Source organism: Sporolactobacillus sp. CQH2019 (genome assembly GCF_028765345.1).
GTDB lineage: Bacteria > Bacillota > Bacilli > Bacillales > Sporolactobacillaceae > Sporolactobacillus.
In genome coordinates this window covers 114,184-171,854 of record NZ_JARAJZ010000005.1, presented here as the reverse complement: position 1 = coordinate 171,854, position 57,671 = coordinate 114,184, and the positions used below count along the sequence as shown (strand labels likewise).

At 50.1% G+C, this 57,671-nt stretch carries 58 protein-coding genes and 1 riboswitch (2 of these 59 only partly in view); of the genes, 7 read left to right on the top strand and 51 right to left on the bottom strand.

Translation table 11 applies throughout. The features are described from left to right. The 6 genes from glgD to OYT88_RS08955 form a co-directional block, all read right to left on the bottom strand. Nucleotides 1-912: the 5' portion of a glucose-1-phosphate adenylyltransferase subunit GlgD gene (gene glgD, locus OYT88_RS08980; RefSeq protein WP_274399420.1), read on the bottom strand. Its footprint begins 300 nt before the window's first position; the window shows 912 of its 1,212 coding nt (coding positions 1-912); its start codon is at nt 910-912; its stop codon lies beyond the left edge, outside the window. Continuing rightward, nucleotides 896-2,044, bottom strand: a complete 1,149-nt coding sequence (locus tag OYT88_RS08975) for a glucose-1-phosphate adenylyltransferase (protein ID WP_338000546.1) — start codon at nt 2,042-2,044, stop codon at nt 896-898. Before OYT88_RS08975 ends, glgD begins: the two co-directional genes overlap by 17 nt. Nucleotides 2,045-2,602: 558 nt before the next feature. After that, nucleotides 2,603-4,027: a glycogen synthase GlgA gene (glgA, locus tag OYT88_RS08970; protein WP_274399417.1), complete on the bottom strand. Its 1,425-nt coding sequence runs from the start codon at nt 4,025-4,027 to the stop codon at nt 2,603-2,605. Nucleotides 4,028-4,075: 48 nt separating this feature from the next. Then, complete coding sequence (gene glgB, locus OYT88_RS08965; RefSeq protein ID WP_274399416.1) at nt 4,076-6,019, bottom strand: 1,4-alpha-glucan branching protein GlgB; 1,944 nt, start codon at nt 6,017-6,019, stop codon at nt 4,076-4,078. A 316-nt stretch (nt 6,020-6,335) separates the two neighbouring features. Next, entirely contained in the window at nt 6,336-7,766 is a 1,431-nt protein-coding gene (gene bcaP / locus OYT88_RS08960) for a branched-chain amino acid transporter BcaP (RefSeq protein WP_274399415.1), read from the bottom strand. Nucleotides 7,767-8,330: 564 nt separating this feature from the next. After that, complete coding sequence (locus OYT88_RS08955; RefSeq protein ID WP_274399414.1) at nt 8,331-9,245, bottom strand: 5'-3' exonuclease; 915 nt, start codon at nt 9,243-9,245, stop codon at nt 8,331-8,333. Nucleotides 9,246-9,719: 474 nt separating this feature from the next. Here OYT88_RS08955 and OYT88_RS08950 point away from each other — a divergent pair, with 474 nt between their 5' ends. Both OYT88_RS08950 and OYT88_RS08945 read left to right on the top strand, forming a co-directional pair. After that, entirely contained in the window at nt 9,720-10,385 is a 666-nt protein-coding gene (locus OYT88_RS08950; RefSeq protein WP_274399412.1) for an ABC transporter ATP-binding protein, read from the top strand. Next, complete coding sequence (locus tag OYT88_RS08945) at nt 10,372-11,097, top strand: ABC transporter permease (RefSeq protein ID WP_274399410.1); 726 nt, start codon at nt 10,372-10,374, stop codon at nt 11,095-11,097. Before OYT88_RS08950 ends, OYT88_RS08945 begins: the two co-directional genes overlap by 14 nt. Nucleotides 11,098-11,151: 54 nt before the next feature. Here the strand turns inward: OYT88_RS08945 and OYT88_RS08940 are convergent, their stop codons facing one another. The 33 genes from OYT88_RS08940 to sleB form a co-directional block, all read right to left on the bottom strand. Further along, nucleotides 11,152-11,637 carry a QueT transporter family protein gene (locus tag OYT88_RS08940; RefSeq protein WP_274399409.1) on the bottom strand — a complete coding sequence of 162 codons (486 nt, stop codon included), beginning with the start codon at nt 11,635-11,637 and terminating at the stop codon, nt 11,152-11,154. 11 nt (nt 11,638-11,648) lie between these two features. Continuing rightward, a riboswitch (PreQ1 riboswitch) is annotated at nt 11,649-11,697 on the bottom strand. A gap of 112 nt (nt 11,698-11,809) precedes the next feature. Continuing rightward, a complete protein-coding gene (locus OYT88_RS08935; protein WP_274399408.1) occupies nt 11,810-12,493 on the bottom strand; it encodes a zinc metallopeptidase in 684 nt (227 codons plus the stop codon). Nucleotides 12,494-12,570: 77 nt separating this feature from the next. Then, nucleotides 12,571-13,353, bottom strand: a complete 783-nt coding sequence (locus OYT88_RS08930; protein WP_274399407.1) for a sporulation protein YpjB — start codon at nt 13,351-13,353, stop codon at nt 12,571-12,573. A 170-nt stretch (nt 13,354-13,523) separates the two neighbouring features. After that, on the bottom strand, nt 13,524-14,060 hold the full coding sequence (locus OYT88_RS08925) for a YpiB family protein (RefSeq protein ID WP_274399406.1): 537 nt from the start codon (nt 14,058-14,060) through the stop codon (nt 13,524-13,526). A gap of 65 nt (nt 14,061-14,125) precedes the next feature. Continuing rightward, complete coding sequence (locus OYT88_RS08920) at nt 14,126-15,382, bottom strand: tetratricopeptide repeat protein (protein WP_274399405.1); 1,257 nt, start codon at nt 15,380-15,382, stop codon at nt 14,126-14,128. 145 nt (nt 15,383-15,527) lie between these two features. After that, a complete protein-coding gene (locus OYT88_RS08915) occupies nt 15,528-16,928 on the bottom strand; it encodes a 3-phosphoshikimate 1-carboxyvinyltransferase (protein WP_274399404.1) in 1,401 nt (466 codons plus the stop codon). 12 nt (nt 16,929-16,940) lie between these two features. Continuing rightward, on the bottom strand, nt 16,941-18,044 hold the full coding sequence (locus tag OYT88_RS08910) for a prephenate dehydrogenase (RefSeq protein WP_274399403.1): 1,104 nt from the start codon (nt 18,042-18,044) through the stop codon (nt 16,941-16,943). A 277-nt stretch (nt 18,045-18,321) separates the two neighbouring features. Then, nucleotides 18,322-19,197 (bottom strand): tryptophan synthase subunit alpha, encoded by an 876-nt coding sequence (gene trpA, locus OYT88_RS08905; RefSeq protein WP_274399402.1) that lies wholly within the window; start codon nt 19,195-19,197, stop codon nt 18,322-18,324. After that, on the bottom strand, nt 19,194-20,429 hold the full coding sequence (gene trpB, locus OYT88_RS08900) for a tryptophan synthase subunit beta (RefSeq protein WP_274399401.1): 1,236 nt from the start codon (nt 20,427-20,429) through the stop codon (nt 19,194-19,196). The genes trpA and trpB overlap by 4 nt, the downstream gene beginning before the upstream one ends. After that, nucleotides 20,407-21,069, bottom strand: coding sequence for a phosphoribosylanthranilate isomerase (locus tag OYT88_RS08895; RefSeq protein WP_274399399.1), 663 nt, complete (start codon nt 21,067-21,069; stop codon nt 20,407-20,409). Before OYT88_RS08895 ends, trpB begins: the two co-directional genes overlap by 23 nt. After that, complete coding sequence (trpC, locus tag OYT88_RS08890) at nt 21,053-21,835, bottom strand: indole-3-glycerol phosphate synthase TrpC (RefSeq protein ID WP_274399639.1); 783 nt, start codon at nt 21,833-21,835, stop codon at nt 21,053-21,055. Before trpC ends, OYT88_RS08895 begins: the two co-directional genes overlap by 17 nt. A gap of 4 nt (nt 21,836-21,839) precedes the next feature. After that, nucleotides 21,840-22,865: an anthranilate phosphoribosyltransferase gene (trpD, locus tag OYT88_RS08885; RefSeq protein ID WP_274399397.1), complete on the bottom strand. Its 1,026-nt coding sequence runs from the start codon at nt 22,863-22,865 to the stop codon at nt 21,840-21,842. A 296-nt stretch (nt 22,866-23,161) separates the two neighbouring features. Then, the gene (gene aroB / locus OYT88_RS08880) at nt 23,162-24,232 is read right to left on the bottom strand and encodes a 3-dehydroquinate synthase (RefSeq protein WP_274399396.1); all 1,071 of its coding nucleotides are present in this window, start codon (nt 24,230-24,232) and stop codon (nt 23,162-23,164) included. Beyond that, the gene (gene aroC, locus OYT88_RS08875) at nt 24,232-25,398 is read right to left on the bottom strand and encodes a chorismate synthase (RefSeq protein ID WP_274399394.1); all 1,167 of its coding nucleotides are present in this window, start codon (nt 25,396-25,398) and stop codon (nt 24,232-24,234) included. The genes aroB and aroC overlap by 1 nt, the downstream gene beginning before the upstream one ends. 4 nt (nt 25,399-25,402) lie before the next feature. Continuing rightward, the gene (locus OYT88_RS08870) at nt 25,403-26,224 is read right to left on the bottom strand and encodes a CheR family methyltransferase (protein ID WP_443029722.1); all 822 of its coding nucleotides are present in this window, start codon (nt 26,222-26,224) and stop codon (nt 25,403-25,405) included. Beyond that, entirely contained in the window at nt 26,221-26,640 is a 420-nt protein-coding gene (gene ndk / locus OYT88_RS08865) for a nucleoside-diphosphate kinase (RefSeq protein ID WP_274399391.1), read from the bottom strand. Before ndk ends, OYT88_RS08870 begins: the two co-directional genes overlap by 4 nt. A 150-nt stretch (nt 26,641-26,790) precedes the next feature. Continuing rightward, nucleotides 26,791-27,759, bottom strand: coding sequence for a polyprenyl synthetase family protein (locus OYT88_RS08860; RefSeq protein WP_274399390.1), 969 nt, complete (start codon nt 27,757-27,759; stop codon nt 26,791-26,793). A gap of 124 nt (nt 27,760-27,883) precedes the next feature. Next, complete coding sequence (locus tag OYT88_RS08855; protein WP_274399637.1) at nt 27,884-28,612, bottom strand: demethylmenaquinone methyltransferase; 729 nt, start codon at nt 28,610-28,612, stop codon at nt 27,884-27,886. Between the two features lie 7 nt (nt 28,613-28,619). Then, nucleotides 28,620-29,408, bottom strand: a complete 789-nt coding sequence (locus OYT88_RS08850; protein ID WP_274399389.1) for a heptaprenyl diphosphate synthase component 1 — start codon at nt 29,406-29,408, stop codon at nt 28,620-28,622. A gap of 149 nt (nt 29,409-29,557) precedes the next feature. Beyond that, the gene (mtrB, locus tag OYT88_RS08845) at nt 29,558-29,788 is read right to left on the bottom strand and encodes a trp RNA-binding attenuation protein MtrB (protein WP_274399388.1); all 231 of its coding nucleotides are present in this window, start codon (nt 29,786-29,788) and stop codon (nt 29,558-29,560) included. Nucleotides 29,789-29,817: 29 nt separating this feature from the next. Next, nucleotides 29,818-30,384, bottom strand: a complete 567-nt coding sequence (gene folE, locus OYT88_RS08840; protein ID WP_274399386.1) for a GTP cyclohydrolase I FolE — start codon at nt 30,382-30,384, stop codon at nt 29,818-29,820. A gap of 193 nt (nt 30,385-30,577) precedes the next feature. Next, nucleotides 30,578-30,850: a non-specific DNA-binding protein Hbs gene (gene hbs, locus OYT88_RS08835; RefSeq protein WP_188801892.1), complete on the bottom strand. Its 273-nt coding sequence runs from the start codon at nt 30,848-30,850 to the stop codon at nt 30,578-30,580. Between the two features lie 216 nt (nt 30,851-31,066). Further along, a complete protein-coding gene (gene spoIVA, locus OYT88_RS08830) occupies nt 31,067-32,554 on the bottom strand; it encodes a stage IV sporulation protein A (RefSeq protein WP_274399385.1) in 1,488 nt (495 codons plus the stop codon). Between the two features lie 340 nt (nt 32,555-32,894). Continuing rightward, the gene (locus OYT88_RS08825; protein WP_274399384.1) at nt 32,895-33,158 is read right to left on the bottom strand and encodes a stage VI sporulation protein F; all 264 of its coding nucleotides are present in this window, start codon (nt 33,156-33,158) and stop codon (nt 32,895-32,897) included. 66 nt (nt 33,159-33,224) lie between these two features. Beyond that, entirely contained in the window at nt 33,225-34,268 is a 1,044-nt protein-coding gene (locus OYT88_RS08820) for an NAD(P)H-dependent glycerol-3-phosphate dehydrogenase (protein WP_274399383.1), read from the bottom strand. Nucleotides 34,269-34,347: 79 nt separating this feature from the next. Further along, complete coding sequence (gene plsY / locus OYT88_RS08815; RefSeq protein WP_274399381.1) at nt 34,348-34,959, bottom strand: glycerol-3-phosphate 1-O-acyltransferase PlsY; 612 nt, start codon at nt 34,957-34,959, stop codon at nt 34,348-34,350. 6 nt (nt 34,960-34,965) lie between these two features. Further along, nucleotides 34,966-36,282 (bottom strand): ribosome biogenesis GTPase Der, encoded by a 1,317-nt coding sequence (gene der, locus OYT88_RS08810; protein ID WP_274399379.1) that lies wholly within the window; start codon nt 36,280-36,282, stop codon nt 34,966-34,968. Between the two features lie 338 nt (nt 36,283-36,620). Continuing rightward, nucleotides 36,621-37,775 carry a 30S ribosomal protein S1 gene (gene rpsA / locus OYT88_RS08805; protein ID WP_274399378.1) on the bottom strand — a complete coding sequence of 385 codons (1,155 nt, stop codon included), beginning with the start codon at nt 37,773-37,775 and terminating at the stop codon, nt 36,621-36,623. 96 nt (nt 37,776-37,871) lie between these two features. After that, entirely contained in the window at nt 37,872-38,459 is a 588-nt protein-coding gene (locus tag OYT88_RS08800) for a lysophospholipid acyltransferase family protein (protein ID WP_274399377.1), read from the bottom strand. Then, entirely contained in the window at nt 38,456-39,133 is a 678-nt protein-coding gene (gene cmk, locus OYT88_RS08795; RefSeq protein WP_274399376.1) for a (d)CMP kinase, read from the bottom strand. The genes OYT88_RS08800 and cmk overlap by 4 nt, the downstream gene beginning before the upstream one ends. 86 nt (nt 39,134-39,219) lie before the next feature. Beyond that, the gene (locus tag OYT88_RS08790) at nt 39,220-39,906 is read right to left on the bottom strand and encodes a flagellar brake protein (RefSeq protein ID WP_274399374.1); all 687 of its coding nucleotides are present in this window, start codon (nt 39,904-39,906) and stop codon (nt 39,220-39,222) included. 133 nt (nt 39,907-40,039) lie between these two features. After that, nucleotides 40,040-41,368, bottom strand: coding sequence for a germination protein YpeB (gene ypeB / locus OYT88_RS08785; protein ID WP_274399373.1), 1,329 nt, complete (start codon nt 41,366-41,368; stop codon nt 40,040-40,042). A 14-nt stretch (nt 41,369-41,382) separates the two neighbouring features. Next, entirely contained in the window at nt 41,383-42,225 is an 843-nt protein-coding gene (gene sleB, locus OYT88_RS08780; RefSeq protein ID WP_274399372.1) for a spore cortex-lytic enzyme, read from the bottom strand. A gap of 419 nt (nt 42,226-42,644) precedes the next feature. Here sleB and OYT88_RS08775 point away from each other — a divergent pair, with 419 nt between their 5' ends. Next, nucleotides 42,645-42,773, top strand: a complete 129-nt coding sequence (locus OYT88_RS08775; RefSeq protein ID WP_274399370.1) for a hypothetical protein — start codon at nt 42,645-42,647, stop codon at nt 42,771-42,773. Nucleotides 42,774-44,145: 1,372 nt separating this feature from the next. Here OYT88_RS08775 and OYT88_RS08770 read toward each other — a convergent pair. Both OYT88_RS08770 and OYT88_RS08765 read right to left on the bottom strand, forming a co-directional pair. After that, a complete protein-coding gene (locus OYT88_RS08770; protein WP_274399369.1) occupies nt 44,146-45,417 on the bottom strand; it encodes a Glu/Leu/Phe/Val family dehydrogenase in 1,272 nt (423 codons plus the stop codon). A 141-nt stretch (nt 45,418-45,558) separates the two neighbouring features. Beyond that, nucleotides 45,559-46,185 carry a genetic competence negative regulator gene (locus tag OYT88_RS08765; protein WP_274399368.1) on the bottom strand — a complete coding sequence of 209 codons (627 nt, stop codon included), beginning with the start codon at nt 46,183-46,185 and terminating at the stop codon, nt 45,559-45,561. Nucleotides 46,186-46,678: 493 nt separating this feature from the next. Here OYT88_RS08765 and OYT88_RS08760 point away from each other — a divergent pair, with 493 nt between their 5' ends. From OYT88_RS08760 to OYT88_RS08750, 3 genes are read left to right on the top strand one after another with little or no spacing between them, the layout of a single operon-like run. Continuing rightward, nucleotides 46,679-46,912, top strand: a complete 234-nt coding sequence (locus OYT88_RS08760) for a spore coat associated protein CotJA (protein WP_274399367.1) — start codon at nt 46,679-46,681, stop codon at nt 46,910-46,912. After that, nucleotides 46,909-47,178: a spore coat protein CotJB gene (locus OYT88_RS08755; protein WP_274399366.1), complete on the top strand. Its 270-nt coding sequence runs from the start codon at nt 46,909-46,911 to the stop codon at nt 47,176-47,178. The genes OYT88_RS08760 and OYT88_RS08755 overlap by 4 nt, the downstream gene beginning before the upstream one ends. Before the next feature lie 47 nt (nt 47,179-47,225). Next, a complete protein-coding gene (locus OYT88_RS08750) occupies nt 47,226-47,795 on the top strand; it encodes a manganese catalase family protein (RefSeq protein ID WP_274399365.1) in 570 nt (189 codons plus the stop codon). A gap of 89 nt (nt 47,796-47,884) precedes the next feature. Here OYT88_RS08750 and OYT88_RS08745 read toward each other — a convergent pair whose 3' ends face one another. The 3 genes from OYT88_RS08745 to OYT88_RS08735 all read right to left on the bottom strand — a co-directional run bounded on the left by OYT88_RS08745 (nt 47,885) and on the right by OYT88_RS08735 (nt 51,106). Next, complete coding sequence (locus OYT88_RS08745; protein WP_274399364.1) at nt 47,885-48,331, bottom strand: DUF2663 family protein; 447 nt, start codon at nt 48,329-48,331, stop codon at nt 47,885-47,887. Nucleotides 48,332-48,495: 164 nt separating this feature from the next. Beyond that, entirely contained in the window at nt 48,496-50,040 is a 1,545-nt protein-coding gene (locus OYT88_RS08740; protein ID WP_274399363.1) for a RecQ family ATP-dependent DNA helicase, read from the bottom strand. Beyond that, nucleotides 50,006-51,106 (bottom strand): YpbB family protein, encoded by a 1,101-nt coding sequence (locus tag OYT88_RS08735; RefSeq protein WP_274399362.1) that lies wholly within the window; start codon nt 51,104-51,106, stop codon nt 50,006-50,008. Before OYT88_RS08735 ends, OYT88_RS08740 begins: the two co-directional genes overlap by 35 nt. A 175-nt stretch (nt 51,107-51,281) precedes the next feature. Here OYT88_RS08735 and OYT88_RS08730 point away from each other — a divergent pair, with 175 nt between their 5' ends. Beyond that, the gene (locus OYT88_RS08730) at nt 51,282-51,530 is read left to right on the top strand and encodes a ferredoxin (RefSeq protein ID WP_274399361.1); all 249 of its coding nucleotides are present in this window, start codon (nt 51,282-51,284) and stop codon (nt 51,528-51,530) included. Nucleotides 51,531-51,619: 89 nt separating this feature from the next. On the opposite strand, the gene OYT88_RS08725 is transcribed toward OYT88_RS08730, so the two are convergent. The 7 genes from OYT88_RS08725 to OYT88_RS08695 form a co-directional block, all read right to left on the bottom strand. Next, nucleotides 51,620-52,297, bottom strand: coding sequence for a GntR family transcriptional regulator (locus OYT88_RS08725; RefSeq protein WP_274399359.1), 678 nt, complete (start codon nt 52,295-52,297; stop codon nt 51,620-51,622). 356 nt (nt 52,298-52,653) lie between these two features. Then, on the bottom strand, nt 52,654-54,441 hold the full coding sequence (locus tag OYT88_RS08720; protein WP_274399358.1) for an ATP-binding protein: 1,788 nt from the start codon (nt 54,439-54,441) through the stop codon (nt 52,654-52,656). After that, entirely contained in the window at nt 54,438-55,160 is a 723-nt protein-coding gene (locus tag OYT88_RS08715; protein WP_274399357.1) for a response regulator transcription factor, read from the bottom strand. The genes OYT88_RS08720 and OYT88_RS08715 overlap by 4 nt, the downstream gene beginning before the upstream one ends. A gap of 383 nt (nt 55,161-55,543) precedes the next feature. Next, nucleotides 55,544-56,278 carry a pseudouridine synthase gene (locus tag OYT88_RS08710; protein WP_274399356.1) on the bottom strand — a complete coding sequence of 245 codons (735 nt, stop codon included), beginning with the start codon at nt 56,276-56,278 and terminating at the stop codon, nt 55,544-55,546. Nucleotides 56,279-56,362: 84 nt separating this feature from the next. Beyond that, on the bottom strand, nt 56,363-56,896 hold the full coding sequence (locus OYT88_RS08705) for a spore maturation protein (RefSeq protein WP_274399355.1): 534 nt from the start codon (nt 56,894-56,896) through the stop codon (nt 56,363-56,365). Nucleotide 56,897: 1 nt separating this feature from the next. Beyond that, nucleotides 56,898-57,494, bottom strand: a complete 597-nt coding sequence (locus OYT88_RS08700; protein ID WP_274399354.1) for a nucleoside recognition domain-containing protein — start codon at nt 57,492-57,494, stop codon at nt 56,898-56,900. Beyond that, nucleotides 57,491-57,671 carry the 3' portion of a D-alanyl-D-alanine carboxypeptidase family protein gene (locus tag OYT88_RS08695; RefSeq protein WP_274399353.1) on the bottom strand. It continues 965 nt past the right edge of the window, so only the last 181 of its 1,146 coding nucleotides appear in the window; its start codon lies off the right edge, out of view — the gene reads right to left on this strand; its stop codon occupies nt 57,491-57,493. The genes OYT88_RS08700 and OYT88_RS08695 overlap by 4 nt, the downstream gene beginning before the upstream one ends.

The following is a 57,671-nucleotide window of genomic DNA, read 5'->3' as shown; positions in this document are numbered from 1 at the left end:
GTTGGCGACGAGCGAATCGCTGACATGCGAGGTACGGGCATAAAAAGTCGGTGCCTCATTCTTCACTTTTGTATGAATATTTTGGTTTCCCTTCAGAAGAGCCGTCATATTTGCTTCCTGAAGCATGTCGATATTGGCATCGTAATAGGACTTTACGGAATTGATGCTTTTTAAATATCCCGTATATTCAAATCCGTTCGTCGGCAGTTTGATAATGGCCCGATGCAGGACGTCGTTTAAATTGCAGTGCTCATTCTCGGCGACGGCATTCCGGATCAGTCTGATTAATAGTGTGCTTTTCATCAGATAGATTTCCATATTGACCAGCGCCTTGTTTTCTTTCATTTGAAGAGAACAGGATTTCAGCCCCCTGACCAGCCCGTCATCCCCGATCGTCATGCAGGAAATCTGCTGATCGTCTTTGGACAGATGATCGACAGATTTATAGACGACCGTGATATCCGCTCCCTGCTCAATATGGCTTCGCAGAACGGCTTTCACATCGACATTGCAAAGCATCCTCGTGCCCATCACGACTGTATAGTCCGCTTCCGATTTCTCGATGAACTCGATGTTTTTAAAATAGTTGTAGATATCCCCTTCCGTCCCCAAACCGGTTCCGCGATCTTCGGAAGGCGCGGAGAAGAAGAAAAGGCCGCCGTGGACACTGTCAAGTCCCCACTCCCTTCCGCTGCGCACGTGATCATAGACGGAGCGCAGGCTGTTGTCCTTGAGAAATACGCCGACCGTTTCGACGCCCGCCGTCGACAGATTCGTCAGCGGAAAATCGATCAGACGGTATCTGCAGGCAAAGGGGAGCGCTGCTACGGGACGAAAAAGCGTCAGAGGATTGGTCGCCAGTCTGGATTCGGTTAAATTAAGAATACCGCAAATTTTATTTATCCTCATCATCATTCAGCCCCCCAACTACTTCGTTATAACCGACCACTTCAATCTCCCGGTCGCCGATAATCTGAGCATTATCCGCAAATACGGCCCGTTCGCCAACAATCGCCCGTTCAATCGTGACATTTTTGCCGATGACCGTGTTTGCCATCACAATGGAGTCTCTGACTACACTGTTCGCTCCGATTTTCACATTTTGCGAAATGACCGAATGGTCGACATCGCCGGCAATGTAGCATCCGTCAACGATCAGTGATTCTCTGACCGTCGCGTTGCCGGTGAGATAATGAGGGGGGGCAACCGGATTTTTCGAATAGATGCGCCATGATTTATCGCGGATCTGCAGCTCATGATCGGGATCGATGAAAGCCATGTTTGCTTCCCACAGGCTCTCAATCGTACCGACGTCTTTCCAGTAGCCGCCAAAAGCATAGGCGAAAACATTCTCTCCGTTTGCCAGAAAAGAAGGGATCACATTTTTTCCGAAGTCATCCATGTTTTGTCCGGTCGCGTGGCTTTCCGTCAGATAACGGCGGAGCACTTCCCAGGTAAAAATATAAATGCCCATCGAGGCCAGATTGCTTTTCGGTTCTGCCGGCTTTTCTTCAAAATCAATAATTCTGTCGGTATTATCCGTATTCATGATGCCGAAACGTGATGCCTCTTCATAAGGAACATGGATCACGGCGACAGTCGCCGTTGCCTTTTTCTTTTTATGGAAATCAAGCATATGTTCATAATCCATCTTGTATATATGATCGCCTGACAGAATCAGCAGATAAGTCGGATTATTGCTGTCAATGTAACTGATATTCTGATAAATTGCATGAGCGGTTCCCTCGAACCACTTTTCACCGTCAAGGCTCGAATGGGGCTGCAGAATGGTAACCCCGCCGTCCTTGTGGTCCAGGCCCCAATGTGAGCCATTGCCGATATGGCTGTTTAATTCGAGAGGCTGATACTGTGTTACCACGCCGACTGTGCGGATACCGGAATTTGAGCAATTGCTCAGGGAAAAATCAATGATCCGGTATTTTCCGCCGAACGGAACCGCCGGTTTTGCGATCGTCCGCGTCAGTTTGCCCAGCCGCGAACCCTGTCCTCCGGCCAAAATCATCGCGATTATCTCGTTTTTCATCATGCTTTGGAAAAAGAATGGAGGACCATCCCTTTCCATCCACCTCCTTTGCTTGTAGAAATTGCCTGATGGCCTGCAGCCGGCCGTGATGCCTGTCAATTTGTGAATCTCCAAGAAAGAAAAAGAAAGATAATGTGTTCTCATTGATGGATGTAAAGCGGAACAGCCTTTTAAAGGGTCACCGACAGTGAAAATCGTCGTTGAAGGAGCTGCGACTGAGAAAAATGTCTTATTATGGCATTTGAGAAACCGTTTTCAGCCGATTGTCACTCCCCCGCTTTTATTTCGAAAAAACCGCCGCAGGTCTGAATCCGGCGGTTCGGAACAGCCCCCCATAATCAATCGCTCATTTTGGGAAACATCGTTTTTATGAGCGATAATGCCACCCGTTTCGCCAGAAAAAGCGATCGGGATTTTATAAATTTGAGAATTGTTTTCCTTTCATGTTTATTATATAACAAATTATCTGTTTTTCGGCTGTTTTCGTGGCCATTTTTCTGAAAATTAACAGATTAGAAATGAGCATTCTCATGATCTCAACTGAATCCTGAAAGCCGGTTAAATCAAGGAATGATACAGATCGCGATAAGCCGCTGCAGATGTTTCCCATCCGAAATTAAGCCGAAGCGCGCGGTCGGCCAGCTGCACCCATTTGTCGGGCTGTTCACGGTAAAAGTGTAAGGCCCTCTGGACTGTAAAAAGCATGTCGTGGGCATTATAATTCGTAAAACTGAATCCGTACCCTTCGCCGTTAAATTCGTTGTACGGAATGACTGTATCTTTCAGGCCGCCCGTTTCTCTGACGACCGGGAGGCTTCCATATCTGAGTGCGAGCAACTGGCTGATCCCGCACGGTTCAAACTTTGAAGGCATCAGAAAGAGATCGCTGGCGGCGTATATTTTTCTGGCAAGCCCGTCGTCAAAATAGATATTGGCCGAAACCTGTTCCGGAAAGCGGGCGGCTAATTCCCGGAACGCAGATTCATAGTGCTGCTCTCCCGTCCCGAGAAGGACGAACTGAATATTAAGGCCGATCAGTTCGTAGAAGACACGCAGAACAAGATCGATCCCTTTTTGTTCAGCGAGTCGCGTAATCATCGCAATCATCGGGACTTCTTCATTGCTGCGCAGGCCGAGCCGCTCCTGCAGGCAGCGTTTGTTTTTCCTTTTGCCGCCGGCCGTATGATATTGAAAGTAAAGCTGACGATCCGTCCCGGGATCATACAGTTTTCGATCAATGCCGTTGACGATGCCGCGGAGATCATGGCTTCTCCGTCTGAGAAATCCGTCCAGATGCTCACCGTAAAAAGGCAGCTGAATTTCTTCCGCATAGGTCCTGCTCACCGTTGTCAGGACATCCGCATACGCCAGCCCGGCTTTCATATAACTGACTTTGCCGTAGAATTCAAGACTGTCGGAATTAAAATAGCGGTCATCAAGATCAAGAAGATCGGAAAGAACGGATTTTGGGAAAATACCTTGATATTTTAAGTTATGAATGGTAAATACAGTGCGGATCTTCTGATAAAACGATCGGTCGCCGTAATGACTTTTCAGGAGGACGCCGATCAGTCCGGTCTGCCAGTCGTGACAGTGTATGATATCGGGCCGCTCAGCCAGAAAAGGAAGAACTTCGAGTACGGCTCTTGAGAAGAAGGCAAAGCGTTCGCCGTCGTCAAAGTAGCCGTAGCATCCATGCCTTTTAAAATAGTATTCATTATCGAGAAAATAATAACGGATTCCGTCTTCTTCAAAACTTTCAATGCCGCAGTACTGTTTTCTCCAGCCGACCGGGACAGTCATATGGCGGATACGGGTCAGCCTGTTTCGAAATTCAGCGGCGATATCTTCGTATTTTGGCAGAATAACGCTGACGTGAACACCTTCTGCTTTCAGTGCTTTCGGCAGAGCACCGACCACGTCTCCAAGTCCCCCGGTCTTGACAAAAGGAGCACATTCCGAGGCAGCGAACAGCACATTCATTTCTTTCTCCCCTTCCCCATTCCTTAACGGCTCTTTATCTTTCCAGGATCATTTCAAGCGGCGGACGGCCGCACTCCGTTTTTTCGTTTCTTTCATAAAAATGGTTATTCCTAAAGGCGGGACTGTGATTTCCGCACTGAATTTCTGATTATGATAAGGCTTCGGAACCGACTGAACCGCTTTTCCATTCAGCTGCCCGGATCCGCCGTACGGCTTCGCATCGCTGTTCAGCATTTCTAGATAGCTGCCTGCTGCGGGCATGCCGATTCGGAAACGGTGATAGACGACCGGTGTGAAATTGCAGACAATCACGCAATAATCCCCCTTTCTCTTTCCTTTCCTGATAAAACTGATAATACTTTGTTCCGCATCATCCGGATCGATCCATTCAAATCCTTCGCGCTCATGATCAAGACGCCAGAGGCAGGACGTGTTCAGATAGAAACGGTTAAGCTCGGAAGCATAGCGAAGAAATGCGCGGTGCGTGTCAAAACCAAGCAAATTCCAGTCCAGCTGTTCCAAGTCTTTCCACTCATCGAATTGTGCGAATTCCGAGCCCATGAAAAGGAGCTTCTTGCCCGGATGCGTTATAAAATAGCCGTAGAGCACTCGCAGATTGGCAAACCTCTGCCATTCGTCTCCGGGCATTTTATTCAGCAATGACCGTTTCCCGTATACGAGTTCGTCATGAGAAAAAGGCAGAACAAAGTTTTCAGAAAACGCATAGAGCATCGAAAAAGTGATCAGCCGGTGATGGCTGTGCCGCTCGGCAGGATCAAACTTCATATAGTTCAGGATGTCGTGTACCCACCCCATATTCCATTTATAATTAAACCCGAGGCCGCCGTCTTCCACAGGTGAAGATACGAGCGGAAAATCGGTGGCCTCTTCGGCGATCATCAGCGCCTTGGGAAACTTGTCGAAAACGGCCGTATTCAGCTTTTTCAAAAAGGCGATCGCCTCCAGATTTTCATCGCCGCCGTTCTTATTTTTCAACTCAAAAGGCAGATCGTGGTTGTGATTCAAATAAATCATTGACGAAACCGCATCAATCCGGAAACCTTCGACATGATAAACATCCATCCAGAAACGGGCGTTGGAAATCAGGAAACTGACGACTTCGTTTTTGCTGAAATCAAAATTGTATGTTCCCCATTGCGGCCGATCGGCCAGTTTCGGATCGGCGGGTTCATAGAGAGGTGTTCCATCGAAATGGCCGAGCCCGTGCGTGTCCCTGCAGAAGTGAGCCGGCGTCCAGTCAAGGATGACGCCGATGCCGTGCTCATGGCACGTATCGACAAAATACATAAAATCTTCCGGGCTGCCGAAGCGGCTGGTCGGCGCAAAATAGCCGGTGATCTGGTAGCCCCATGAACGATCGTAAGGATGCTCCATAATCGGCATTAATTCAATATGATTGAACCCGTTTTTTTTGATATACGGAATCAGTTCATCCGCCAGTTCGCGATATGTCGGGAGCCGGCCGCCCTGTTTCTTTTTCCAGGAGCCAAGATGGCATTCATAAATGATCATCGGACGATGGTAGCTGTCCTCTTTGTCCCGTTTTTTAATCCATTTGCCGTCCTGCCATTCATGCCGGTCCAGCCTGCAGGTCAGTGAAGCCGTCGACGGCCTTGTTTCTGCATAAAAGGCATAAGGATCGGCTTTTAATAGAGTCGAGCCGGCCGCTGTCCGAATCGCGTATTTATAGCGCTCCCCCTCAGTGATATCTGCGATAAAGGCTGTCCAGACGCCGGACCGGCCGACGCGGTCCAGCGGGTTTTTCCCCTCCTCCCAATTATTGAAGTCCCCGACGACAGACACATTCCCGGCATTAGGCGCCCAGACAGTGAAACGGAAACCTTTGCGATCTTCCAAAGTTTCAAAATGCGCACCGAACGTTTTGTATCCTTCATACAATGTGCCTTCGTGAAACAGATACAGATCAAGATCACTCGGATACTGCTGCGGAACATTTTCGATGGTTAGCATGGTTTCACGTCCTTTACACTTGTTAATTATTTAATTCTACGAAATCGACGCAATTCCTTCAGAATAATCAGTCAAAATATGTAAAATTTTAAATAATTTTTGGAGAAAAGTGTCTCCCGCTCCTTTCCGATCCTTTTTCATAAAATGCTGCGGGACCGTCTGATACATCGTCTTGCTCAAAGCGCTTCTCATTTTATTTTAAATCCTGTTCAAAACTTACTCAATAAAAAAAAGATTTCCAATTTCTATTCTAATAGGAAATCTTTTTTTTGACTTTTTTCTATCTGAAGGCGTCCCGGTTTTCTTTATCCGCCAATCAATTGCCCGACCTGATTTGCGAAGGCTCCGAAATTTGTTTTTCAATATTGCCAAGCACACTGTGCCGGTAGCCGTAGCTGAAATAAATGACCATCCCGATGGCAAACCAGATGAGAAATCCGATCCAGGTAATTTTAGACAGATTGATCATTAAATAACCGCAGGTAAGAACGGCAAGTGCCGGAATAACCGGAACAAACGGTACCCTGAAATTCCGTTTGATATCCGGACGGGTATGCCGCAAAACGATGACGCCGAGCGAGACAACGATAAAAGCGAACAAAGTTCCGATATTGGTCAGCTCTGCCAGCTGGTTGAGCGGAATAACGGCTGAAAACACGGTTGCCATCAGCCAGGTCAGGATAATGCTGCGCGTCGGCGTTTTCGCCTTATCCGTCAGTTTTGAGATTCCTTTCGGCAGCAGTCCGTCGCGGCTGATGGCAAAGAACAGGCGGGTCTGTCCATACATCATGACAAAGAGTACGGTTGTTATGCCCAAAATCGCCCCCAGGGAAACAAAACCCGCTGCCCAGTTCTGGTGGACAAAACGAAGAGCGAAGGCCACCGGATCGCCGACGTTCAGTTTTGTATAAGGAATCATACCGGTCAGAACGGCCGAGACGGCTATGTAAAGCACCATACAGACGGCCAGAGAAGAAAGAATGCCGATCGGCATATCGCGCTGCGGGTTTCTGACTTCTTCCGAGGCGGACGACACGGCGTCAAAACCGATATAGGCTAGAAAAGCGGTTGCCGCGCCCTGCACCACCCCGTTGAATCCGAACGGCATAAACGGGGACCAGTTCGACGGCCTGACATAAAAAACACCGACAACGATGAACAGCAGCACGACGGCGATTTTGATGATGACCATGATGTCGTTAATACGGCTGGATTCCTTGACGCCTGTCAGTAATACGGCGGAAAGCAGGAAGACAATGGCGACCGCCATTAGGTCGACGTAGGATCCCTTGGCAGGATTATAGGCACCGCTGAACAAAGCCGGAAGCTGAAGATCAAATCCTCTGAGCAGTTCCTGAAAATAGGCCGACCAGCCGCTGGCAACGACTGAGCAGGCGAGACCGTACTCCAGGATCAGATCCCAGCCGAGAATCCAGGCAATTAACTCTCCAAACGTTGTGTAGCTGTACGTATAAGCGCTTCCCGATGCCGGGATCATCGAGGCAAATTCCGAATAGCAAAGCGCAGCAAAAGCACAGGCAAGTCCTGAAAAAATAAAAGATAAAATAATAGCCGGGCCGGCGCTGTTTGCTGCAACAACGCCCGTGAGAACGAAAATGCCCGTCCCGATCACGGCTCCGATGCCGAGCATGGTTAAATCAAACGCTCCCAACGCTTTTTGGAGGCCTTTTTTGCCGTTTGCCTGCTGCAACATGTAATCCATAGACTTTTTTCTGAACAGTTCCATTTTAAAATCTCCTTCTGAATAAAAAAACAATTAACCCATCCAAATGCGAGGAAGTCATCTATCACTGTTTGCTTTTTAAAGCAACAGTGAATTTTCTGATTTTAATTGCCGCACCCCATTTCGTTTTGATTGATTCGCTTCCCTGTGTTGTATTTGTCATTCTACATAAAACGACTTTTTTTGTAAAGAGAATATTAATTTTAAAACGCCTTTCGAATAGATTAAATAGATCAAGAGCGCCGGAACGCGGCAATTTCTTTCATTTTTTTGATTCCGAATATTTTTTTAAAACAGGGCCGAAAAACAATCGCAGATTTTTCAGATAATATATTGCCCGGCAGGCGGCAGCGTCGATCTGAACGGCGCTGCCGCCAAAGACAAGTATTTCTATCCGCGCTGTTCCCCCGTTTTTTATTGCCGCTTTCCAGTTCAAAAAATCGGACATATTATCGTCGCATTGCAGTGCTCTGCCGTTATAGATAATTTACCCGGAAAAAATCGTACCTGTCCCCCCGCGGTCCGGAGAAGAAACGGTTTATTGGAGAACGGCATGAAATCCCCAGGTCAGTTCGTTCCGTCAAACAAATCTTCCTGCATTTCCCAATGACTGCGGACAAGATCGTGTCCGACCATCCTCATTCCCAGAATCCTGACTTTTTCAATAAAGGTTTTCGGCACGCCGTGATAGGCTGCCTCGTCTATTGAAAAAAGGAGCGGAGCGCCGCATTGAATTTCCGCCAGTTTTCGTGACAGATGAAAATTGTGAAGATCCGCGGCTATCTTTTTCTTCTGGCCGGCCGGAAGCAGATCGAGATGATCAAGCAGTGCATCCATACTGCCGAACTGTCTGATTAATTTCAATGCCGTTTTCTCGCCGATGCCGCGGACACCGGGATATCCATCGCTCGGGTCCCCCATCAGCGCTTTCACGTCAACAAACTGATGCGGCGAGATTCCGAATTTTTCGAAGAACAAGCGTTCCGAATAACTGCGATAATGGCCGTAGCCTTTTTGCAGGAGATGGACATCGATATGGCGGTCCAGCAGTTGCAGAAGGTCGCGGTCGCCGGTAAGGATTGAAACGTCGGCATCGGCCTGCACGCTCTTGGCAATCGTACCGATACAGTCGTCCGCCTCAAAACCTTCCAGACCGACATTCGGAATTTTGAAAGCTCCGGTCATCTCCCTGGCCAGATCGAACTGCGGGACCATTTCGGCAGGCGGTGCCGTCCTGTTGGCCTTATATCCGGCAAAAAGATCATGCCTGAATGTTTTTTTCCCCATGTCCCAGCAGACGGCTACATGTGTCGGTTTCCAGCTCTCAAGCGCGAGAAGCAAATGGCGCAGAAAACCCTGCACGCCGTTTGTCGGGACCCCTTTCTCATTGATCATCAATTGGCCGCTCGGCGCTGTCGCATAATATGCTCTGAAAAGCAGTGCCATTCCGTCGACAAGCAACAATTTTGCTCTTTGCGTCAAACAATCTCCCCATTTCTTTTCGCTCTTTCGTTATTATAGCACGATCGTGAGTGAAAAGCGGGAAGCCGTCAAGCCCGCTGAATGTCAGGCGGGAGTGCGCGGAATCCGGCGAAACGAAGCTGCCTGTTCCGCGGCACCTGCCGGCTATTTTCCTCTTTTTTAAGTTGCGGTTTTTGGTCCAAAGATGCCGCAGACTTCCGGGGAACGGCTCGGTTCTTCAACTTTTCAGCGGCGCTGCGCTGCTACCGTTTATTTATCTTTCTGCGGTTTCAAAACGGCCTTAAAAGCGTTATGATGAATTCGTATGCCGGCCTTTCTCACAATGTGTCCGCCATTTTTCCTCTTGGATTCAAAAAAGAAGGCCGTTTCGTTCTGCCCGCTGAACGGCAGGCATCGACCGGAACTGCGCATCTGTGTCCGGCAGATAATACTGCCTAAGCGGCTTTATAGAGAAATAGAGAAAAGGGGAATCCGATGAACGACCGAGAATTATTCCATATCCATCAATTGCACTACAAAGATGTTCTGAAGATTGACGATCTGTCGATCCCGTCCGCTGTTATTACCTGCATCGTCGGAGAGAGCGGAAGCGGGAAAACGACGCTGCTCAAATTGCTGAACCATCTGATCAGCCCGGATTCCGGTGAGATTATAATAGAGGGCCGGCCGGTTTTTGAATGGAATCCGCTTGAACTTCGCCGTGAGATTGTCATGATGGCCCAGACGCCGGTCATGTTCGGAGGGACAGTAAGGGATGATCTTCTGGTCGGGCTGCGTTTCTCGGAGAAGCCCGGCGTTGCGGATGCCCGTTTGAAAAAGATCCTTCATGATGTGCATCTGGACAAAGCGCTGGATGCGGAAAGCGATTCACTCTCCGGCGGCGAAAAGCAGCGCCTTTCTCTCGCAAGAATCCTGCTTCTGGATCCGCCGGTTCTCCTCCTGGACGAACCGTCATCCGCCCTGGACGAAGAAAACACGCGGTTCATCATGAAAAAGCTGGCCGGATTTGTGAAAAGCAACAAAAAAACACTGGTCATGATCACACATTCTACAGCCGTTGTCAGGGAGTTTGCCGATCACGTCATCGAAATAAATAACGGACAGGTTGTCAGGGAGAGTGAGCCTATTGAGCAGCGGTGATCTCACACTTTGGCAGCTTGTTTCCGCTTATATTTTTATTCTGATTTTATTAATCATTGTCAAGGTCAAAGGGATTCAGCGAGAAAGGGAAATATTGATCTCTTCGATCCGCATGACGGTTCAGCTGATGATTGTCGGTTACGTCCTGGCCTACATCTTCGGCAATGCCCGTCCTGTTTTCACGATCCTGATTCTTGCTTTTATGCTTGTTTTTTCTATTTACAACATTTATCAACGGGCCAAGCTGCCGCTCAGCAGCGAACTGAAGAAGAAAATCGCCCTATCGATGGCTGTCGGAGTCATCGCGACCCTGACCTATTTTATTCTCGTCACCCTGAACGTGAAACCTTGGTATAACCCAAGATATGTCATTCCGATCGCCGGCATGATTATCGGAAACACGATGACCGGGGTCTCGCTCGGAGTCAATACGCTGCTCGACGGGATGCATACCAAAAAACAGATGGTAGAATCGGCGCTCATGCTCGGAGCCAGACCGAGCGAAGCCTCGCGTCCGATCATCAATCAGGCTTTCGACAGTGCGATGCTGCCGACGATCAACTCGATGGTCGGCATGGGGATTGTGTTTCTTCCGGGGATGATGACCGGCCAGATCATCGGCGGTGCGTCGCTCACCGTTCTGTTGTTCGTCCAGATCGGCTATAAGGCCTTTTTCAACAATCGGAGCCAGCTTCGCGAGCGTGAGCTATAACCCCCTTTTATAATCGAAAAGCGCCTTGCTGAAAGGCGCTGTGTTTCACTCATATCAAATAAATTTGTCAAAATGAACGCGCCGGTTCACTGTATACATAATCACTGCACCGGCCAGCATGACGGTAAATTCGCCCACTGCCACGGTCAGCCAGGTCCAGAAAAACGGGAGATGGGAAACAAGGCTCAGTTCCCAGGCAATGATGCACATTGTCAGCGTAAAAACGATCGTATTGATCGACAACCGCGCCCATGTATTTTTCACATATTTTGAACAGATGATCGTTGTCAGAAGAGCGATTACCGATTGTCCCGTGCCGAAAACAAGATCATAAGGCAATAATGGCGAAAAAAACAGATTGCCGATAAAAACGCCGCAGACAATACCGAAGAAATATTTTTTGTCAAAGACGACGAGGTGATTCAGCATTTCTGAAATCCGGAACTGGACGGCTGAAAAACTGATCGGCTGAAGAAAAAAGGTCAGGACGATATAAAGGGCCGCCACAATTGCATTCACCGCCAGTGTTCTTAGTTTCATTAGAGAACTTTTCCTCCTTAGTTTTTTGATAGACGTGGGATGGTTTCGAACCACGTAAATTCGCTGTATCTGTTTTTAATTAACAATCTTTATTTCAGATAAAATAAAAACTGCCCGGCCTTCTCGAAAGGGCAGGCAGATAATTGTCACAGCTGATTTTCTTATGCGGGTATCAGTTTTCCCTGTTGTTTGAAAGGGCAATCATTAAGATAAAGCGCACCAGTTCCATTGCGGATACGAGCGCCGCAGCAACGTAGGTCATGGCCGCGGCAGACAGTACTTTTCTTGCCTGCTTCTGTTCGCCTTCCTGTACGATGCCGAGATTGACGATTTGTTTCAGAGCGCGTCCGGATGCGTCGAATTCGACAGGCAGCGTCACGATCTGGAACAGAACCGCGGCGGCGAAAAACAGGACACCGAGCGCCGCCAGCTGCATAGCCCCGAAAAGAAAGCCGGCCAGAATCAGAAAATAAGACAGATTCGACCCGATATTGGCTACCGGGACGAGAGCGCTCCTAATGCGCATAAACGTATAATCACTGGCATCCTGAATTGCGTGCCCCACTTCGTGTGCGGCGACGGCCGTTCCGGAAATCGTCGCACTGTTGTAAATACCCGTCGACAGGTTGACCGATTTGTCACGCGGATCATAATGATCGGTGAGCGTCCCTTCCACCTCGCGAATCGAAACATCGTAAAGCCCGTTGTCGTCCAGAATCTTTCTCGCCGTCTGGGCGCCGGTCATTCCGGTTGAATTCTCAACCTGAGCATATTTTCCGTACGTTGATTTAACGCGCATCTGCGCCCAGAGCGGAATCAGCATCAGAATGGCCATGTAAATCAAGAACTGTATCATCCGCATTCCTCCATATCATCTATATAGTCAATTTTAGTCAAATATTGAGCCTTTGTCAAAACCGAAAAATGAAAGAGTCACCTTGTTCCCTTTCTTCGTCTGAAGCGTTCTCCGAAATATTTTCGCAGCGAAACATAAAACAGTGCCAGCAGCACGAAACCGCCGACTGCCGCTATCAAAGGAGACAGGCTGTCAACTGTCGAAGCAGGCGATCTATCGAAAACATCCGTCAGTTCTTTTTCAATGACGGTCAGCTGCTGCAAGCGTGTCTTGTCCTGGACCGTGCTCATGCGATGGTCGGCAAAAGCATTGATACTATTATTCGCAACCCGGACGCCTTCCGGGCTGCCGTCGATCATCAGGGAAGGATAAATGAGCGCGTAACTGTCGAGAAACTGATTCAGATCCGCCTGAAAGGTCGTGTAATCCTGTCTTTTTAAGGCTGTCTGCATGCCCTTTATCGGATCCAGAACCCGGGGCCGCAGTTCTTTCCAGAGCGGGCTGCCGCTGCCGGTCATTGCATCGACGCACAGGCGCAGGGCAATGGCCGCATGGCGGATCTCGCCGGAGTCGCCGCCTGAATTCAATAAAATTTTCAAACGCAGCACAGCCATGTCGATGATCCGTCCGTCCTCGTCGGAATAGCCCGATTCCGATTGGCTCCAGACGCGGTCAAATTCATTCAGCAGACTTTTCGCAGCATCGGCCCGATCGGCGTCCGCATACTGGAAAATGTGATCAGACAGACTGTTCAACATCTGCTGCTGACTGTCTTTTTCGGATGCCTGGGCATATCCGCCATGAGGAGCTATAAAAAAGAACATGAGGCAGAGTAGAACAGCCGCAAATTCGATTTTCATTGCTTGCCCTCCCTTTCATTCTCAGGGCATTATATGAAAAAAAGGACAAGAATAGACCGGTGTTCGATGAAACACCGGCCGCTATCGACTGCATTCAACTATCCGGAAACTTTTACAACGCACCGTCCTCCGTCTCAAGCATCGAAAGGCCGACACAGGGCACAGAAGGTTCAGCTTTTCAGCGATTTCAACTGCTCGGTCAGTTGATAAAATCGTTCGGCATCGCCTCTGTCGAGCGCGTCATTGATCGCCTCATACAGTTTTTTTTCTGTATACGCTCTTTCGGCAGCTCCTGCGGCATCTTCAGCCGCCCGGCCGTATTTTTTATGCACCGTTTCCTCTATATTCGGGTTTTCCTCGAGAACTGAAAAATACTCGGGATAATAGTGCGCCGATGATAGGGCAACTTTTACATAAACGGCTTCTTCCTGGTTCAGCCTGAGATCGTGAAAGGCTTTTTCCGGATCATTTGTCCGAACCGTCGCCTTTGCATATTCAAAATTTTCCGCACTGTTTTTTCTCTCACAAATCGTCATCGCACGATTACACCCTGCAATGTTATCCACAAAATGGATCAGACCGAGCAGCTTTTCATTGCCCATCATATAATTCAGCAACCAAACCGTTTCGCGATTTCTCAATTCGCGCCGCTCCAACAGCCACTTTAAGAAGGCTTTCTTTTCCACGTTCGACACTATCTGCTCCATTCTATCATCCCCTCTCCGGAATTCAAGAAACGTGTGTCTTTACTCTATATTATCATATTCGCCGCTTAATTTTGATCATCCTGCTTCAATCGTTCAACAAATAAAACTAAATCCTGATTTTCCGGACTGAGACGTGCCGCCTTCTCCAGCACGCTGAGAGCGTCTTTCCTTTTTCCCGTCTCTATCAAATATTCCCCGTATTCCTGAAGAAATTCAGGGTTGTCCTGGAAAGCGGGCCGGCAAGAATCATAATAAGTTCCCGCCTGATCGAGTTGATCCGTACGAAAGTAAGCGGTTGCCAGGAACCAGATCAGCATCGGATCATCCGGTTTGACGGGAGCAAGCAGATCAATGATCGCTTCGTAGTCTTCGTTCTGCGCGTCAAGCTCGGCCATGCGTGTCACAGCTTCTACATTTTCCGGATCATGCTCGTGCCATTTTTTAAAATAATAGGCCGCTTTTTCGGAATGATGAATTTTCAATGCGAGTTTCCCCGCTTCTTCATAAAGCCGGTCATTGTATTCATCAGCTTCCAGTCCCTCTTCAACCGTCTTCAGTGCAAGATCCAGGCTGCCTTCATGCTCGTAGGCATGGGCAAGGACCGGATAGAGGGTGCTGTACCCGGGGTCGAGATCCCGCAGTTCTTCCAGTGCTTTGATGGCTGTCTTAAAATATCCGATCCGCGTCGCCGTCACGGCATAGCCGAATAGTCCATCCAATGTTTTCTCTTTCTTCAGGCCGATCCTGTACGCCTTGACGGACCGTTCAAATTCTCCGCAAAGGCTCAGTGCTTCAGCCAGCTTCAGCTCGACATTCTGATCGGCCAGTTCGCTTTTTCCCTTGGCTGCCTCCAAAAAATCGACCGCTTTTCTTGCCTGCCCGGTTGAAAGATAAAATTCACCAAGCGATAAAAGCAGAACAGGCTCATGGGGAGCTATCTTCAGTGCCCCGAGAAGCTTTTTCTCGGCGACTTCATCAAGCCCCTCCATTTGGTACAAATCTGCCAGCGATACTTGCGCACTCAGGTAGTTCTCATCCAGAGGATGGATCTTTAAAAGATACTCAATCGCGCGATTTTCCTCATTCTTATCAATTAAAAGATCGGAAATCTGGAGTAGAAGCCCGCTGTCGTTTGGGTATCTCCGCAGCAATGTCTCGTAAGCGTGCTCGGCTTCTTCGAGAAAACCGAATTGCTGATAGATTGAAGCCGCCCCGTAAATGGTCTCGTCATCTGCGTCTCTGAGCGTATCCTCAAGCAGCCTCAGCCCTTCGTCCGTTTGTCCGCTCGCCAAAAGCGCATTTGCCGTCTCTAAATGATTCATGATTATTCCCTCCCGGGGCCATGCCGTCCGTCTCATTTTTCTCTTCTACACTCATCTTAGTAAAATTGGAACACCCCTTCAAGAATTAAATCCCGGATACGCAAAAAACCCTGAATGTAACAGACAGGGCCGATGCGCTCTATGCTTAATATAATGACGATTCCTGAATCCGGGCAAGCTGTTCACGGAATGCCGGAAAAGAAACGGCGATGGATTCTGCCCGACGGACAATGACTGCTTCTTTCGATTTCTGGGAGGCAACGGCCAGCATCATACCGATGCGATGATCGCCCGAACTGTCGGCGACGCCTCCTGTAAACAGGCGTTGCGGATGTCCGTGAACAATCATGCCGTCTTCTGTTTCCTCGATATCCGCCCCGATCCGGCTCAGCTCGTCCACCGTGGTCCGTATTCTGTTCGTTTCTTTGACTTTCAGCTCCGAAGCATCGCTGATTACGGTTGTTCCTTCTGCCTCCGTTGCAATAAGCGCCAGTATCGGAATCTCGTCGATCAGTTTCGGGATCAGTCCGCCTCCGACGGCAGCGGCATGGAGCGGCGCGTAATCAACAACGATATCGCAGACCGGCTCGCCGTTCCAAACCCTTTTATTGGTAAAAAAGACTTTGGCTCCCATTTTCTCGAGAACCGGCGCCATTCCCGTTCGCGTCGGATTGACTCCCACGGAATGCAGCACCAGGTGACTGCCCGGCGTCAGCAGAGCCGCGGCAATAAAAAAAGCGGCTGAAGAAAAATCTCCCGGAACGCGTATGTCGGTTCCGGTCAGGACCTGGGGACCGACCAGTTGATGAGTCAGTCCCTCTGTCTGAATCCTNGCTGAAGAAAAATCTCCCGGAACGCGTATGTCGGTTCCGGTCAGGACCTGGGGACCGACCAGTTGATGAGTCAGTCCCTCTGTCTGAATCCTGCCTCCGAAGGCTCGGAGCATACGCTCGGTGTGGTCGCGCGAAGCACCGGGCTCCGTCAGCGTCGTTTTTCCTTCTGTCTGCAATCCGGCCAGGATCAAAGCGCTTTTCACCTGAGCGCTGGCCATAGGAAGATGATAGTCAATCGCATGGAGCTTTCTTCCTCGTATGGAGATCGGCGCATACCTGTCTCCATCCCGTCCCCACAAATCGGCGCCCATTTTCTTTAAAGGACGGATCACCCGGTCCATCGGACGTCCCTGGACGGACGCATCGCCGGCAAGCACCGAGTAAAAAGGCAGAGCGCTCAATAATCCGGAGAGCAGACGGATCGTTGTGCCGGAATTGCCGACATCCAGCACAGTGCCCGGTTCGCTCAGGCCCTCAAAGCCTGTTCCTGTTATAATCAGGCGATCGCCCGATTCATCAATCTTTGCCCCGAGCGCACGCATGCATTGAAGCGTGCTGATGCAGTCGTTGCCGCGCAGGAACCCTTCTACAGTGGTCACTCCATGAGCGATGGCCCCGAAAATGACGGCCCGGTGCGAAATTGATTTATCACCCGGCATTTTCAGTTCCCCTCTCAGAGATCTTCCCCCGCCGTTAAATTGTAAGTCGGTCACCTCTATCACCTGCTAATCGTTCAGATATGTATGGTAGCCCTTCTGCCGCAGAATGGCATGGGCCCTGTCCCGCTGAGACGCTTCCTGGAATGTGAGCCTCATGATGCCCTGATTGTTTTCCCTTGCCTCAATGATCTCGATGTTCGTCAGATTAATTCCGGCACGGCCGATATAACCGGTCACCGTCGATATGGTGTCCGGCCTGTCAGGAATATCGATGAACAGATCATAGTAAGCAGGTATCGCTCCCTTCTCTTTTTTAGGAAAGCCGTCGCGGAAAACCTTGGCTTTTCGGAAAAATTCATAGATGGACGGGCCGTTTTCTTTTGCCAGTAAATTTTTCAATTGTTCCATGCTTTGCGTCCACTCTTCCAGCAGTTTGAGCAGGTCGTCGCGGTTGCTCATGACCGTATCCGTCCACATCGTCGGATCCGAGGACGCAATGCGCGTAATGTCGCGGAACCCCCCGGCAGCCAGAAGACGGAGATTAATCCCTTCGATCGGATGGTTCTCCAGATGATGGACGAGCGCAGAAGCAATCAAATGAGGAAAGTGGCTGATCAATCCAACGATCTGATCATGAGTTTCCGGAGTTACGCGAAAAAATTTTGCATGGGTCCCGGACAGCAGATGCTCCAGTTTCTCTATAGGCGCCGGCTCCTGATTTTCCTCGGCGATTAAAAAGTAATAGGCATTTTCAAATAAATTGGCGCGTGCCGCAGACACACCGCTCTTGTGAGAACCGGCCATCGGATGCCCGCCGATGAAATGGCAGCGCCCTTTTAAAGAGTTATCCGCCTGGAGCTCAATCAGCCGTTTTGTACTCCCGACATCCGTTACAATTGCACCGGGCCTCAGTTCTGTTTTCTCCAGTTCCTTAATCATTGAAAGGATTACAGACACCGGGGCGGCGAGTATGATAACATCGGCTGCGGACGCGCCCTTTCCGAAGTTCTCGGCGGATTCGTCAATGATTTGCCGGCGGAGGCCCTCCTCTGTCGCTTTTCTATTTTGATCAAAACCGATGATTTTTACGTTGGGGTGAGCGGAACGTATCGATGCGGCGATCGATCCGCCGATCAGGCCCAGCCCGGCAATCAGAACACTTGTTTGCATGAGACGCGATCCTTCGTTTTATAATAGCGGCATTCTGCTCTTTCGTGCCGCTTATGCTTCGTATCGAGCCGTTTCCAGAGATCAGGCAGTCGGCCAGGCCAAGTCGGCGGTTCAGAAAACGGCTGATTCTCCCGCCGGCGGCAGTCCGCCCGGATAGACCGTTCATTCGCCGGGAATACTTACGGCTGCCCTTGCTTCGGGGACTGCCCCCGAAGAGGTTTCATCCGGCGCCGGTTTATCTGTTTTATTCGGTCCGTTTTCTCTCCTCCGTACTTTGTCAGCCCGTTTTCCCGCTTGATAGGCCTTCAGCCTGCTGAGCGGCGCCTTCATGATCCTTAATTGCCTGATGCTTGCCGAGCAATGTATCCAGCAAGTAACGGCGTATCTCTTCCACAGCGGACGGGCGCCATTCCGGCTGCTGAAGCCGATCCGCCCTTTTTTCAACTTGCGAAACAATGGCGCTTCCGACAATAAAACCGTCCGCATATCCGCGCAGTGCATCCACCTGCTCGCTCGACGAAATGCCGAATCCCACGGCAATCGGCAGCTCGCACGCCTCCCGGACACGTTTGAGAAAAGGAAAAACGTCCGGATGGAACTGCTTTCGGACGCCGGTCACGCCAAGCGAGGAGACGCAGTACAGGAAACCTTGCGCCGAAGCTCCGATTGCCTTCAGCCTGGAGTCCGATGTAGTCGGTGCGACAAGTGAAATCAGACTGATCTCCTGCCCGGAACACCGTGCTGCAAGATCCCTGCTCTCTTCGAACGGCAGATCGGGAACGAGCAGTCCGTCGGCCCCGTTGTCTTTTGCTTCCCGGAAAAATGTATCTTCACCTAATTGTAACAGAAGGTTGCAGTATGTAAATATGATAATCGGGATTTTCACCCCTCTCAACCTTATTTTTTTTACGAGCCGCAGAGCACCGAGCAGCGACATGCCCTTAGAAAGCGCCCGTTTGGAAGCTCTCTGAATGACCGGCCCGTCGGCGAGCGGATCAGAATAGGGAATGCCCAGTTCAAGCGCGCTGGCCCCAGCGGATTGCAGCATAAAAGCCAGTTCTACCGTTGCTTCCTCAGACGGATCCCCCGCTGTTATGAATGGAATAAACATCATCGGCCGTTTTTTATTGACAAAATCACTCATGCGGCTCATCTCTTTTTGCCTCCTTCATCTGTTTTTGCTTTGTCCAGAACGTGCAGGATCGTATGGACATCCTTGTCTCCGCGGCCGGAAAGACAAACGAGTATCGATTGATCCGGCCGCATTGTTTTTGCTTTTTTCATGGCCAGCGCAAGACCGTGCGCGCTCTCAAGCGCCGGCAGGATGCCTTCCGTTTTACACAGTACCATTAATGCATCGACGGCCTCCCGGTCTGTGATCGCTTCATAACGGGCCCGGCCCGATTCGGCGAGATAGGCGTGTTCGGGTCCGATTCCCGGATAGTCCAGCCCGGCGGAAATCGAATAGGGTTCAATGATCTGTCCGTTCGGATCCTGAAGCAGATAAGTCATCGCGCCGTGGATGACGCCCGGACGCCCCTTAGTCAGCGTTGCGGCATGCTCCGCCGTTTCTGTCCCTTTTCCTCCGGCTTCGGCCCCGTAGAGAGCGACCGGGTCCTTAAGAAAAGCGGTAAACAGTCCCATCGCGTTGCTTCCGCCGCCGACGCAGGCGCAGGCGGCGTCCGGCAGTTTTCCTGTCTTCTCGATCATCTGTCTGCGTCCTTCATCGCCGATGATCCGCTGAAAATCACGGACAATCATCGGATAGGGATGCGGCCCGACAACGGATCCGTTCACATACGCCGTGTCTCCGACATTCGCCGCCCAGTATCGCAGCGCTTCGTTGATCGCGTCTTTCAAAGTTCCGTTTCCGGCTGAAACCGGAACAACTTCCGCTCCGAGAAGCCGCATCCGGAACACATTGAGCGCCTGCCGTTCAACGTCCGTCGCCCCCATGAACACTTTGCAAGGCATGCCGAAGTAAGCCGCCACCGTTGCCGTCGCGACGCCGTGCTGGCCGGCGCCTGTTTCGGCGATCATCCGCTTCTTCCCCATTCGCCGTGCAAGCAGTGCCTGACCGACCGCATTATTTATTTTGTGAGCGCCGGTATGATTCAGATCTTCGCGTTTCAGATAGATCTGAGCCCCGCCGACCATTTGGCTGAGCCTTTTGCAATGTGTTACCGGAGTCGGCCGGCCGGAATATTCCCGGAGGATCTGATGATATTCATCGAGAAACGAGGAATCATGAATTGCCTCATTAAACCCCTCCTCAAGTTCAAGCAGGGCATGCATCAGCGTTTCGGGCACATACTGTCCTCCGAACGGACCGTAGCGCCCTTTTCTTTTTGTGTTTATATTTTCAGTCTGCGGTTGTCTGATCATTTTGCCTCTCCACCCTTTCTTCAATTTTCCGGATCAGTCTGCCGTCTTTTTGAAAGTTCGTTTCTATACCCGATGCAATATCGATACCGATCGGGTGACGGCTCAGCAGTTTGTCTATATTATCAGGCGATATGCCGCCGGCAATCAGACACGGCGTGTGCAGGCGGGCAGATTCCGCCATGTAACCGGGTACGCTGTCCCAGTCGAACGAGACGCCTGTCCCGCCGATAGCGCCTTTAACTTTCGTATCGATGATATATCCATCGACAATGCCTGCATAGCGGCGCATCGCTTCAAGGGTATTCTTTCCATGGCGAAGCGCCTTCCAAACCGTTCTTCCCGTCTTCGACCTGACCCTCTCCACATAGGGCGGCTGTTCCGCACCATGAAGCTGTATCACCTGAAGAGGGACCGTCTGCAGCACTTTTTCGATCCGTTCGACGGAATCATCCGCAAAGACGCCGACCAGCTTTTTCCCCTTTGCTTCGGTCCTTTTCAGCCATTCCGCGACCTGATCGGCTCTCACGGTCCGTTTGCTTTTCCGCGTAAAAATAAAACCGAGATAATCGGCACGGCTGGCCGCCGTTATTTTAACGTCGGAAAGCGAATGATTGCCGCAGTATTTAAGCACGGGGCGCATGCGCGTTCACTTCCTCGCCGAACAAGGCGCGCACTTTGTCTTTCGGCGAATGGGCGCGGATCAATGCTTCGCCGACGAGTGCGGCATCCGCACCGTGATTTTTCAGATACATCACATCTGCTGCCGACTGAACACCCGACTCACTGACTAAAAGTGCATTGCCGGGGATGATCCTTTCGAGTTCCGCAGTCACTTCCAGTTTCGTTTCAAATGTTTTCAGATTACGATTGTTCACACCGATTATTTCAGGTGTAAATTTAGAAAGAACCGCTTCGGCCTCCTCGGCCCGGTGCACTTCCACGAGTGATTCCAGCCCTCTCTCCTGTGCCGCCAAATAAAGCTCATGCAATTGGTCGGGATCCAGCGCGGCGGCGATCAGCAGGACCGCATCCGCTCCGATTCGGAAAGCCTCTTCAATCTGCCGTTCTTCAATGATAAAATCTTTTCGAAGCACAGGGAGGCCGACAGATTTTTTGACCTTGATCAGGTTCTCGGCCGATCCGTGAAAATAAGTCCGGTCCGTCAGGACGCTGATTGCATCGGCACCGCCGTCTTCATAGGCTTCGGCAATAGCCGCCGCATTGATCTTTTCGCGAAACAGGCCTTTTGACGGAGAAGCCTGCTTGATTTCAGCAATCAGACCGAGTGCATGATGCGGCCGGGCGAGCGCCTTTTTGAGCGAGCGGCGCTCGATGGCCGGGATCGGCTCCGGCATCCGGAAATGCTCCAGTTCCTCTTTTTTCGTCTGTAAAATGCGATCAAGAATCGTCTTATACATGAGAAACTTCCTCCGTCTGTGTCCGGAGTAGGTTCAGCTGTTCCAGTGCCTTTCCGTCTTCAATGGCCCGATTCGCCTCGTGGATGCCTTCAGCAATGGAATCCGTCCTTCCGGCAACGTACAACCCTGCGCCGGCATTCAGAAGCACCGCATTCATAGCGCTGCGGTTTTGCGTTTTTCCGGAGAATATCGCTTCGATCAAGGCGGCGCTCTCGGCAGGGGTTTTCACCTGAATGTCTTCCAGCCTGCCGGCGCTCAGCCCGACGTCTTCAGGCATGAGCGAAAAAGAATGGATTCTTTGATCTTCAATGAGATACGCCCGGGTCCGGCCGGTAATGGTCAGTTCATCCATTCCGTCATCGCCGGTGACGACAAGCGCCCTGCGCGTACCCAGTTTCACAATGGCATTCGCATAGGCTTCCGCGGCTTTTCTGCTATAAACGCCCAGAAGCTGACGCTCTGCACCCGCCGGATTGGTCAGGGGGCCGAGCATATTGAAAATTGTCCTGAACCCGAGTGCTTTGCGCGGTTCAATTGCATATTTCATTGAAGCGTGATACAGCGGAGCGAATAAAAAGCACATGTGTGTCTGTTCGAGGAGGGACGCCGCCTGTTCCGGAGTCGTCCGGATCGAAATTCCGAGCGCTTCGAGCACATCGGCGGCACCGCTGGTCGATGAAACCGAGCGATTGCCGTGTTTGGCAACGTTGACACCGAGGCCCGACAGCAGAATGGCGCTGGCGGTTGAGATGTTGAACGTTGCCGTGCCGTCGCCGCCCGTTCCGACGATATCCAGCAGCTCTTGATCATAGTGGACCGGCTTCGCGTGTGCTCTCATGCTGCGGACGCATCCCGCCAGTTCATCGGCCGTTTCCCCCCTCATACTGAGAAGCGACAGGAAACCGGCAATCTGGCACGGGTCTGCCCGTCCCTCCATAATTTCATCCATCAATTCTGCGGCTTCCTGTTCCGTTAAAGTCTTGCCTTTGACCAATTCTTTCAACTTTTTCTGAAACATTTTTCCCCACTCCTCTTTTCTGAGGAATGAGCATAGCGAGGTTAAGAGAGGGAAGCGACGCTCCGTGCTGCGCAGGGAGTCCGTCCGAAGTTAGCAAAAACCCGCGGGCGAAGTGCGGCCAGCGGGTTTATTCTCAGTTTTAATCTTTCAACCCTCAGCTCTTCTCAACTCGGCTCATTCTGTTTTCTCAGCTCTCAGTCTCTGCCGATCCCGTCCTCCGACACGATCCGGCTGAATCTCCGGCAGTAAATTTCTGCGAAGATGTAGTTTAATCATAGCCAACTCATTTAAATCTGTCAATCATTCATGAACGAAAGCAGCATCTCCCTGACCAGTTTTTCCGGAACCGGCTTTGTCTCCGGCTTTCCGATCGATTTCAAGAGAACGAAATGATAATGTCCGTTTCTGTTCTTCTTGTCATACTTCATTTGTTCGATCAGCCCGTCTGCCGTCGGACCATCGGGCACTTTTGTCGGCAGCCCAAGCTCCGTGTACCAATCCGTTATGTCCTTAACCGGCAATGAGCAGCCGTAATAGGCTTCGCTCAGCTTCAGCGCAAATAGCGACCCGACGGCAACGCCTTCTCCGTGAGTCAGTACGCCGAAGCCGAGTTCCTTCTCGAGTGCATGGCCGAGCGTGTGGCCGAAATTAAGGAATTGGCGCGGCCCGCTTTCATGCTCGTCAAGCTCGACAATTCCCGCCTTCACGGATATGCCGCGTATAAGAAACGCACCTGCTGACGCCGGTGTCAGTTCTGAACGGCCGGGTATCGCTTCTTTCAGTTCCTGATAAAAATCGGGAGAACTGATCAGGCTGTGTTTGATCAGTTCGGCAAAACCGGACTGCAGTTCCCTGAACGGCAATGTTTCAAGGGTTGCCGTATCGTAAATAACCGCTGCCGGCGGATAGAAAGCACCGATCAGATTCTTTCCCAGAGCGTGGTCAATGCCCACTTTTCCTCCGACGCTGCTGTCATGGGCGAGCAGCGTTGTCGGCATCTGCAGGAAAGCGACGCCTCTCAGATAAGTCGCAGCCACGAAACCGGCAAGATCACCGACGACTCCGCCGCCGAGAGCGATGACGCCGGCGTTTCTGTCCAGTTTTTTCTCGAGCATGTCGGTAATAATCCGATGGTACTCACTAAGATTTTTAGACTGCTCCCCGGCTTCGACAATATAATGGAAAACCTTTCTGTTCCGCAGCGTCTGCTCCAGTTTGTTGAGGTACATCGGCGCGACATGGCTGTCGGTAACAATATAACAGGCTGAATAGACGTCTTTTATCAGTTCATCCGCCTTCGTCAAAAGTCCTCTTCCGACAAAAATCGGATAACGGCCTGTCTTCGTCCCGATCATCAGCTTTTCCATCAGAAAGACCTCACACGTTTTTGATAGACGGCCCACGCGGCCGTCATATCGGTCAGGCAATCTCCGCCGAATTTTTCACTAACTGCCTTTGCCAGTTCCCAGGCAACGACGGCTTCACAGACAACACTCGCGGCCGGCACCGCACAATTATCCGATCGTTCGATGCTGGCGCTGAACGGCTCCTTCGTGTTGATGTCGATGCTCTGAAGCGGTTTATACAGTGTAGGAATCGGCTTCATGACGCCGCGCACGATGATCGGCATACCGTTCGTCATACCGCCTTCGAATCCGCCGAGCCGATTGGTCCGCCGCGTATAACCCTGCTCTTCCGACCAAAGGATCTCGTCCTGAACCTGACTGCCGGGACGGTGCGCCATGTCGAAACCGATGCCGAATTCGACTCCCTTAAAGGCATTAATGCTGAGCACCGCTCCTGCAATCCGCGCGTCAAGCTTCCGGTCGTAGTGGACATGGCTTCCAAGTCCGATCGGCGCTCCTGTTGCCACGACTTCAACGATTCCTCCCAGCGAATCGCCGTTTTCCTTCGCACGGTCGATTGCCTCAATCATTTTGCGGGCTGCTTCCGGATCAAGACAGCGCACCGGTGAATTCTCCGATGCCTTTTTCATTTCTTCAATGGTGTCCGGCAGCGGCGTTCCGTCGGCGACGCCGCCGATTTCCGTGACCCGGCCGGCGATATCGATGCCGAATGGTTTCAGAAACTGCTTTGCCACAGCGCCGATTGCCACACGAATCGCTGTTTCGCGGGCCGATGAACGTTCAAGAACATTGCGCATATCCCTGTGATTGTACTTAATGCCCCCGTTCAGATCGGCATGGCCCGGCCGCGGCCTGGTTACCTGTTTTTTTATTCTTTCCGGATCGTCCGGGACCTGGACGCCCATGATATCCTTCCAGTGCGTCCAGTCGCGGTTTTCAATGACCAGGGCCATCGGCGCTCCCGTCGTTTTTCCGTGGCGCACGCCGGAAAGAATCTGCACCTGATCCGATTCGATGGTCATACGGCGGCCGCGGCCGTAGCCGCCCTGCCGCCTTTTCAGTTCACGGTCGATTTCGGAAATGTCGATGTCCACCTCTGAAGGAAGTCCCTCGATAATGGCCGTCAATTGCGGGCCATGTGATTCTCCAGCAGTCAAAAATCTCATGTGATTACCCCTCAATACCCGATTTTTCATAGAAAAAAGTTTCCGCCGATCGCAATTGGTACGTTTCCGGATGAAAGATTTGTTCTGTGCTTCCTACAAACAGAATTCCATCTTCTCTTAATGAATCGCTTAATTTATGATAAATCTTTTTCTTGCCTTCCTCAGTAAAATAGATAAGAACGTTTCTGCAGACAACCACGTCAAATTTTCCCGGTGCAGGATCATGAAGCAAATCATGGCGGATAAAGCGGATGGATTGTTTCAGTTTGTCATCCATGCAGTAGAAAAGTCCGTCTCTGCTAAAATAGCGGATTCGCTCCTCAGAAGTGAGCGATTCGACAGCACTTTCAAGGTAACGGCCTTCCCTGGCCTTCTCCAGAACCGTTTGATCGATGTCACTCGCAATTATAGAAAAGCGGCCGGCCGGCAGAATCCGGTCGAGGATCATGGCCAGCGAATAGGGCTCCTCGCCTGTCGAACAGGCGGCGCTCCAGACCGACAGAGACCTTCCGCCGCCGCTGCAATAGTGCTGAATCTTCTTTTCAAGAACATTCCATCTTTGCCGATTGCGAAAAAATTCCGTCACATTAATGGTCATCCTGTCGAGAAATTCCTTGAGCAACGGTTCGGACTTCTTCATCTCGTAAAAAAAAGAGACAAAGGAGGGCATCCCCCTGCGGATTCTCAGCGTGTTGAGACGGCGCTTCATCTGTTCTTCTTTATAAAGAGACAGATTAATGCCTGTGAACTGAAAGAGCAGATTTTTAAACTGTTCGTAATCCTGATCCGCCAGCTTAAGGTTTTCTCCCTGTTCCAAAGCGATCAGCCCTTGACAAATTCATTTTCATTGAAAAAAAGATGAATTTCCCGTTCCGCACTTTCAGGGGAATCGGATCCATGGATAACATTACGGTTGACAAGCGTCGCAAAATCGCCGCGGATTGTACCCGGCAGCGCTTTTTTAGGGTCGGTTGATCCCATCATCATTCGTGACAGCTCAATAATGTCATTGCCCTCCCAGACCATGGCAAAGACAGGTCCCGATGTCATAAAAGAAATCAGATCCGGATAAAAGGGCTTTCCTTCATGTTCACTGTAATGTTTCCCGGCCAGTTCTTCGGGAATGACCATCAGCTTGCCCGCAATCATACGGAATCCCTTTTCTTCAAATCGCGACACAATCCGGCCGATCAGGCCCCTCCTAACGGCATCCGGTTTAACCATCAAAAATGTTTGCTGCATCACTTTACCTCCTCAGAACTAAATCTGTATATCCTGTTTTTCTGAAACAATCAAACTTTCTACGGCCTGTCCAGCTATGTATGCAACCGGCTCTGTACCGCTTCATTCATTCCCGCTGCCGCGGGAAAATAATCATTGCGGCGTCCTGTCTCAGTACCGCCTCTTTCCGATATATTCGGCAATTTCCCTGAGTGAATGTGTGGCCTTGGCAGCGGGCAGTTGATCCAATATGTCTTTTGCTTTCTGAAGATAGCGGTCGCTCAGTCTCTCCGATGCCTCAATGGCGCCGGAATCCCTGATCAGGTCGATGACTGCATTCCAGTCATTTTCGGATGGATTCTCAGATTCCAGTATAGCGACAATCCGATTGTGAAGATCCTGTTTCTGCAATGCGTAATAAGTAGGCAACGTTATGTTTCCATTTCTCAGATCACTGCCTGCAGGCTTTCCCAACTGCTTGTCGGTGCCGACAAAATCCAGAATATCATCGGTAATCTGATAACTCATGCCGAGAAAATAGCCATAATAATAGAGCCTGCGCGCGACAGCCGCGTCGCTCCCCGAAGAAAGCGCGCCCAGCTGGCAGCTGAGCGCCATCAGAATGGCCGTTTTACGTTTGATTCTCAATAAATAACAGCGCAGATTTTGTTTCCAATTGTAAAGATCTTTAATCTGATCGATTTCTCCGAGACTGAGATCGCGGATCACTCGGGAAAGGAGCCGATGGGCTTCCGGGCTTTTGAAACCGGAAATAATTTCAATGGCTCTGGCAAAAATAAAATCACCGGTGTACATGGCTACCCGATTGTCCCATTGAGCCTTGACGGTGGGTTTGCCGCGGCGCAGATCGGAATCATCAATGACATCGTCATGAACGAGGGACGCCATATGGATCAGTTCGAGAGTCGCCGCCGAATCAATAATCTCCGGCCGCGTCGGATCGCCGTACTGAGCTGAAATGAGCGCAAGCAACGGACGGATCCTTTTTCCCCCCGCTCTGAGCAGATTCATGGAAGCTTCGCTAAGAATCGGATGCGGCGCTTCCAGAGCTTTTTCAAGCCTGTTCTCAATCGCTTTCATATTATTTTTCTGTTCTGCATAAATACTCGCCAGTGCCATTCAATTCACCCTTCATTGCAGTCCTGTGCATTCATTTCATGACTTATGGATGTCTCTGCCGGTCTGCACATCCGCGCATCGCCCGCCTGAGGTACGGGGCGGAAGATACCCGTTCCGGCCGTTTTCAGTCCGCTGCTTCTTCAAGAGGTTTGTCCGCCTGATGAATGGCTGCGATGCCCCCCATAAATGAATGAACCGCTACTTTTTCGAAGCCGGCCGCTTGAAAAAGCCGGACCAGTTTTTTCCGGTTGGGGAACTTGCGCGTAGATTCGTTCAGCCAGGCATACTCTCTGTAACTTCCGGCAAACAGTTTCCCCAGCAGCGGCATGATAAAACGGAAATAAAAGAAATAAAGCTGTTTGTAGACGGGAATCTCGGGCTGGGATGTTTCGAGACAGACGATTCTGCCGCCCGGCTTGAGCACGCGGAACATTTCTTTCAGGACTGTCAAATAGTCGGGCACATTGCGCAGGCCGAATCCGATCGTCACCCGGTCAAATGTTGCCTCGCCGAACGGAATGTTCATCGCATCATCGTTAACCAATACGACATTTTTCAGCGGCGTCATCTCGAGCTTGGCCCTGGCGACTTTCAGCATATTCTCGCTGAAATCCAGTCCGACGACTTTGCCGGAGGGCCCGGCAGCCCCGGCAAGGGACAGCGTCCAGTCCCCCGTTCCGCAGCAAACGTCAAGTATCTGCTCGCCCTCCCTGGCATCGACCATTTCGTTGGCCTTTCGACGCCAGGCTTTATGGCGATTAAAGCTAATCAGCGAGTTCATTGCATCGTATTTTTTATAAATCGACTGAAAAACCTGATGCACTTTCTCGTGTTTCTCTTCCAGTTCGTTCATTTCCAATTTATCCTTCCTCCACTGTGAAGCGGCAGAAAGCGTTCATTTTTTCAGTCAGATAAGGGAGAAGACGGGAAAGCACACCGGAGTTCTTCTCAACCTTCTTTATACTGTCAAAAAAGCGCTCTTTTGCATGCTTTATTTCTTCTTCCAGGCGTTCTCTGAACGGAACCGAAGCATGGGGCAGACTGTCGATCAGATAATTGCACAGAAAAGAATGTGAACCGCCGTTTGTCTGCAATTCATATTCATAAACCAGTTTCTTCGTTAAAAAAAAGGCATTAAGTGAGGGCACCCAGTCTTCAAATCCGAGCTTGGCGGCAATTTTGGCCACAAGGGCACTTTCAATCGACTCCAGCGCCGTTACTGCCTGAGTCCAGTTTAATGTATGATTCGGATAGAACAGCAGACATTTGTTCACGTTAAAGGTCTGAATGGCTTCGGCAATCCATTTTACCACTTCAATATCCGGTTTTCGGGAAAGGTAGTAATAGTACAGCGCGCTGTAAAAATCTCCGGATAAAGCGGTCAGCTGCCTTATCTTAATCTCATTTTTTCCGTTAAGCCGTTCCGTTGTCATGGATTCATGTGCGGAAAGCCCGATTTCGGCAGCCATCAGACTTTCCACGTAAACGCCCGTTCCGCCATCTTCCGATCTCTTCTGAAACAAATAATAATAGACGAGCAGTTTATCTTTATCGATTTCAGGAAACGGCAAATATTTATTAACGTACGGATGACTCAGGTCGTGCCTGATCTTCGCGTAAATATTTTCGATCTCTTCTCTTACTGTCATGGCAGCGCTCCTAAACATTGCTATTTTTCTTAATTCCGGAGCTGAAGGCAAAAATGATCAGTGAACCGCAGAAATTCCTGCTCGGATCGCCTCCCGGGATTTTGTTCTATTATATCACACCGGCCATGCCGGCAGGCGGTCCCACTCCCTTATCCGGATACGATTGTTCCGTGTTTCGTCTGAATGGTCGCCTTGCCGTGTACCTTGATTGCTGAAGTATGTTCTGTAAACTGAGCAATCATCACTTCGCCCTTATCGAGCTTCTCCGTATGAAAAAAACGTGTTTCCGCGCCGCGCGTCAGGCCGATGACGTTCACCCCGTCCTCTTCGGCTCTGACGACAAAATAGTCGCCCAGCACTTCTTCGTTTTTCGGTTCCACTTTAACCAACCTGCTTTCCAAGCCTAAAATTATTGACGATTGATCAGCGAGAGCGCTTCTGCCCTTGCCGCCCGATCCGTCTGAAAAATTCCGCGCACGGCGGATGTCAGCGTCTTCGCTCCCGGTTTCTTGATACCGCGCATGGTCATGCACATGTGTTCCGCTTCAATAACAACAATGACTCCGTAAGGACGAAGGGTCTCGACGATGCTGTCAGCAACCGTGGTTGTCAGACGTTCCTGAAGCTGCGGCCGCCTGGCCACGGCTTCCACTGCCCGGGCCAGTTTGCTGAGTCCGGTCACCCGTCCCCCTCTCGGTATGTAGCCGACGTGAGCTTTTCCAAAAAAAGGAATTAAATGATGTTCGCACATAGAATAAAAGGGAATATCCTTGACGAGAACCAATTCTTCATGAGCCTCGTCAAATGTTTTCGACAAAAACGTCTTCGGATCCTGCCTCATTCCCTGGAAAATCTCTTCATACATTCTAGCGACTCTTGCCGGTGTTTCTACCAATCCCCGGCGTTCCGGATCTTCGCCGATCGCTTCCAGAATCATCCGGACCGCCCGTTCTATTTTCTCATGATCCACGTTCAAAGCCGAGCCTCCAATTTAAGCAAGCCGGAGAAAAAAACTTGTTTCGCTGTAAGAATTCTAGCATAGAAAAACACTGAAAGTAAAGAAAACAAAGAAGAGAGACCTCTTTGATGATTGAAAAGGATTCATTTCTACCAAAAAAGAGCCATCGCATGGATGGCTCTCACTTTCATACGTCCTATGTATCCATTGATCATTGGACGGCTTCTTTTAATGCTTTACCGGGCTTGAAAGCCGGAACTTTGCTTGCCTGGATTTCAATTTCCTCGCCGGTTTGCGGATTGCGGCCCTTGCGAGCAGAGCGCTCACGCACCTCAAAATTTCCGAAACCGATTAATTGGACTTTGCTTCCGCTTTTCAACGCGTCAGCAATCGTTGAAAGGACGGAATCAACCGCCTTTGTAGCATCCTTTTTTGACAGTTCAGCAGATTCTGCAACTGCAGTAATCAATTCAGTCTTATTCAACACTTTCACCTCCTTAAAAAGGAATTCCTCCTTTTTGCGCTGGAAGAAACATTAACAACGCTTATAATATACGATGTGATGGAAGAATTCAACAGCTTTGATAAAAATATTGCCAATTTCGCTCTTTTTAAACCCTGTTATTCCAAAAAAAACACTTAAAAATTTGATTCCATAAAAAAAGACCCCGGCGGAGTCCTTTCGGAGTGCCTGAAGCCTCTAGAGAATGATTGCAATTAAGCCGCCGGAACCTTCGTTAATAATCCGTTCAAGCGTTTCTTTAAGCTTGTAACGGGCATTCTCGGGCATGAGCGCCAGTTTTGCGGAAATGCCTTCTCTGACAATTGAATTGAGCGAACGGCCGAAAATATCGGAATTCCAGATCGACAGCGGGTCGTCTTCGAAATCCTGCATCAGATAGCGGACCAGTTCCTCACTCTGCTTTTCTGTTCCGATAATCGGCGCGAATTCCGATTCGACATCGACTTTGATCATGTGTATGGACGGAGCAACCGCTTTAAGCCGGACACCGAATCGCGATCCCTGGCGGATAATTTCCGGTTCGTCAAGACTCATGTCGTTGATGGTCGGCGCAGCAATGCCGTAACCGGTCTGTTTGACCATTTTCAATGCTTCTTCGACCTGATCATATTCTCTTTTCGCATGAGCAAAATCCTGCATCAGCTGCAGAAGATGATCCTTGCCTCTGATTTCAACGCCGACCACTTCCTTCAGGATCTGATCGTACAGGTTATCCGGCGCATGCAGATCGATTTCCGCTGTGCCTTTTCCCATTTCGATCCCTGAAAGCTGTGCGTTCTCAATAAAATCATATTCGCCGAATGTGCCGACCACACGGTCTACGTCCCGCAGCCGTTTGATGTCTTTCACCGTCTCCTTAACCGCTTCTTCATAGCTTTTTCTCAGCCAGTGATCTTCCTTCAGGACCATCACCCAGCTCGGCAGATTGACGTTGACTTCCAGCACGGGAAATTCATACAGCGTTTCACGCAGAATATTATTAATGTCATGCTCTGTCATATTCTCAACGCTCTGCGTCAAAACGGGAATGTCGTATTTATCCGCGAGTTCTTTTCTGAGTGCTTCTGTTTCCGGATGATACGGATGCGATGAATTAATGATCAGAATAAAAGGCTTGCCGACCTCTTTCAATTCGTCGACAATCCGTTCCTCCGCTTCTACATAGTCTTCCCGGCCGATTTCGCCGATCGACCCGTCGGTCGTGATGACGACGCCCAGAGTAGAATGCTCCTGAATCACTTTGCGCGTCCCGATCTCCGCAGCTTCCTGAAACGGAATCGGCTCGTCGTACCAGGGAGTATGAACCATCCGCGGGCCGTTCTCATCCTCGAAGCCCTTGGCCCCCTTGACGGCGTAGCCGACGCAATCCACGACGCGGATATTGACTTCCAGCCCTTCCTCTACGGTCACCGTGACTGCGTTATTCGGAACGAACTTTGGTTCTGTGGTCATAATCTGTCTGCCGGCGGCACTCTGAGGAAGCTCATCCTGGGCCCGGGCCCGATCGGCTTCGTTATCGATATTGGGCAAGACGATCAATTCCATGAATTTTTTTATAAACGTCGATTTTCCGGTACGAACGGCCCCGACCACACCCAGATAAATATCCCCGCCTGTTCTTTCCGCAATGTCTTTAAAAATGTCCACTCGCTCAAGTTTTTCCAAAGTTTGCACCCTCCCGCTCCTCCATTCTATCGATGACGCTCGGTGATATTTCTATGCATATGACTTTGTCCATTGAATATGCCAATGAATTGGCGCTTTCCGGCATACCGTCCGACGGCTTGAGACGCGGCAGCCGGAAATTGGCCGGCCCTTCCTATTTAAAAATATTGTCCGAATTTTGTTTTATGCCTGTTTGCAGATAAAAAAAAGCGGGAGAAAACGATTTGTTTTCTCCCGGCATGACTAAATCCTTCCACGCCATTCAGCTCTTGCAGAATGATTGACGCACGCTATAACGTATGCTATTCCCATCCGTTTTGCCGCTGACGCCGGCCCATTGTTACTTCTTTGGGCCGAACATTTTCGAAAGAGAGGAAAAATTACTGGGCACATTGCCGGACGTGATGGCTTTGACAATAGCCTCTTCCTTCTCTCTAGACACCGGAACGCCGGCTGTCCTTCCAATTCGGGCGACGAGTTTCCTGACTACTTCGGGATTGCTGAAATCAGCATGCGACACAGACTCAGCAATGGCAAAAATGTCCTCTTTCTTCACATTCGTCTTCTTCTCGATGTTATCAAAAAAAGGATTTCTTGAATCCAATGAACGTCCTCCTTTTCCCTGCATTCCTTACATCCTATGCGGGAAAAAGATCGGCGTGCTAATGGATCAGTCACGAGAAAAAGGATTAGAAAGGTTTTCCGATAATGCGGCGATTTCATCCTTTTTGTCCCGCCCCATCAATTCATCAACCGCTTCTTTTGGGTTTTTATTTTCAAACAGCACCTGATAGATCGCGGCCGTAATCGGCATCTCGACTTTTTCACGCTTCGCCAGAGCATAGGCCGCCTCAGCCGTCCGCACGCCTTCAACGACCATCCCCATTTCACCGAGGACTTCGCTGAGTTTCCGGCCTTTGCCGAGAAGATTTCCCGCCCGCCAGTTCCGGCTGTGGACGCTCGTGCACGTGACAATCAAATCGCCTACGCCGGTGAGCCCGATGAACGTCAGCGGGCGGGCGCCCAGTTTTGTCCCGAGCCGTGAGATTTCCGCCAGCCCGCGCGTAATCAGAGCGGCCTTGGCATTATCGCCGTATCCGAGGCCGTCGGAAATGCCGGCTCCCAGTGCGATAATGTTTTTCAAGGCGCCGCCGATTTCGACGCCGACGATATCTTCATTGGTATAGACACGAAAGTAGTGATTAAAGAATAGATCCTGCACTTTTTTTGCAGCCGCTGCCTGAACGGACGCGACGGCCACCGTCGTCGGATGGCGCAGGGAAACCTCTTCCGCGTGGCTCGGGCCCGACAGAACAACCACGGCTTTTCTGAATTTCTTTGGAATTTCTTCTTCGATGACTTCCGACATCCGTTTAAATGTTCCCGGTTCGATACCTTTCACTCCGTGAATAAAAAGGAGCGGGACGGTCAAATGTCTGCGGATCCTGCCCAGCACGTCTCTCATTGCCTTTGCAGGAACGACAAGAAGTACAGCGTCTGTCCCTTCAAGTGCCGCCGCAAGGTCATGAGTTCCTGCCACCTCTTCGGGAAGCTTTATACCCGGAAGATACTTCTCGTTTGTATGTTTCTCGTTTATCTCGCTGGCCTGTTCCTGACGATGGCTCCACAGGCGGACCGAACAGCCGTTATCCGCCAGAACCATTGAAAGGGCCGTACCCCAGCTCCCGGCACCGATTACAGTCATTTTTTTCATTTCAGTTTGCCTCCCTGTTTCAACTCCGATCCGTTCACTCCGTTCCGCTGTTTTCAATCATTTTCTCTGCACAAAGCCGCTAGGCCTGCGATTTTTTCCCGCCGATCTTATTTTCTTTACCGTGCAGAAGACGGATGATATTTTCTCTGTGCTGGTAATATCCGAGCAAAGTAATCAGAAAGACCGCGACCAGAACAGCGGGTGAATAACCGGCAAGGATGTATCCGAGTACAGGCGTAACAAGCAGGAAGAAAAGCGAACCGACGGACACGAAACGGCTGATCGCGATAATCACAATCGCAAGAATCCCGGCGATCAGTGCCTCAAGCGGCATCATCATAAAAAATACGCCGATGGTCGTGGCAACGCCCTTGCCCCCTTTAAATCCGAAGTATACGGGAAAGTCGTGGCCGACAATAGCCAACAGCCCTGAGAGAGCCACTGCCCAGTCGGCAAGGCCGAATGATCTCGCTATCAGGACCGCGGCAACCCCTTTCAATACGTCCAGAACAAGAACGCCGATCGCGGGTCCCACACCGAGAACGCGCAATGTATTGGTCGCCCCCGCATTGCCGCTTCCCGTCTTCCTAATATCGATTTTTTTAATCTTCTTTGTAATTAAATAACTGAAACTGATGGATCCGATGAGATAAGAAACGATAAACGACACGGCCGTTAACACTGGATGCATCCCTCTCTATTGTTCGTTTTTTTTGCGCGGCAGAATCTTAATCGGCGTCCCAGCGAAACCGAATGTTTCTCTGATCTGATTTTCGATATGACGGGCATATGAAAAATGAAGCAGATCCGGGTCGTTCACAAACAAAACGAAGACCGGAGGCTTGACGGCCACCTGGGCGCCATAATAAATTTTCAGGCGCCTGCCCTTGTCGGAAGGCGGCGGCGTCATCGCAACTGTATCCATGATGCAGTCATTCAGAAGACTGGTCTGTACGCGAAGGCTATGATTTTCGGCCACCTGCTGAATCATCGGCAAAAGCTGCGGAAGACGCTGCCTGGTCAATGCGGACAGGAAGACGACAGGTGCGTAGTTTATAAATTGGAATTCATCGCGGATTTTTTTCCGGAACCTGTCCATTGTTTTATCCTCTTTATCCACAGCGTCCCATTTATTGACGACGATAATCGCCGCACGTCCTGCGTCGTGCGCCATGCCCGCTATTTTTTTATCCTGTTCGATAATGCCTTCTTTCCCGTCGATCAGGATCAGAACGACATCCGATTCTTCAATCGCATGCAGTGCCCGCAGCACGCTGTATTTTTCCGTCTTTTCATAAATCTTTCCGCGGCGGCGGATACCTGCCGTGTCGACAATGACATAAGTCTGACCGTCCCGGGAAAAAGGGGTGTCGATCGCATCGCGCGTCGTCCCGGCAAGATCGCTGACAATCACGCGTTCCCTGCCGAGAATCGCGTTGACAAGAGAGGATTTTCCGACATTCGGACGGCCGATCAGCGTAAAGCGGATGGCGTTTTCGTCTTCCTTTTCTTCTCCGTCGCCGGGAAAATTCTTGACAACCTGATCGAGCAGATCGCCGATTCCGAGCCCGTGTGCTCCGGAAATGCTGTAAGGGTCGCCCAGTCCGAGCGAATAAAATTCGTACTTTTGATCCCTTTGCCGGATATTGTCCAGTTTATTGACAGCGAGTACAACAGGCTTTCGGGATCGTCTTAAGAGACGGGCTACTTCTTCATCGGCTTCGTTCAGGCCCGACTGGCCGTCCACGATAAAAAGAATGACATCCGACTCCTCAATAGCGATTTCAGCCTGTGCCCGCATTTGCGTGAGCAAAGGTTCATCACTGATATCTATACCGCCCGTATCGATCACATGAAATTCGTAATTCAGCCACGTTCCGTTGCCGTATAGCCGGTCACGTGTCACGCCGGGCCTGTCTTCAACAATAGCCGTCCGTCCGCCGACGATGCGGTTGAATATCGTTGATTTTCCGACATTCGGGCGTCCGACTATGGCCACAGTTGGTTTTGACATGAATTTTCTCCTTCCGAAATACACTTTACTTTTTCATCATGGGTCCTTTTCTCTTAAAGTTAAAGAGGAGGGCTCTGTTTTGTCCGTACGGTCCGCCGCCGAAAAGGCGGGGACAGGCGGGCGCCTCGCCCGGATAACCGAAAAGCCGCACGTTCATCCAGGCTGTCCGTGTCTCATTCGCTCATTTATCTTATCAAAAAAAAAGACGGCACTCAATGTGGACCGTTTGAAATTGTGAGACATTGCAGCGGGTCCGGCCATCAAAAATGCCGCAAAAAAGCGGAAAAAGAAGGAAAGATGCCGGCTCCCTCTTTTTCCGCTTTTTATTTTTCGGGATATTATTTATATTTCTTAAGCTGATCGCCGATCATATCGCCGAGCGAAAAACCGGACGTCGATTCTTCAATATCTTTCGAGCCTTCCTGACGCGTCTCATGATGCTCCGCAACTTCGTTTTCAAGAGCCTTGATACTGAGCGACACACGCTGGTCGGCAAAATTAACATCAAGCACCTTGACTTTGATGGTCTCACCTTCGGACAATACCTCATCCGGCGTCCCGATATGGGTATGCGAAATTTCGGAAATATGCACAAGGCCTTCCACTCCCGGAATGAGTTCAACAAAAGCGCCGAACGGAACAAGACGTTTCACCTTGCCTTCCAGCACATCGCCCGTATGGATTTTATCTTTCGCCGTCTCCCACGGTCCCGGCTGAGTCGCCTTGATAGATAAGGAAATACGCTCGTTTTCAGGATCTACCGAAAGTACTTTAACCTTGACTTTGTCCCCTTCGGAAACAACCTCGGACGGCGTTTCGACCCGATGGTGTGCCAGCTGCGAGATATGAACCAGCCCATCGACGCCGCCTATATCGACAAACGCGCCGAAATCCGTTAAACGTTGAACGGTTCCTTCAATGACATCGCCTTCTTTAATGCTTGCAAGCGTCTCTTCCTTTTTCTTATCCGCTTCTTCGTCGAGAACGGCACGGTGCGATAAAATAACCTTTCTTTTTTCGCGGTCAAGTTCAACGATCTTTACATCGAGCGGCTTGCCCTTATAATCGCTGAAGTCCTCAACAAAGTGGCGCTCAACGAGTGAAGCGGGAATAAAACCGCGCACACCCAGATCTACGACAAGCCCGCCCTTAACAACATCCGCGATCTCAACGGAAAAAGTTGTCTTGTCCTGATATTTTTGTTCAAGATCGCCCCAGGCGTTGTCGGCATCGACTTCCCGCTTTGAAAGAACGAGTTCGTCATCTTCAAGCTTTGTTACTTTAACGGTCACTTCATCCCCTTCATGAAGCAGATCCGTCACTTTTTCCACATGCAGGCTGGACAACTCACTGATTGGCAAAATGCCGTCGACTTTATATCCAACATCTATTAATGCATGTTTTTCTTCTACTTTTGTAACTTTACCGCTTACTACGTCTCCGACTTTCAATGCGTCAAAAGACGCCATTTCATTATTAACTTCCTCGACCATCCTCAGGGACCTCCTTTAATTAACAAAACGCGATATCCTACTCTTAACTTCTTACAAATAGACTGTTTTGTCAAGCAGATGTACTTGCGGAAACCGTCACTTTCCGTATTGATCCAGCAGCCTCCGGATATGTTCCATAATGACGGCGGTGACCTCCGACGATTTCGGTTTCCCGGATTTTATGGAAGCCGTATCGATCGGAGGGCCGAATACGACTTTCAGCTGATGCCGAAACTTATACTCGCCGATGATCGCACAAGGGACAACGACCGCATCGGTTTTAAGAGTGAAAAAACCCGCACCGGACATCCCCTTTAGCAAACGGCTGCTGCTTCTGTTTCGCTTCCCTTCAGGAAAAACGAGAAGCACATGCCCTTCTTCGAGCAGCCGGATCGCAAGGCGAAGCGCGCCGCGGTCGCCCTTCCCCCGCCGAATCGGAAAAGCATGGAGCCTCCTGAGCAGCCTGCCGAATAAAGGAATTTTGAACAGCTCTTCCTTTGCAAGAAAACTTAATTCACGGGCCATTGAAGTGCCGATGAGCGGAGGATCCAAGTCGGACCTGTGATTACAGCAGATCAGCACGCCGCCGCTCTGGGGAACATGATTCTGCCCTTCTACGGAGATTCGAAAAAAAAGATGATAAAAAAACTTGACAAGTGGCTTGCCGAATGAATAAGTGCTCAATGCCGAATCTTCTCCTCTGCAATCTTGAGAATCTGATCAACAACCTCATCAATGGAAAGGGACGTTGTATCCAGTTCAATGGCATCCGCAGATTTGACAAGCGGAGAAACCGCGCGTTCCATATCTTTCTTGTCTCTGAGCGCAATGGCTTCTCTCAGAGCCTGAATCGACGGGTGCAGGCCCTTCTGCTCCTCTTCTTTGAAACGGCGGTTCGCCCGCTCTTCTACGGAAGCCTTCAGAAATATTTTGACCTGGGCGCCGGGAAGGACATGTGTCCCGATATCCCGGCCGTCCATCACGACATTGCTGTGCTCCGCCAGTTTTCTTTGGCGCCGGACCATCTCTGTACGGACTTCCCCGAACGAAGAAACGAGCGAAACCTGTGCCGTCACATCGGGATAGCGAATCCTTTCGCTGACATCTTCTCCGTCAACGAAAACTCTCTGCCCGTCCTCGTAATGCTTCAGAACAATCTCTGTATCGTCCAGCAGTCTCTTTAATTTAAGACCGTTTTTCAGATCGGTACCCTTTTTCAGTGCTTTGAACGTCAGCGACCGATACATGGCACCCGTATCGATGTACACAAAACCCATAGTTTTCGCCACAATTTTGGCGACTGTGCTCTTTCCTGCGGCGGCAGGACCGTCAATTGCGATTTGAAATAGCCTCTCCATGACCAAACTGGCTCCAATCTCTCTGATCTGCTGCATTTTAATGCTGCCGACTGTAATACGGTTATGAATAAAATCTGCCGCTTCAATTAACCATGCGGATGATTCATCTCCCAGTCGATCAATTTTTTTCTTTCCTCCAGCTGTTTTTCAAAACAAAAACGGATAATCGGCTGACGCTCCCTGTCCCCGGAAAATTTAAATTGAATCGAAGCCCTTTCCGTCCGGGTTTTCTTGTCGGTAAAAATACGGACAACTTTTCCTTCGAGCTTCTGGTATATATTTTCTCCGGATGCCATCGGAAGACATAGCCATATGTCAACTTCGTCTTCTTCATGGATTTCATGATGCTCCGGCACATTGATCAGTGTGCCGCCGCCGCCGATGTCGCTCGTGAGCGTGGAAAAAGGCCGGAATCCGCCATTGACGGAATGGACGGCAATATCCAGATTCGCCTCGACACGGACGAAATTTCTGCGCTGGATTTTTTCTATGCTGTCTGCTCCTCCGTACTTTAAAAGCATCATCGGTATTTTACCCGCCACTCTGTGGAGAAAAACCGTTTTGAAGCAATAAGCGCCGCCGTTCTCGACATAGTTCGCTGTAAACGGCGTTCCGTTCATAAATACAGGCGTTCTGTCGTCTTTTTCATCGACAGGATAATCAATTGTCACAGCATCCGGCGCCACATCCATGATTCTACACCTATAGCGTCTGACCTGCCCGGAGCGTTCCTTCTGTTCCAAGATTAAAGTTGCCCCTGCCTTTAATTCCAACTCCGTCTCCTCCCCGCTGTTTACAGTGCAGGCCGCGTGCCAAAAGATGCAGCCGAGCGTTCCGATCAAACATTTTCTACGCATTATTATACATGAAAAAGAGACAAGAAAAAATCTTGTCTCCCTGTTCTTTTTAATTTCTCAGCAATTCAACTTTTTCCTGGTCTCCGTTTTCAGCATTCAGCAGCACACGGTAAGTGTCCTGTCCCCGCGTAGCCAGAAATTCATAGCAGAGAACATTTTTTAGAAGAGGGTTCTGAAAGACAACAAGGTGAGACTCGCGGACAACCAGCTTCGAATTCAGCTGTTTCAGTGCGTCCTTTGCTGATAATCTGGGCTGCAGCGGCATCTGATCATATTTATTGAATAAATAGTCTGTCTCATCAAAAGCGATCACATCGCCATGATCAAGGGTGACTTTAAGCCGCAGCGATGCGGGATAGATGCGGATATTCTTCTTTTTCAGAACATACGTAAAAATAGCGGTCTGATCATAACGTTCTTTTTTTGTCAGCTCCATTTCGCTGAAGCCGTGTTTTTGCAAATAGGCTCCGGCCTTTCCGGCGGCTTCATAAAGACTGATTTTTTCTTTTCCGATAGGACGGTCGATAAGAAACCAGACAATATATCCCCCCTTTTTGGTCACCGATGCTTCGATCGGAACAGGATTTTTATCCTGCAATGTGATTTCGAAGGCATCCATATTCGAGCCCTTTCCCGTCTCACTGATTTTCAAGACCCTGGCATTGGGGAGGCACATCCATTTCTTCAGAACCGCAGCTGCCTGTTTTGCATCGATGACCGGACCTGTAAGCTGTTTTAAATTTTTTTTCTCAAATACCGTATTGCGCGGATTTTCCGGACTGAAGCTCTGAGTGTAATCGGTTGCCTGGCCGTCAACCTGTTTCAGGCCGTCAATGACCTGGTTATCCTGATTCTGTCCCTTCGTTTTAAGCGCCAGCTCAACGTTCATCCAGCGCAGACGCTGCGCCATTACTTTCTCCTGAATATCCCTGAGGCCCTGAGAAATGTTCATCGATTCCCTGTAAAGTTTCTGCAGGCTCGCGTATTCCTTATCGGAAAGCGGCCGGTCGTTCGTCGCCTTTACTCCTGTCGTGTAGCTGAATTCCCCGACATGGGCCAGAAATTCATTGGTTCTGTTAAAGGGCAGAAGCGTCAGCGGAAGCTGATTGGCGGCCCCGTGTGCCAGCGTGCTCAATCGCCAGGTTTCGACAAGCTGCGGCCTCATCGTTTCACGGGTCTGCATTGCCAGCGACATGCCCAGAGACTTTTCAAGCGAATCGACATAATAAGCTAATTCATGAAAAGACTGCTGATATTGATTTTCTGCCTGGATCATCACCGCATCTTTAGCCGTGCGCTCCCGGTAGCCCCAGACTGCGAAGGCGATCATCGCCGCTGCAAATACAGAACTGAGGATGATCCAGAATCGATATTTCATAAAAGTCCCCCCTTTTATTTGCAGAAGATATGTTTTCCGATTTTTTCAATCTGCGGCCGGCTCCAGATCCACGCGGAAGTTGCCGTTTCGGGGTTAAAATAATAAAGCGCTCCGTGAGTCGGATCCCAGCCGTTAATCGCGTCGAGGACCGCCCGTTTGGCCGTTTCATTGGGTGTCAGCCAGATCTGCCCGTCGGAAACGGCTGTAAAAGCTCCCGGCTGGAAGATGACATCGGCAATGTTGTTGGGAAATCGCGGATCGGCCACCCGATTGAGAATGACGGCAGAAACGGCGACCTGTCCGATATACGGTTCACCGCGGGCCTCGCCGTAGACGGCATTCGCCATCAGGTCAATATCGGCTTTCGAATAACCTTGGGGCAGGTTGTCCATCGTATATTTTCCTTGCTGCGCGCTGGTTTTGCCTGCCGCATTCGAGGAACCTGCTTTTTTCTTCACCTGCTGATTCAATGGTACGCCGCCGAAATAAGTGAATTTATTGCCTGCCTTAAGATTCTGATGAACGAAAGCGGCATCGAACTTCGACGCCTTGACCAGTTTCTGTTTCGTTGCATTTCCGGCCTGACCGTCGATTTTAAGGCCGTATTTCTGCTGGAAATTCCGAAGTGCCCAATAGGTGCCGTACCCGAATTGTCCGTCTATCTTTCCTTGAAAAAAACCGATATACTGCAGGCGTGCCTGGAGTTCAATGACGTCATCTCCCGATTCGCCTTGCATGATCACCCGATTGGAAAAAGCGGCCACCCGGCCTTCAATTGGAAGAATGCCGGTCAAAACAAGAACTGCTGCCAGAACTACCGGAGTCAGAACTTTTTTCAATTGCCTATTCCTCCTCATAAAAATAGAGCATTAAAGGCAGGGATTTGAGACCGTGCCAGATAAACTTCATGAATCATTCTTAGATTTCCAAGAAAACGTTTATTTATGCGGACATTGGATTCTGGCTGAGCACAACAAAAAAGAGAGTGTCTCAAAAGTCAATTTTTTGACTCTGAGACACCCTCTTTAAGGATACAAACCCCTGATTCATCAACCGTTTTAAATCGTGGAACTGTCTGCGGATATTCTATTGGAACAGCCTCGCGGTAAAATCCATTATTTGAAAAATCCCGTTTTAAGAAGAAATGAATATCTCTTTAGCCCATTTTCCTGCCGGGTCGTCAGATGATGATCGACTTTTCCTGAGACCGTCAATCTCTCGAAAGACGGAGAGCGTTTCCGCGATCCATAAACTTCAGCGAGGGTCGATAAACTCATTGTCACGGTCGTTAAAACCGGACGCGACGACCGATGAACAGCTGCTGACGGTCGATAATGGACTGGAATCCAATCCATACAGCCAGGACACCGACCCGTATCGGTCCGTCAAGAGTATATCGCCCTGAAAAAAGAAGGAATCGCCCGAAAGCAGCGAGCTATCGCCCGAAAATTGGCCTCGATTCGCCCTGTTCCGGCGAAGTATCGCCCCCTCAAGAGTTTATCGCCCTGAAAAAAGAAGGAATCGCCCTAAAGCAGCGAGCTATCGCCCGAAAATGGCCTCGATTCGCCCTGTTCCGGCGAAGTATCGCCCTCTCAAGAGTTTATCGCCCTGAAAAAAGAAGGAATCGCCCTAAAGCAGCGAGCTATCGCCCGAAAATGGCCTCGATTCGCCCTGTTCCGGCGAAGTATCGCCCTCTCAAGAGTTTATCGCCCTGAAAAAAGAAGGAATCGCCTTAAAACAATGAACTATCACCCGAAAATGGCCTCGATTCGCCCTGTTCCGGCGAAGTATCGCCCTCTCAAGAGTATATCGCCCTGAAAAAAGAAGGAATCGCCCTAAAGCAGCGAGCTATCGCCCGAAAATGGCCTCGATTCGCCCTGTTCCGGCGAAGTATCGCCCTCTCAAGAGTTTATCGCCCTGAAAAAAGAAGGAATCGCCCTAAAGCAGCGAGCTATCGCCCGAAAATGGCCTCGATTCGCCCTGTTCCGGCGAAGTATCGCCCTCTCAAGAGTTTATCGCCCTGAAAAAAGAAGGAATCGCCCTAAAGCAGCGAGCTATCGCCCGAAAATGGCCTCGATTCGCCCTGTTCCGGCGAAGTATCGCCCTCTCAAGAGTTTATCCGCCCTGAAAAAAGAAGGAATCGCCTTAAAACAATGAACTATCACCCGAAAATGGCCTCGATTCGCCCTGTTCCGGCGAAGTATCGCCCCGTAAGAGTAAACGGAAAACAATGACCGGTAAACCCGCAGTTGATCCATCCATCAGGGACAATTTTTCTGTCCCGATTATTCGCATTCATTGATTCCAATCCGCTTTCTGCCTATTCTCCGCACGTTACTGATATGAACGAAACTGTCAATAGCCCCCACTGACCTTTTGGGAATCGTCCTTTTTAGGTAACTTTAACCGGAGGGGTGTTTTTCGTCCCTTTTGCTTCCCAAATTCCTTTTTTCTGTCAGACAATGAGCAATGGCTTTCCCTTTTTTCCTGAGGATGGGGGCGCCCGGACAGCTCGTTACTTTCTATTTTGTTTTTTTAACTGTTGATACGCCAGCATTTCCCGGCGATTTTAGCCACGATTTACAGGAATCCGCGGCGGGCCGAAGAAAAAAATCAAACGATTCCGCCAATAACGCCTGTCCGCGCAAGATATCCCTCTTTTTCAGAGGAATCAACCGCCGTTCGCGTGAACCTTCAAAAGAATTGGCTGCGCCCGTCCCAACCGATTGGATACATGAGCTGAGGGGATATCTATTTAAGAGAAAATGTACGCTTGATTAAACCCATCCTCGATAGCGAACGGATTCGGCCACTTTTTGCACGCCGACTAAATAAGCAGCCGTCCTCATCGTTGTCTTTCTGTCTTCGGCCATTGCGTGAACCCGTTCAAAAGCCGAACGGAGCACTTCCCGCAGCCGTTCGCTCACTTCTTTCTCCGTCCAGGCGATTCCCTGGATGTTCTGCACCCATTCAAAATATGAAACAGCGACATCGGCCGCACATGACAGAATTTCCGGGACAAAAAGAGTGCCTCTTTCTGTCAAAATGACCGCCGCCTGATCCGAAACCGCATTTTCCGCTGCTTCAATCACAACTTTTGCACGAATATCGGCTGCATTATTCTCCGTTATCTGATTGTCAATCGCTGTGAGGACTAAAATATCGCAGGGCTTTTCGAGAAGTTCCTTGTTCGTCAGTGTATGCTGAAAAAGTTTTGTTACCGTGCCGAAGCTGTCACGGCAATCCAGCAGCTCTTCCACATCAAGACCTGAGGGATTATAAAGTGCGCCGTAGGCGTCGGAAATACCGACGACTCTCGCTCCGGACTCATGCAAAGATTTGGCGACGTAACTTCCGGCGCCGCCGAAACCCTGGATAATCGTCCGTGAACCGCCCGGCTCAATCCCCCTGCCTGCGGCCGCTTTACGGACAAACTCCGTTATGCCGCGGGCCGCGGCATCTTCCTTTCCTTGCAGCCCTCCCAGTACGTTCGGTTTTCCGGTAATTAACCCGGCCGATTCGCTGCCTGCATAGCGGCCGTACTCGTCCATCATCCAGGCCGTCATCTGCGTATTTGTAAAGATGTCATGGGCAAGTATATCTCTGCGCGGACCGATGATTGAACGGATTGCACGAATGTAGCCTCTGCTCAGCCCCTCCAGTTCCCGGTAAGACAGTTCCCGGGGGTCGCAGACCACGCCGCCTTTTGCTCCGCCGCACGGCAGGTCCAGTATGGCCGACTTGATGCCGATCAGGACCGACAGTGCTTTGATTTGTTCCGGACTGACATCCGGATGAAAAAGGACCCCGCCCTTTGTCGGACCGACCGCATCGCTGTGCTGAGCGCGATAGCCCGTAAAAATCCTGACTTTTCCGGTATCCATTCGAACCGGAATTTTCACTTCCAGAGTACGCTGCGGTTCTTTCAGAAGGTCAAACATTTCCTCCGAATAACCCAGTTCCTCCAGTGCGTTCCGCACGACGGACTGAATAGAATGAAGAAGAAGCTGCTTCTCGCCGCGGCTTCGGGATCCATGATTGACGACCACTCTTCTGACCTCTCCTTCTTTTTTTACGCCTTTATTGATGGAGCCGCATTCAAAGCGACGTGAAATTTTATGATAAATCCAATCATGAACGTTCCCGTCCGGACATAAATAATAACGACGGACAATGCAAAGCTCCGGACGCTAAGCGTGCGGAGCTTTGATGAAATACTTGTAAATAACGGCAACGGCTTCGCCGTCAATCAGCCGTTTGCCGTACTCGTCAAGGCGATGAATCGTAATCGTCGAGGTGTCGCCGAACTCGGCGAGAACCGCCACAAGCGTTTCCAGATCCACTTCCGAATCGAGCTGATCTTCGTCAAAATGCAAATAATATTTATTTTCGAATAGATACAGGCTTCCTTTTATGACACCCATGTCATGCAGCGTCTTTGACAATATTATGACATCTTCAAACTGGTCAAACTGATAAAGAACATCCTGGCTTTCATCGAGCGTGACCTGCATCTGAATAAAATCTTCTTCTTCGTCTTCATCGAAATCCTGGCGATCTTCTTCGTCATCATCGGTTCTTCCCTTGGAGACGATTACAACCATTCCCTGGGCAGGGAGGGAAAACACTTCAACGTCAATTGGACCGTTCGGTTCGAAGCCAAGCTCATCATCTGCCTCAAGCATCATATCCCGAAAAAGCTGTTCTACTCTTGGCAGGTCGTGCCACATGTCTTCTTTTGTAATGCCCCGCTCCTTGAGGTCGTCAAAAGTCAGGAAAATTTTTATCCTGTCGCCATTCAAACGCTCCAATCGCATCGCAAACATCCTCCTTGCCGTCCAGCCAATTCTCTCTGCGCCGCAGACCTTTTTCTTTTATAATATGTTCGCGGCGCTTTTTCGGTGTCTCAAACGGGTTGCAGCCAAAGTCTTCTTCCCGTGAAGACGAAACCTTCAAACATTTTTTCAGTCGCCCGTGTGCGGATGACTTGAGTGTAGTATACAACGCCGATCGAAAAATGTACATGCTTTTTGTTTCTGTTCCGGCCGGTTCGTTCTTTTACGAAAGCGGTGCGGCGTTTCCTCCCGGTTTTCAGAACGGCCGGTGCCGGCAGTAAAGCGAAAAACAACCGCCGCAGGCCCTGCGTTTTCTTGTCCTTCATTAAATATTTCTGCAGGACGATGCGGGAATCCTCCTGACTCAGGACGAAACATAACCGGGTTCCGATAAAAGATAACGGTCTATTGACAAGCCCGCCCTGCATATAAGAGTAACGGCGCAATCTTTATACAGTGAAAGGAGGTTTTTGCTTTGCCGACCTACAGAAAATGGTTCCAGCCTTATGTCAGCCCTTACGATCCCTGCCCGCCGCTGGGGCCCGTCGCTTATGAAACGCCCGTTCAGCTGTATCTCGGATTCCAGCCTGCCGGTATGGAACAGTATTCCCCTCTTCAGGCACTTTCTTACGGCACGCTCTGGCCGGGCCTTTACACACCCTATACAAATCCATTCAGCCCGGTGAATAAAGGGGGCCGGTCATCATGATCAAGCCGAATCGTCCTCCGGAAAATTACCAGGCGGATTTGCAGGTGCTTCAGGCAATTGATTTCTCGCTTGTCGAACTTACCCTCTATTTAGACACGCACCCCGATGACCTGGAGGCGCTCAGACAATTTAATGCGACAGCCAAAAAAAGCGAGGAGCTGCGCGCATCGTTTGAAAAAAAATACGGGCCGCTCAGACAATTCGGACACAGCTACTCGTCCTTCCCGTGGCAATGGAGCCGTTCACCCTGGCCGTGGCAGGTATGAATCGGCGGCGGGAAACATGAGGGTCGAAGAAGGGGGGAAGAAAACAAATGTGGTATTACGAAAAAAAGCTTCAGTATCCCGTGCGCGTCAGTACGTGCAATCCAACACTCGCTAAATTTCTTACCGAGCAATACGGAGGCGCCGACGGCGAGCTTGCTGCCGCCCTCCGTTATTTGAACCAGCGTTATACGATTCCCGAACGTGTGATCGGGCTGCTGAACGACATCGGCACTGAAGAATTCGCTCATCTTGAGATGATCGCAACCATGGTCTATAAACTGACAAAAGACGCGACACCCGATCAGCTGAAAGCGGCGGGACTCGGCCCGCATTATGTGAATCACGGAAAATCGCTCTATTATGCAAATGCCGGAGGCGAAAGCTTTACCGTCGCCCACATTCAGTCAAAAGGCGACCCGATTGCCGATCTGTATGAAGATATCGCCGCAGAAGAGAAGGCGCGGGCCACCTATCAATGGATCATCAATGTCTCGGATGATCCCGGATTGAACGACTCCCTCGGCTTCCTGCGCGAACGTGAAATTGTCCATTCACAGCGCTTTCGCGAAGCGGTGGAACTGATTAAAGAGGAACAGGGCCAGAAAAAAACTTACTGAACGAAAAGAACGGCTGCTTCCGCACATTTAACGACGGAGCGGCTTTTTTGATAACGGCAAATTCGCTGAATTCAGGATCGGAAAAAATTTTACTTATAAAAAAGATTGATTTCCTTTTTTTTAAGAAGAAACTGTATCACCGCATAGCGCGTCGACCCGTCCGCTTCCTTCGGCCACAATTCCTCTCCGCGGTCGATCACTTCCTTTCTCAGTTCATCGAAATCATCCTCGGCACTTTCTGCTTCATGATGCGTCCTCAGAAAGATGAAGGCTGTAACCAGACAGGCACCGCCAAGCATCCAGAAAACCGGATCATTGAGAAACCGGATCAGGCCGGGCAGCGATTCGATCCGGTTTTTCTGAAAAAAAAGCAGAAACAGAATCAATCCGCTGAAACTGAGAATCAGGCAGAGGCCGTACAGGGACTCTCGTTTCTTCCATATTTTTTCTTTTTCCTTCCGTTCTATTAGCTCGATAAGAATCTCATAGGTTGTACCGGAAAGTGAACCGATCTCCCGAAATTTTTCAAGTGTCAAAACAGATCCCCCTCTCACATACTCAACCTATGAGAGGAGAAAGCAACTTAGGACATTTCCGCTCGGTTTGCTTTTCCAACTGTTCCCTTAAAGGTCTTGCCGCGCGCTGTCAGCGAAGAAAGATAAGAAGAAGCCCCCGAACTTATCCGCCCGCAGACTTTCCTTCAATCTTCCTTTCTGACAAGCAGTCTGCGCAGGCGCTTCTCCCAGTGGAGTTCCGGTCCGCCGGAACGCGCTTCGGACGGATCGCGGCGGAAGTCGTCAATGTCAGCGCCGCAGCGGTCGCAGCACAGAGCCGGCTTTTCCGGGAGTTCTTCGCCGAAGAACCGCAGACAGGATCTGCGGCGGCACTCTTTGCTGAAAATCCAGCGGCGCATTTTATCAAGATCTCTGAGCTGTTCCGTCCGCCGCAGGTGAATCAGCTTCATGCACGGATCCATCAGAGACAGATAAGCCGCCCCTTCCTGTTTTGTCCTGATCTGCTCCAGAACAAAACGGGACGCCGTTTCACCGGCCCCCGCACTTTTCATTATTTCCATAAAACGTTCTTCATCGCCGGGCCGCAGACATTCGCGGTCCATCCGCTCCAGAACGGCGCGGAGCAAAGCGGCGGACGGATAATTGCTGTCGATAAAGGCAGCAGGAAGACGGTCGTCTTCTTTGCAATAATACAGAACGGCCAGCCCCTGCCCGCCGTCGCGCGCCGCTCGGCCGATTTCCTGAAGATAGGCATTGAGGCTGCGCGGATAATGGAAATGAACAACCAGACGGACGTCCGGCTTATTGATTCCCATGCCGAACGCATTGGTACAGCATAAGACATCCAGTTCATGATTAAGAAACTGATTCTGAATGCTGCGCCGATCTTCCGCCGTCATGCCTCCGTGGTAAAATGCTGCGCGCAGATTCAGCTTCGTCCGGACGACTTCCGCGATTTTTTCGGTCCAGTCCCGGCTTGAGCAGTAAACAATACCCGGCAGTCTGACTGTTGCGATCAATTGCAGCAGTTGTTCTATTTTTTCCCGGCTGTCCGCAACTTGCCGGACAATCAGGGCAATGTTCCGGCGATCGACACTCTGCAGCAGCCGTTCGCCTTGATCAAGATGGAGATGGCGGATAATATCCTGTCTGACCCTGAAGTCTGCGGTTGCCGTCAGAGCGAGGCAGACAGGCGATCCGAGCCTTGTCCGGACATCCGCCAGGTGAAGGTAATCGGGACGGAACTCGTGTCCCCACTGGGAGATGCAGTGGGCTTCGTCCACCACAAACAGCGAAACAGGCACCCGCTCAAGAGCGGAAAGAACGGCAGGACGTCTCAGCATCTCCGGCGAGATAAAGAGAAAGCGAAGTTCGTTCAAATGCCTGAGTATAGACCTTTTTTCCCCGGAATGAAGCATGCTGTTTAAGGCACGCACCTTTTTTTCTCCGATTCGGCGCAGTGAATCGACCTGATCCTCCATTAAAGAAAGAAGAGGGGACACAACGAGTACCATCCCGGACAAGATGTAGCCGGGCAACTGATAACAGAGTGACTTGCCGCCTCCGGTCGGCATCATGGCAAAAACATCGCGGCGGTCAAGCAATGCCTGTATCACGCGCTTTTGCCCCGGACGAAAGCGCGTATAGCCGAAAATTCTGTACAGCACATCCCGTGCCCGGCGCATCATGTCTGTATCAGTCTCCGTTTGTCCGGATTCTGCTTTTTCCATCGGCAGCTTCCTCCTCTCTGGCTGCCCCCCGCGCCAGTGCCAGCCGTATCTGAAAATAACTGGCCCTGTCATGCAGAAGTTCCTTGATCGTTTTCAGCTGCCGCGTTTTAGTCCGCAAAACAGCTTCCTGAATCAGACTGTCGACCGGCTGCGGAAGATAGCGGACAATGCTGAAACCCGGGACCTTAAGCGCAATCTCAACGATGTGATCCTCAATCGTTCCGGGAGACAAATTTCTTTTTGCCGCAACCGCGTCGGCCGGAAGCCCTTCGTTTAAGTAACGGAGAGTCTTTCCCGCCGTGGCGGAAAGCGTGCTGCGACTTGTGTTCTGCAGGCGGCAGAGCAGGGGAAAGTCTTCCGGACATTCAGCCAGACGGTGCAAAAGGCGCCGCAGGGCCGATTTGGATAAAAGCCGGCATTCAAAAACGTCCCGTTTAAGAGCAGCGGAAAGCTGATCGACCGTCAGCCCGGCCATACCGAATCCTGACATTTGACTGACCATTATGTCCGCCTCCTCATCCGGTATTTCCGATAAAAAGCCGTGCAATTCCTTAAATACGCGATCGGCGAGCATACATCGGTCCATAGAAACGTTTTTCAGAAAACGGCGGACGCTTTCGGTCACGGCTTCCCGGCGGGTGACGGGAAGAAAAGCAGACTGCCGGTGGATCAGCTCGGACAAAGTCTGGACAACGAGCTGAATTTTCAGCCAAAAGTCGCTTTCACTGTTTATATTTTCCGTAAATGAGAGGCCGGAAGGAAATGAACCCTTTTTTTCAAAATGCGCCAGTGCCAAAAGCCCTTCCGAAGTCGGCGCATACTGATCGCGGCTGTCTTTCACGGAGGCGATCCACCCTTTTTGTTTACTTTCTGCGGCCAGCCGATCAAAAACCCGGCGGTCCAGATGATCGATAGCATGGAAAAAAGGTCCGACATGAAAGAGAAAACTGTCCTGAATGGTCTGAGACGACTTTTTCCCCCGCAACAAGTGAAAAATAGCGGATAACGTCCTTTCACCATTGAACTGCTGAATCAGATAAAGAAACAGATAATAGCGGTATGACAAAGGCTTTCCCCCGTTTCCGGCCATCGCGTCAGGCGTTCCTTTTTTCTTAATTTTATTCCTTTTTCTTTCTGTTTTCGACAATCGTTCAAAAGATTCACGCACCTGTCTATTGAAAAAAAGCGTTCTCTTCCTTACAATATAGGCTGTATTGAATGCAGGAAAGGATGTTTTACAAGTGGCAAAATATACGATGGTGGACAGAGATACGTGCATTTCCTGCGGAGCGTGCGGAGCATCGGCGCCCGACATATTCGATTACGATGACGACGGGATTGCTTTTTCACTTTTAGATAAGAACAAAGGAGAACTTTCTGTACCCGATGAACTGCTCGATGATCTCGCTGACGCCTGTGAAGGGTGCCCGACCGAGTCGATCCGGGTTTCGGATCATCCGTTCACTTTGGAAAAGAGCAAAAAAGCTTAAAAAACGATTTCCATCCGTCCGTTAAAGGAAACGGTATGTGAAAAAAGTCTCAAAAGCAGCCGCGGCTGCTTTTGAGACTTTTCCATATTTTATTTGCCGGGAAAAGTTTTATCCAGCGTCTGTTTTGAATCAAAAAAGTACTCCTGAACCGATTTTTCAATAACTGTCCTTTGCTTTGTCCGCAATGCTTTGATAATCTTGCGATGTTTGTCGATCACCCATTCGACGTGATCATGCCCGTGGGAAAACACTTCTTCCGTCGTGACAAGAATGACCGCCATCACAAGATGCCGGAGGCTGTTCCAAAGATTCAGTATTCTCATATGATCGGCATTGATAATAATTGTTTCATGGAATGTCAGATCCTGATAGGCAAATTCACTTTGATTCTGATACTTAAGCGCCAGTTCCATCTGATCGACAATCTGATTCAGCGTCTGCACGAGTTTATCCAGATTCTGCTCGGGAATTCGCTGCTGGGCGAAGCTTTCAATCAGGTAGCGTACATCGTACAGTTCTTGCAGATCTTTCAAATTAAGGCCTAATACGACTGCCCCCATCCGTTCCAGATTGATCAATCGGTCGGCAGACAGTGCTTTCAGCGCATCGCGGACCGGCGAACGGCTTGTCCCAAAGTCTTTGGCGATCCTGTTTTCAGACAGTACACTGCCCGGTTTAATTTCACCGCTGACAATCTTCAGCCGAAGCACATTGGCGATGCGCTCTCCCAGAGAGGCGCCTTTCATCCATAGCGGGGGAAATTGCATGATCAGGTCTCCTATTTCAGACAGATTCAAAAGAATGTTCAGCGGGAAGCGAAACAGCTTCTGCATAAGATTTACTAGTGAAAACGATGTTTCGCCGGCCCGCATTTGAAAGTACACATTTAATCATACAGTATCCTGCACATAATGTAAGCATTTTCGTTAAAAACTTCACTTATTCTTCGGAAAAACGATTGAAAAAGATGAAGCACGGAAACATTCAGGATAAGAAGGAGAAGGGCCGGATGCCGCCCGCTTCTCCTTGAGAAAACCTGGATCTGAAAGCGCCTTTCTCCGGCAGCCGTCAAACGGCCGCTGCTTCCGTGAATGAATGCAGCTTTGCAGCAGCTGAATCGACATTAGGAAATATCTGCAGCAGGCAGTGTAAAACGGAAAGTCGTCCCTTCGCCCTTCCTGCTGTTGACGCCGATTTCGCCTCCGTGCGCTTCGACAATATGTTTCGCAATCGAAAGCCCCAGTCCGGTTCCGGACGTTCCTCTTGTCCGTGCCTTATCTTCTTTATAAAAACGTTCAAAGACAAAAGGAAGATCCTTTGCAGAAATGCCTGTGCCTGTATCCGTTACCTGGACAACGACCTGATCCCTTGAGAGGCCGACAGCGACATTAACCGCCCCGCCCTTTGGCGTATGGCGGATCGCGTTATCGATTAAGTTGGTCATCACTTGTTCAATACGGTCCGGATCGAGACTGAAACGTACGCTTTCGCTGACAGTCGACTTCACATACAGGCTGATTCCCGCTTCTTTCGCCAGGTTGCTGAATTTATTCACTGCGCGGCTGAAGAAATCGGCGAGCGGAACTTCTTTCTTATCAAGCTGAAAATGCCCGGCTTCGAGTTTGGCAAGATCCAGAAGCTCGTTGACAAGTCGTCCCATTCGTTTAGATTCATCGAGGATGATCCGGGCCATATCCTTTTTTTCCTGTTCCGTCTGAGCAATATCATCGATAATTGCTTCGCTGTACCCCTGCATCATCGAGATCGGCGTGCGCAGTTCGTGACTGACGTTCGCGACGAACCCTTTTTTCATTTGATCAATGTGGCGCTCTTCCGTCATGTCGCGCAATACGGCAACTGCCCCGCGCACCCTTTTCTGGTCGTAAAGCGGCGTCATAATCACAACCCAGAAAGATCCCTGCGTGCTGACCTCACGGATTTTCTGCCTGCCTTCTGCGGCCACTTCCCGAAATAAGCCGGCCAGAAAAGCCGGCGCCTGCGATGCGTCGGCCGGTGCGGCCTTCTGTTCGAAGTTTAATGAGCGGAGAAAGCGGCCGGCCGGCGGATTGTTCGTTAACATTCTGCCGTGATCGTCAAGCATCAGCACGCCGTCGGCCATATTATTCAGAATTCCGGACAGCTGCTCTTTCTCCTGACTGAGAGCCGTCATATTTGCCTTCAGCTTTTTCCTCATATTATTGAAAGCAACGGCCAGTTCGCCGACCTCATCGCGCGTCACGACCGGGACACTCATGTCGAAGTTCCCGAGCGCGACCTGGACAGCCGCTGTCCGCATTTTTCTAAGCGGTGCGCCGATCCGCGTTGAAAGGAAGAAAGCAAAAAAAGTCGTCAGAATAATAGCAATGCCGACGCTGATATAAATCAATTTATCCGATTGATTCATGGTGCTCTGAGCGACCCGCAGCGGCTGAAAAACGTAGACTGCCCCGCGGATTCCGGACTTCATCCGCAGCGGAACGCCGATAATCATCATCCGCTCGCTTGTTTCACGGCCGTTCACTTTAACTGTAAAGCTGCCCTGTTTGGACACAGGCCGGCCGCCGTCAAGTGCCTTTTTGAGCGAAGGATCCGATTCGAAAAAAACACGGTTCAGATTCGGAAGGCCGTCCGTTCCGGAAGAATACCAATAACTGCTGCCGGATATGACTACGCTCCCTGCCGAATAAACATCGACAATGTCCGAAATTGAAGTCCGCGCCGCTGAATTGCCGTCAGATGTCTCCATAATCTGTGCAACTTTATTTCCGATTTTCTGCAATTGAAGCTCAGTCTGGATCATATTGTTATTTTCAAAGAGCTGAAGCAGAAGAATCGTTAGAAAAAGCAGGACAATGGTTACAAGCGCAATAATTGTCGCCCATAATTTGCCGATAATGCTTCGCCAGATCATCCCTCCGTCTCTGCCTCAATTTTATAACCGACGCCCCACACCGTGACAATCATGTTGGCCGCTTCCTCGGATATACGGTTGAGTTTTTCCCGCAATCGTTTGACGTGGGTATCAACGGTTCGCAAATCTCCGAAAAACTCATAATTCCAGACATCCTTAAGCAGCTGTTCCCGCGAGAAGACTTTATCGGGATTTTGCGCCAGATAGTATAAAAGTTCGTACTCCTTAGGTGTCAGATTGACCTCCTGATTGTCAACCTTTACCCGATGCGCATCGTGATCGATCATCAGGTGCGGAAAAACGATAATATTTTTTGCCGTTGTGTCCGTCTCCAGAAATTTGGTCTTCGATGAACGCCGCAGAAGAGCCTTGACTCTGAGTACGACTTCCCGGGGGCTGAAAGGCTTCACAATATAGTCATCGGAACCCACTTCGAAGCCTTGAACGCGATTGGCTTCTTCACCCTTAGCGGTGAGCATGATCACCGGTGTGGCCTTGGATTCACGCAGTTTTTCGCAAACCTCGATGCCGTCCATCCCCGGCAGCATCAGGTCAAGAATAATCAGATCATAATCTTTATCCAAGGCCAATTTCAGTGCCAGTTCACCGTCGCCGGCTTCATCAATCTGATAGCCTTCTCTTTCAAGGTACATCTTTAAAAGCTTGCGTATTCTTTCCTCATCATCAACGACCAGAATCGCCGCTTTCTTCTCTTCCATCCCATGATCCTCCCTTATTCCGTCAACCGTGCTCTCAGTCTCTATATTGCTTCAGCCGCCAAAAGTCCCTGAGTCAAAAGAGCCGTTTGCCGCATCTCTCTGATTCTGCCTGTGTATCGGACAAGCATCAAAATCAATAAGACTATGCCAGTCAAATCGCCGCCTTTTCAGCGAATCAGCGCTTGAGATATCGCTCCTGAAATCAGAAAAAATTGTGTGCCTTTCAATATGTGTCAATCCTATGTCTTATTTTAAACAATTTCATTAAAAAAAACAGCCTTCCCAAACAAATAGTTGTTTTCAATGCTTATTATTCTTTTTAAACCGGGCTGAAAAAAAGGCCCCGCCCTCCGGGAAAGATGAAAAAACAGCCGCCGGACATGTTACAGAGGCTGGCGCTTGCTACCGGCCAGACGGTACAGCATTTTAATTTCGTGCGGTTTCAGCGCCCTTCCCTCCCCGGGGTGAAGGCCGTCCAAATTCAAAAATCCGTAACGTTCCCTTTTTAACTTTCCGACTGTGATATCCAGTGCGGAAAACATCCGGCGGATCTGACGATTGCGTCCCTCATGGATTGTCAGCCGCACGGAAGCCGCGTTTTTTTCTCTGCCGTCTGCAATTTTTTCTACTTTGGCTTTTGCCGTCATACCGTCCTCAAGAAGGATGCCGGCAGCCAGAAGACGCAGTTGTTCGGCTGTTGGGACCGGACTGACTCTTGCTATGTACGTCTTGTCTATTTCAAAGCTGGGATGCATCAGCTTGTTGGCCAGCGTCCCGTCGTTTGTCAGCAGGATCGCACCGGACGTATCATAGTCCAGACGTCCGACAGGAAACAGCCGCTGCGGCACCTGTTTAAAGAAGTCAACGACCGTGGGTCTGTTTCGGTCGTCTTTAACACTTGATATAACACCTGTCGGTTTGTAAAACAGGAAATAGACGGGTTCCTCTTTATTAATGGGAACCTCGTCTAATGTAATAACATCGCCGGCCGCTACTTTTGTTCCGAGCACTGTCACGGTCTGCCCGTTGACCTTGATGCGGCCGTCTTTGATCAGCTCTTCTGCCTTTCTTCTTGATGCAGCGCCTGACTGGGCAATGACTTTCTGCAATCGTTCCATCTTTCCACCTCAGAAATATCATAACGCCGGCGGAAACTTTTCTCAAGTTTCAATCTTTATTCACTCCCGCGTTGCGATTATCGTTCACTTTCCGAAGGCGAGAGTGACAATCAGGACCGCACAGATTACGCCGACTGCATCGGCCAGCAGGCCGACTTTAAGGGCATCGCCGATCTTTTGAATGCCCACGGCGCCGAAATAAACCGTGACGACATAAAATGTCGTATCCGTACTTCCCTGCATAACCGAAGCCAGCCGCCCGATAAAAGAATCCGGCCCGTGCGTTTTAATCAGATCGCTCATCAGGCCGAGCGCTCCCGTTCCCGAAATCGGGCGCAGGATCGCCAGCGGAACGACTTCGGGCGGCATGCCGACGGCCGCGAGCAGCGGTTCAATAAAATGGATCAGGGCATCCATCGCCCCGGATGCCCGGAATACGGCGATCGCGGTCAGCATGCCGACAAGAAACGGCATGATGGAGACGGCAAGCGAAAAGCCTTCTTTTCCTCCTTCCACAAAAGCTTCGTATGAAGGAATGCGCTTATATGTCCCGTATAAGAGAATGATCCCGATAAGAGACGGGATCAGCCAGACAGAAAGTGCGGTCACGGTCGTCAATTTATTTTTTCCTCTCCTTTCGTTTGCGGCGGTAATAAAAGAAACGGTCAATCAGAATGGCCGATAGGGTCGTACACAAGGTGGCCAGCAGAGTCGGCCCGACAATATCTGTCGGGGAGGAAGACCCGTACTTGATCCGGATGGCAATGACGGTTGTCGGAACGAGGGTCAGGCCGGATGTATTCAACGCCAGCAGCGTAATCATCGACCGGCTCGGTTTCTTGCTTCCCCCGTTCAGTTTTTTCAGCTCTTCCATGGCTTTAATCCCCATCGGTGTAGCTGCATTCCCAAGTCCGAACAAATTAGCGATCGTGTTCGATAAAATATAGCCCATTGCCGGGTGATCGGCAGGCACCTCGGGGAAAAGCAGTCTCATGACCGGCTTGAATAAGCGGCTCACTTTTTCCAGTAGTCCCGATTTCTCCGCAATTTTCATTAATCCGAGCCAGAAAATAAGCACACTGATCAGGCCGATACAGATAGCTACCGCGTCTGAAGCCGATTGAAAAACGGCCTGACTGACAAGATTCATTGTCCCGTGAAACGCCGCATACGCCAGGCCCGCGATGAATAAAGCCACCCATATGATATTAATCATGGCAGTTCATTTCCCGAAACGGCCGCATTCAAAAAATCCGTGAATAGGGTCCAGAATCCCCCGCTTTTCTTTTTTTCCTGTTCGTAGAAAAGAGGAATTTCGCCAATTTCCCGGCCGCCGAGCAGAATTTTAACGCGCCCTGCCGGTGACGGAGGCACCCAATTTTTAGTCTGCAGC

What these genes read in the sequence shown, in the direction of transcription:
- aroC (WP_274399394.1), bottom strand. Translation starts at nt 25,398, where the DNA reads ATGAGATTTTTGACTGCTGGAGAATCACATGGCCCGCAATTGACGGCC.
- OYT88_RS08720 (WP_274399358.1), bottom strand. Translation starts at nt 54,441, where the DNA reads ATGATCTGGCGAAGCATTATCGGCAAATTATGGGCGACAATTATTGCG.
- OYT88_RS08850 (WP_274399389.1), bottom strand. Translation starts at nt 29,408, where the DNA reads ATGACAGTAAGAGAAGAGATCGAAAATATTTACGCGAAGATCAGGCAC.
- der (WP_274399379.1), bottom strand. Translation starts at nt 36,282, where the DNA reads ATGTCAAAACCAACTGTGGCCATAGTCGGACGCCCGAATGTCGGAAAA.
- OYT88_RS08765 (WP_274399368.1), bottom strand. Translation starts at nt 46,185, where the DNA reads ATGCGATTGGAGCGTTTGAATGGCGACAGGATAAAAATTTTCCTGACT.
- bcaP (WP_274399415.1), bottom strand. Translation starts at nt 7,766, where the DNA reads ATGGAACTGTTCAGAAAAAAGTCTATGGATTACATGTTGCAGCAGGCA.
- trpB (WP_274399401.1), bottom strand. Translation starts at nt 20,429, where the DNA reads ATGATCAGACAACCGCAGACTGAAAATATAAACACAAAAAGAAAAGGG.
- glgB (WP_274399416.1), bottom strand. Translation starts at nt 6,019, where the DNA reads ATGCTAACCATCGAAAATGTTCCGCAGCAGTATCCGAGTGATCTTGAT.
- OYT88_RS08950 (WP_274399412.1), top strand. Translation starts at nt 9,720, where the DNA reads ATGAACGACCGAGAATTATTCCATATCCATCAATTGCACTACAAAGAT.
- rpsA (WP_274399378.1), bottom strand. Translation starts at nt 37,775, where the DNA reads ATGGTCGAGGAAGTTAATAATGAAATGGCGTCTTTTGACGCATTGAAA.
- OYT88_RS08860 (WP_274399390.1), bottom strand. Translation starts at nt 27,759, where the DNA reads ATGGCACTGGCGAGTATTTATGCAGAACAGAAAAATAATATGAAAGCG.
- OYT88_RS08715 (WP_274399357.1), bottom strand. Translation starts at nt 55,160, where the DNA reads ATGGAAGAGAAGAAAGCGGCGATTCTGGTCGTTGATGATGAGGAAAGA.
- OYT88_RS08935 (WP_274399408.1), bottom strand. Translation starts at nt 12,493, where the DNA reads ATGATACAGTTCTTGATTTACATGGCCATTCTGATGCTGATTCCGCTC.
- OYT88_RS08925 (WP_274399406.1), bottom strand. Translation starts at nt 14,060, where the DNA reads ATGGAGCAGATAGTGTCGAACGTGGAAAAGAAAGCCTTCTTAAAGTGG.
- OYT88_RS08910 (WP_274399403.1), bottom strand. Translation starts at nt 18,044, where the DNA reads ATGCAAACAAGTGTTCTGATTGCCGGGCTGGGCCTGATCGGCGGATCG.
- OYT88_RS08855 (WP_274399637.1), bottom strand. Translation starts at nt 28,612, where the DNA reads ATGAACGAACTGGAAGAGAAACACGAGAAAGTGCATCAGGTTTTTCAG.
- OYT88_RS08895 (WP_274399399.1), bottom strand. Translation starts at nt 21,069, where the DNA reads ATGCGCCCCGTGCTTAAATACTGCGGCAATCATTCGCTTTCCGACGTT.
- OYT88_RS08755 (WP_274399366.1), top strand. Translation starts at nt 46,909, where the DNA reads ATGATCAAGCCGAATCGTCCTCCGGAAAATTACCAGGCGGATTTGCAG.
- OYT88_RS08725 (WP_274399359.1), bottom strand. Translation starts at nt 52,297, where the DNA reads ATGCAATTTCCCCCGCTATGGATGAAAGGCGCCTCTCTGGGAGAGCGC.
- cmk (WP_274399376.1), bottom strand. Translation starts at nt 39,133, where the DNA reads ATGGAGAGGCTATTTCAAATCGCAATTGACGGTCCTGCCGCCGCAGGA.
- OYT88_RS08710 (WP_274399356.1), bottom strand. Translation starts at nt 56,278, where the DNA reads ATGGAACGATTGCAGAAAGTCATTGCCCAGTCAGGCGCTGCATCAAGA.
- sleB (WP_274399372.1), bottom strand. Translation starts at nt 42,225, where the DNA reads ATGAGGAGGAATAGGCAATTGAAAAAAGTTCTGACTCCGGTAGTTCTG.
- glgA (WP_274399417.1), bottom strand. Translation starts at nt 4,027, where the DNA reads ATGAATGTGCTGTTCGCTGCCTCGGAATGTGCTCCTTTTGTCAAGACC.
- OYT88_RS08700 (WP_274399354.1), bottom strand. Translation starts at nt 57,494, where the DNA reads ATGATTAATATCATATGGGTGGCTTTATTCATCGCGGGCCTGGCGTAT.
- trpA (WP_274399402.1), bottom strand. Translation starts at nt 19,197, where the DNA reads ATGAGCCGCATGAGTGATTTTGTCAATAAAAAACGGCCGATGATGTTT.
- ypeB (WP_274399373.1), bottom strand. Translation starts at nt 41,368, where the DNA reads ATGAAATATCGATTCTGGATCATCCTCAGTTCTGTATTTGCAGCGGCG.
- plsY (WP_274399381.1), bottom strand. Translation starts at nt 34,959, where the DNA reads ATGCATCCAGTGTTAACGGCCGTGTCGTTTATCGTTTCTTATCTCATC.
- ndk (WP_274399391.1), bottom strand. Translation starts at nt 26,640, where the DNA reads ATGCAGCAAACATTTTTGATGGTTAAACCGGATGCCGTTAGGAGGGGC.
- aroB (WP_274399396.1), bottom strand. Translation starts at nt 24,232, where the DNA reads ATGGAAAAGCTGATGATCGGGACGAAGACAGGCCGTTATCCGATTTTT.
- OYT88_RS08975 (WP_338000546.1), bottom strand. Translation starts at nt 2,044, where the DNA reads ATGAAAAACGAGATAATCGCGATGATTTTGGCCGGAGGACAGGGTTCG.
- OYT88_RS08740 (WP_274399363.1), bottom strand. Translation starts at nt 50,040, where the DNA reads ATGGAAAAAGCAGAATCCGGACAAACGGAGACTGATACAGACATGATG.
- OYT88_RS08930 (WP_274399407.1), bottom strand. Translation starts at nt 13,353, where the DNA reads ATGAAAATCGAATTTGCGGCTGTTCTACTCTGCCTCATGTTCTTTTTT.
- OYT88_RS08940 (WP_274399409.1), bottom strand. Translation starts at nt 11,637, where the DNA reads ATGAAACTAAGAACACTGGCGGTGAATGCAATTGTGGCGGCCCTTTAT.
- trpD (WP_274399397.1), bottom strand. Translation starts at nt 22,865, where the DNA reads ATGTTTCAGAAAAAGTTGAAAGAATTGGTCAAAGGCAAGACTTTAACG.
- OYT88_RS08920 (WP_274399405.1), bottom strand. Translation starts at nt 15,382, where the DNA reads ATGAATCATTTAGAGACGGCAAATGCGCTTTTGGCGAGCGGACAAACG.
- OYT88_RS08750 (WP_274399365.1), top strand. Translation starts at nt 47,226, where the DNA reads ATGTGGTATTACGAAAAAAAGCTTCAGTATCCCGTGCGCGTCAGTACG.
- OYT88_RS08820 (WP_274399383.1), bottom strand. Translation starts at nt 34,268, where the DNA reads ATGAAAAAAATGACTGTAATCGGTGCCGGGAGCTGGGGTACGGCCCTT.